This is a genomic window from Lysobacter yananisis, from assembly GCF_031199375.1.
Classification (GTDB): Bacteria; Pseudomonadota; Gammaproteobacteria; order Xanthomonadales; family Xanthomonadaceae; genus Lysobacter; species Lysobacter yananisis.
The window spans coordinates 1,298,420-1,356,090 of sequence record NZ_CP133568.1 but is presented as its reverse complement, the minus strand read 5'-3'; the positions used below and the strand labels follow the sequence as shown (position 1 = coordinate 1,356,090).

Here is a 57,671-nt window from a genome sequence, read left to right as displayed (position 1 = left end):
GCCAGTAGGAATACGACAACACGGTTTCGCGCAGCTCGGGCGTGCGCAGCGACAGGGAGCGGGCATCGCCCGCGGCGGCGACGATGTCGCGCCAGGCGATGCGCACGCGCTTGTGCAAGCGGATCACGGTGAGGCCGTCCTCGTCGCCCTCCAGGGTGACGGCGGTCAACATCAGCGCCGCCCCGGAGCCGCCGAACAGCATGGTCGTCACGGCCACACCGATCCACACGCGCTGGTAAGCGGCGATCGCGGCCAGCACGACGGCGCCCGCGCAGGCGAAGGCGCCGAAGCCGAACAGCCAGGGCGTGCCGACGGTGCAGCGGCGAGGTTTGGATGGGGTGGGCGGCATGACCGGCCGATCCTTGGCGGCGCGTGGGCGGGAGCGTCATCCTAGCCCACCGGCTCGCCTCGCCGCGCCCCGTTCGGGGCGGGCAGCGAGGGAGTGGACGCCGGCGCTTGAGGTCCTTGCGGTCGATTCGTCGCGATCCGTCGCAACGCGAAGTGGCCAGGCATCCGGAGCTTATGGTGTCGGCGACGCGGGCCGATCTCAAGCCGAAACGCGCACGAAAAACCGCCTCGTTCAGCGGAAAAAGTTAACGATTCAGGCTCGCGGACGGGAACCGGCGCTTGAGCGGCTCGCGCGGCGAAGCGAGGATGCGCAGGCGTCTTCCTCGTTCATCTTTTTGCGAGCGCTTGCATGGCCATCATTCGCGTTCCCAGCCCGATCTGCGCCGCGCTCGTCGCGTGCGTCCTCGCCGGCGGCCCGGCACCTGCGGCCGGGCGCGCCGCCGCCGCGCCGCGCGCGGGGTTCGTCGCCTTGTTCGATGGCCGCAGCACCCAGGGCTGGCACCTGTACGGCCGGCGCGGCGAGCCGGTCGCCGGCTGGAGCGTGCGCGACGGCGCGCTGGTGCGCAGCGGCGCCGGCGGCGACCTGGTCAGCGACGCGCAGTTCGGCGATTTCGAACTGCGCCTGGAATGGAAGATCGCGCCCGGCGGCAACAGCGGCGTGTTCTACCGCGTGCGCGAGAACGACGAACCGGTCTACCACAGCGCGCTCGAATACCAGGTGCTCGACGACCGCCGCCATCCCGACGCGCGCAACGGCGCCGACCGCCTCGCCGGTGCGCTGTACGGCCTGTATCCGCCGGCGCGCGCGGCGGCCAGGCCGGCCGGGCAATGGAACGCCGCGCGCATCGTCGCGCGCGGCGACCGCGTCGAGCATTGGTTGAACGGCGTGCGCGTGGCCGCGTTCGAGATCGGCTCGCGGGACTGGAACGCGCGGCTCGCGCGCAGCAAGTTCAAGGACTGGCCCGGTTTCGCCGGCGCCCGTCGCGGCGCGATCGCGTTGCAGGACCATGGCGACGAAGTGGCCTATCGCCGCATCGAGATCCGCGCGCTGGATCGCTGAGGCCGGACGTCGAATCGGCAGTGTCGCGCCGGCCGGATCGCGGCCTCACGCCGCCGGCCGCTGCGCCGCCAGGAACGCGCGCAGCGACGCCGGCTTGATCGGCTTGGTCAGCACCCGGCAGCCGCGTTCGCGCGCGGCGTGCTTGAGCGCGTCGCTGCCGTCGCCGGTCAGCAGCGCCGCCGGCAGTTCGCGGCCGAGGCGCGCGCGCAGGGCGTCGATGGCGGCGAGGCCGTCGAGGCGGTCGTGCAGGTGGTAGTCCACCAGCGCCACGTCGGGCGCTTCGTCGAGCAGCGCCAGCGCGTCGTCGACCGTGGCCGCGAGCAGCGCGGCGGCGCCCCAGCGGTCGAGCAGGGCGCGCATGCCGTCGAGGATCTCGCGGTCGTTGTCGATGCACAGCACGCGCAGGCCGGCCAGCGAATCGGCCAATCCGGCGTGCGCGGCGTCGGCCGCGACCGGTTCGCGCGGCGGCTGCCCGCACGGCACGCCGATCGAGAACACGCTGCCGCGGCCGATCTGCGAACGCACCCGCAGCGGGTGGTCGAGGGTGCGGGCGATGCGCTGGCAGATCGACAGGCCCAGGCCGAGGCCGCGCTCGCCGCCGCTGCCGGGTTGGTCGAAGCGGCGGAACTCGTCGAAGATCTGGTCCAGGTGGTGTTCGGGAATGCCGGGGCCGGTGTCCCAGACCTGCAGCTCGATCCGGTTCACGTGCGGCCGCGCGCGCGCCGCCAGCAGCACGCCGCCCTCGCGGGTGTAGCGCAGCGCGTTGGCGAGGAAGTTCTGCAGCGCGCGGCGCAGCAGGCGGCGGTCGCTGCGCACCGGCATCGCCCCCAGCGGCGCGCGCACGCGCAGCTCCAGGCCGCGGCCGCCGGCGCTGGGCGCGTATTGCGCGGCCAGTTCGCGCAGCAGTTCGCCGGCGTCGAAGTCGCTCGGCTCCGGACGCAGCGCGCCGGCGTCCAGGCGCGAGATGTCGAGCAGGCCGTCGAGCAGGTCCTCGGCCGCGCGCAGCGAGGCGTCCACGCGCTCGGCCAGGCGCCGCTGCTCGTCGAAGCTGTCGCTCTCGCGCAGCGCGGTGGTGAACAGGCGCGCGGCGTTGAGCGGCTGCAGCACGTCGTGGCTGACCGCGGCCAGGAAGCGGGTCTTGGACTGCTGCGCCGATTCGGCCTCCTGGGTGCGCTGCTCCACGCGCTGCTCCAGGTTCTCGTTGGCCTCGCGCAGCGCCTGTTCGACGCGCTTGTAGTCGGTGACGTCGCTGTAGCTGGTGACGTAGCCGCCGCCGACCAGCGGCCGGCCGACCATCTCGATCACCTGCCCGTTCGGGCGCACGCGTTCGAACACGTGCGGCGCGCCGGCTCGCAGGTGGGCCAGGCGCCGGCGCACCAGTTCGTCGATGCTGGCTTCGTCGAGCCGGCCCGGGCCCATCTCGCCGCGTTCGGCGTTCCAGCGCAGCAGGTCGGCGACCGGCCGGCCGACGTAGAGCATGCCGTCGGGATAGTCGAACAGTTCCTGGTAGCGCCGGTTCCACGCCACCAGCCGCATCTGCGGATCGACCACGCTGACGCCCTGGCTGATGTTCTCCATCGTGGTCGACAGCACCTGTCGGTTGAAGCGCAGCTCCTGGTTGGCCTCGTCGAGCAGCGCGACCACTTCGCCCAGCTCCATGCCCGAGCCGCGCAGCGCGCTGGTCAGGGTCAGGCGCGCGGAGGCCGCGCCGATCGCAGCGGCCAGCAGGCGCTCGGTGAACTGGGCCAGGGCGCGGTCGGCCGGTTGCTCGGGCTGCCATTCGCGGCCCAACTGGCGCGCGTAGTCCTCGAACGCGCGGCGCGCGTGGCGCTCGCCGACGATGCGTTCGGCCAGCGCCAGCAGTTCGCCGCCGCGCACGCTGCCGGCCCAGCCGCCGGGACCGAGCGCGGGGCGGCGCACGTACGGGTCGAGGAACGGCGCGGCCAGCAGTTGCTCCTGCAGGCGCGGGCGCTGGCGCGCGGACACGAACAGGAAGGTGCCGACGTTGAACAGCAGCGACCAGAACGTGCCGTGGGTCAGCGGGTCCCAGCCGAGCAGCCCGAACAACTGCTCCGGACGCAGCCAGTCGATCGCGAGCGGGCCGGTGTCGAGCCAGCGCTCATCGATCCAGCCGATCCGGCTCAGCGCCGGCAGCAGCAGGGTGTAGGCCCATACCACGGTGCCTGCGAGCAGGCCGGACAGCGCGCCGGAGCGGCTGGCGCCGCGCCAGTACAGGCCGCCGATCAGCGCCGGGGCGAACTGCGCGACCGCGGCGAACGCGAGCAGGCCGTGCTGGGCGAGCCCGTTCGCGCCGAGCGAGGCGCGGTGGTAGCCGTAGGCCATCAGCGCCAGCAGCACGATGGTGACCCGGCGCACCCACAGCACCTGGCGGTCGATGCCCGGGCTTTGGTGCGGCGCTTCGTGCAGCAGCCCGCTGCGCAGCAGCAGCGGCATCACCAGGTCGTTGCTGACCATGGTCGACAGCGCCACCGACGACACGATCACCATGCCGGTGGCGGCGGAGAAGCCGCCGATGTAGACCATCAGCGCCAGCGCCTGTTGGTCCAGCTGCAGCGGCAGCGCCAGCACGTAGGTGTCCGGCGAGACGCCGGTGCCGCCGAGCACGGCCTGCCCGGCCAGGGTGATCGGCACCACCAGCAGGCTGATCAGCGCCAGATAGCCGCCGAACAGCCAGCGCGCGGGGCGCAGGTCGTTGGGGTCCTGGCACTCGACCACGGCGACGTGGAACTGGCGCGGCAGGCAGACGATGGCGGCGAACGCGAGCAGGGTCTGGGTGATGAAGCCGTCGGGCAGGCCCGGCTGCATGACCACGCGCGCGGCCTGCTGCATGCGCGCGCCGTAGTCGCCCAGGCCCGGCAGGTGGACCAGGGCGAACACGCCGATGGCGACGAAGGCGATCAGCTTGACCAGCGATTCCAGCGCCACCGCCAGGACCATGCCGTGGTGGTGCTCGGTGGCGTCGACCCGGCGGGTGCCGAACAGGATCGCGAACACCGCCAGCATCATCGCCACGTAGAACGCCGGATCGGCGAGCAGGCCGGCGTCGGCGGGCACCCCGGCCAGCACCTGCACGCTCATCGCCACCGCCTTGAACTGCAGCGCGACGTACGGCACCGCCGCGGTCAGCGCGACCGCCGCGACCAGCGCGGCCAGGCCCGGTGCGCGGCCGTAGCGCGAGGACAGGAAGTCGGCGATGGAGACGATGCGGTGTTCGCCGGAGATCAGCACCAGCCGTTCGAGGATGCGCCAGCCGAAGGCCAGCATCAGCAGCGGGCCGAGGTAGATCGGCAGGAACCCGAGGCCGGTGCGCGCGGCGGTGCCGACCGCGCCGTAGAAGGTCCACGACGAGCAGTACACCGCCAGCGCCAGCGAATACACGGCCGTGCGCAGCCAGCGCGCGCGCGGCGAACGCTCGCGCTGGTCGCCGTAGTAGGCAACCGCGAACAGCAGGCCGACGTAGCCGGCCGAGACCAGCAGCAGGATCCAGCCGGGGATCAAGGGCGCGGGTGCCGGGGTGGTGAGGTCGGCCGAGTGTACGGCTTCGGTGACGATGGCGGGCCGGGGGAGGGGATGCGACTTTGGCCGCAGCGCTGTCGGTGCGGTGCGGTGGTTGGGCGCATCGAAACGTCGGGCGAACCGGGGGTTGGCGAACAGGGCGGAAAGCGTCGGGTCTGAAGGCCCTCCCACGATCGCCGGCGCTCCTGCGAGAACGTCATTCCACAACCGCTGGCGCTCCTGCCAGGACGTCATCCCCGCGAAGGCGGGGATCCAGGGCTTCATCGCGACATGGCGCTGAAGTCTCTGGATCCCCGCTTTCGCGGGGATGACGGCAAAGGCGCCGTCGCGCTGTCGCGCAAACGATTTCCAATAACCCGAATCCCGAATCCCGAATCCCGAATCCCGAATCCCGAATCCCGACTCCGACTCCGACTCCGACTCCGACTCCGAACCCCCATTCCCACCCACTCAAGCATTGCTGTCCTGCCGCAACGCGCACCCCTTCACCCGCAACGCCCTGAACGCCCTCCACCCGCGCCACAGTCGCGCTGAGCGGCCTATCAAGGTTCCGCCACGCACCGCTGTCGGCGCGCTGCGTACCCCACTGCGATCACGGTTTGCCCCGACGGCATTTGCCAAGGTCGCCCGCGCACGGCAGGGGCCTCCTGCCGTGCGCCACCTCAACCGCCCCGGCGCCAGCACTCGCCACGCCGTCCGCCGCGCTTGTCGCGCGGCGCGGCGGCGCGCGCCTGTCCGCTTCATCGCCTCGTGTCGTGTTCGCGCCGCCACATCCCAGGAGGGACCAGCGAATGAACCACGCAATGCCCAAACTGCTCGCGCCCGCGCTGCTCGCCAGCGCACTGTGCCTGTCGCTGTCGGCCGCCGCGCAGACCGCGCCCGGCGCGCCGGCGCCGATCAAGATCGCCGACGTGCGCGCCGCCGACCTGCAACTGGGCGCGCAGCCCGGCCGGGTCGGCCGCGCCGGCGTCGACGCGGGTGCCAAGGCGGTGGAAATCCGCACGCCCGACGCGTCCTTCATCAAGGTGCACTTCGAACACTTCTCGCTGCCGGCGGGCGTGACCCTGGAAGTCGCCAGCCCCGACGGCCGCGAGGTCTACCGCTACAGCGCCGATCACCGCGACGGCCACACCGTCGCCGCCGATCTCGGCGAAGACGGCAAGACCCGCTTCTCGGCGATGTCGATCTCCGGACCGGTCGCGGTGCTGCGCCTGGTCGGCACCGCGCGCGAGCCGTGGCGCAAGGATCACGGGGTCAAGGTCTCGCGCTATCTGGAAGGCTATCCGGAGGACATGCTGCCGGAGCTGCAGAACGAAGGGCTGCTGAGCACGAACGTCGGCGCCAAGTCGATCTGCGGCACCGACAACAAGCAGGCCGCGGCGTGCTACTCGACCAGCGACACCCAGGCCTTCAACGCCTCCAGGCCGGTGGCGCGCGCGGTCATGAGCGGCGGCAGCCTGTGCACCGCGTGGCGGGTGAGCTCGCAGAACCGCATGTTCACCAACAACCACTGCATCAGCACCGCCGCCGGCGTGGCCGGCGCCGAGTTCTGGTTCAACTACCAGCGCAGCAGCTGCACCGGCGCGCAGGCGACGGTGACCAAGGTGACCGGCGCGCAGTTGCTCAAGACCGACGTCACCCTGGACTACACCCTGTTCACGGTGAACAACTTCGCCAATATCGCCAGCTTCGGTTCGCTGGGCCTGGATCCGCGCGCCGCGGTCGCCAACGAAGGCATCTTCATCGCCGGCCATCCGGGCGGGCGGATGAAGGAGCTCAGCGTCGCCGACACCCAGAACAGCACCGGCAAGTGCCGCGTCGACGCGCCCAGCGTCACCGGCAACGCCGCCAACAGCGACGTGGGCTATTACTGCGACACCGAGGGCGGCAGCTCGGGCTCGCCGGTGATCGCGCGTTCCAGCGGCAAGGTGCTGGCGCTGCACCACTTCGGCGGCTGCTTCAATTCCGGCGCGAAGATCTCGTTGATCTGGCCGCAGGTGTCGACGCATTTCGGCGGCGTGATTCCCTGAGGCCGGCGCGCGACGCGCTCGCGCGCGTACGAACGGTCGGAAAAACCCGCGCGATCGCGCGGGTTTTTCTTTGCCGCATCGTCGCTTCGCGTTAACACCGCGCGCACAGCGCCGGCTTGCGCTGGATTCAAGTTCGCGACATCCGCCGGGCGAATCCGATGCCGGTCACGCTTCGATGCGGTTCGCGCCGCGCGCGCGGCGTCCGTGCGCGCTCGCGGCTGTGCAAGCTCGTTCGCGGCGCCTGCAGACCGGTCGCGGATTTGCGGAGAGCGCCGAATCGCAACACGGAGACGACGATGAAACTTTCGAATGCCGCACCGCGCGCGCTGGCCGTCGCGCTGTTGGGCTGGATGCTGGCGACGCCGGCGCTGGCCGCCGATGCGACGCCGGGGCCGTCGCTGGCGGGCCAATCGCGCGCGATCGATCTGCGCCTGGGCGCGCAATCGGGCCTGTCCAAATCCGCGTGGTCGGCGCCGGTGAAGATCCACGCCGCCGACGCGGCCTACATCAAGGTGCATTTCGCCCAGTTCGACCTGCCCGCGGGCGTGGTGCTGGAAGTGTCCGATCCCAAGCGCAGCGAGGTCCATCGCTACCGCAAGGGCGACCTGGGCCGCTACACGGTCGACGCCGCGCTCGGCGAAGACGGCAAGACCCGCTTCGGCGCGATGTCGGTGGCCGGCGACACCGCGGTGCTGCGCCTGACCGGCACGCCGACCGAACCGTGGGCGCCGCACCACGGCGTGCGCGTGGCGCGCTACGACGAAGGCTTTCCGCAGGCGATGATGGGCGAGCTCAGCGACGCCGGGCTGCTCAACGGCGGCGGCTCGGCCAAGTCGATCTGCGGCACCAAGGACAGCCGTCCGGTCGCTTGCTACGCCAGCACCGACGCCACCGCGGTGGCGCGCTCCAAGCCGGTCGCGCTGATCCTGCTCAACGGCACCAAGTGGTGCACCGCGTGGCGGGTCGGGCCGGACAACCGCATCTTCACCAACAACCACTGCCTGGACAGCGCCGCCGACGTGGCCGGCTCGGAGTTCTGGTTCAACTACCAGGCCACGACCTGCGCCGGCACCACCAGCGGCGCGCTGACGAAAGTCGCCGGCGACCGGATGCTCAAGACCAACCAGACCCTGGACTACACCCTGCTGACGGTGAAGAACTTCGCCAGCATTTCCAGCTTCGGCTACCTGAGCCTGGACGTGCGCAAGCCGGTGGTCGGCGAGGAGATCTACATCAGCGGCCATCCCGACACGCGCATGAAGGAACTGTCGGTGGTCAGCGACCGCGACGGCGGCGGCCGTTGCAAGGTCATCGACGCCGATGCCGACGGCTACGGCACCGATACCGACGCGGGCTATTACTGCGACACCGAAGGCGGCAACTCCGGCTCGCCGGTGCTGGCGCGTTCTTCGCACAAGGTGGTGGCGCTGCACCACTTCGGCGGCAACTGCAATGCGGCCGCGCCCAATCGTGGGGTGAAGATGCAGTTGATCTGGCCGCAGGTGTCGAGCTACTTCGGCGGCGTGGTGCCGTGACGGGGTGAGTCGGAATCGGTGGGAGGGGCTTCGGCTCCGATGCGTTGCGGTCGGCTCGCGTCGTTGCGAAAGCCGGGCGGGCGCGGACGATAGCGTTGAGGCCGACGTCCCTCCCACGTTCGTTGCGGCGGCCGCTTGCGTCGTGGGTGCGGGGTGTCGCGGTCGCGGCTTGCGCCGTTCCTACAGCCGCAACCGGTTCTCCGCGAAGGCGGGTAAGCGCCCTGTAGGAGCGGCGCAAGCCGCGACCGCGAAGCGGCAGATCGCGCCGCAAGCACGACGTCCTGGCGATGGGCTCCCGCCATCGAGCAAAAGAAAACCCGCCGTGCAGGCAGGTTCGTCGCAGGCTCCGATCGCCGCGAAGCGCGATGGGCATCCTGCAGGAGCGGCGCAAGCCGCGACCGCGGGGTGGCGGATCGCATCGCAAGCACGATGCCTCGCAGCCGGGCTCACGTCTTCGCGCCCAAAAGAAAACCCGCCGGGTAGGGCGGGTCCTCTCTGAAGGCTCTGGATCCCCGCGTTCGCGGGGATGACGTCTGGGCGAAGCCGTTCGCGCGCGGCGCGAACGGGCGCATTGGGGGGCGGCCCGGTCTTCGCCCAAAAGAAAACCCGCCGGGTAGGCGGGTTCGCTTCTGAAGGCTCTGGATCCCCGCGTTCGCGGGGATGACGTTTTGGCAAAGCCGTTCGCGCGCAGCGCGAACGGGCCAAAACGTCACTTGATCTTGCCTTCCTTGTAGATCACGTGCTTGCGGACGACGGGATCGTACTTCTTGATCTCCATCTTGCCCGGGGTGTTCTTCTTGTTCTTGTCGGTCGTGTAGAAGTGACCGGTGTTCGCCGTCGAGATCAGGCGGATCTTGTCGCGCTTGGAAGCCATGGTCGATCCTCCTTAGATCTTTTCGCCGCGGGCGCGCAGCTCGGCGAGGACGGCGTCGATGCCGTTCTTGTCGATGGTGCGCAGGGCGTGGGCGGAAACGCGCAGCTTCACCCAACGGTTCTCACTGGCGACCCAGAAACGGCGCTCGTGCAGGTTGGGGAGGAAACGGCGGCGGGTCTTGTTCATGGCATGCGAGACGTTGTTGCCGGTCGTCGTTCGCTTGCCCGTTACTTGGCATACGCGGGACATTGCGCACCTCTAAAGGTTGGTTGCTTCCCTTAGCCAGGGAGGCGGCGGCCCCGATGCCGGCATCCGCATTCGAATGCATGCACCGCGCGATACGGGTGGAAACCTCGCCTGCACCTTGGCGGCCGGAATCGCGCTTCCGGGACCGCCCGGGCCTCCACAAGGGATGCGCCGGACACAGCGAGCCGCGCATTATGCCGGCGAATTTCCGCCGGAACAAGCACTTGGCGCCCGCGCGCCGGTGTGAGGCCATGGTCGGGGGCGCCCGGCCCCGTGTGAGGAGGACGCCGATGAGCCGTCGCACAGCTTCGTGCGCCTGCGGCCAGCTCAGCCTGGACTGCGAGGGCGAGCCGCTGCGGATCTCGATCTGCCATTGCCTGGCCTGCCAGCGCCGCACCGGCAGCGCGTTCGGCTACCAGGTGCGCTACCCGGAGGCGGCGGTCGCGATCCGCGGCCGGTTCAGCGGCTACGCCCAGGCCGGCGACAGCGGCAACGTGGCCCGGTTCGGTTTTTGCCCGCAGTGCGGCTCGACCGTGTTCTGGCGGCCCGATGCGCTGCCCGGGATCGTCCTGGTCGCGGCCGGCGCGTTCGCCGATCCGGCGTTTCCGCCGCCGCCGACGGTGTCGGTCTACGGCGACCGGCGCCACGCCTGGGTGGCGCTGCCGCCCGGCTGCGAGGCGCTGGACTGACGAACGCCCCGGGTCAGTGGCCGGCGCGGTCGCGTTTCCAGCCGCGGTGCTTGATGTCCAGGTACAGGCTGTAGGCGGCGGTGAACGCCGGGAACAGGTTCTGGATCACGCCGACCGAGTCCTGCTTCTGCGAGAACAGGAAGTAGCTCAGGGTCATCGCGCTGCCGACCAGGCTCATGTACCAGAACGCCCGCGGGATCACCGGCTTGCCCATGCGCTTGCTGGCGACGAACTGGACCAGCCAGCGGCCGCCGAACATCACCGCTCCGACCAGGCCGATGAGCTTCCACGGCGACATGTGCAGGCCGGTCCAGTTCAGCCATTCGATCGGCGAATTCATGAAATCCATGGCGGGGCCCGGTCAGCGTTCGACGATCTGGGTCAGCTTGCCTCGGCGGATCAGCCAGGCCACCCCGCGCAGGTCGCTGATGCCGACCAGGGCGCGGTTGAGATTGTTGTACTTGGACACGCCGGCGCCGCGCGCGCGGTGGTTCACCGGCACGCTCACGGTCTGGTAGCCGGCGCGCTGCATCAGCGCCGGCAGGTAGCGGTGCATGTGGTCGAAGTACGGCAGTTCCAGGAACGCGGCGCGCTCGAACAGCTTGATGCCGCAGCCGGTGTCGGGGGTGTCGTCGCGCAGCATGCGGCTGCGGATCGCGTTGGCCCACTTCGAGGCCCAGCGCTTGCTGCCCGAGTCCTGGCGGTTGACCCGCCAGCCGGCGAACAGCTTGAACTGCGGCGCCGATTCGGCGCGCTTGGCCAGCAGCTTGGGAATGTCGGCCGGGTCGTTCTGGCCGTCGCCGTCGAGGGTGGCGATCCAGGCCCCGCGCGCGGCCTTGACCCCGCTGCGCACCGCGGTGCTCTGCCCGCTCTGGGTCACGTGGTGCAGCACGCGCAGCTCGGGCACGCCGGCCTTGAGCGCTTCCAGCGCCGCCAGGGTGCCGTCGCGGGAGTGGTCGTCCACGTAGACGATCTCGAAATCGGTCACGCCGCGCAGCGCGGCGGTGATTTCCTGGACCAGGGGCGCGACGTTGTCCTGTTCGTTGAACACCGGGACGACGACCGACAGTTGTGGGGTTTGGGTCATGGATGACGCTCGAGGAAATTCCGGGGACGTCCGGCGGGCACCGGGGGCCATGTCGGCGACGTGCAAGAGCGCGTAGCAGACTGCATAAACGTTAAGTATTTATTGTCCGCGCCCACGCCGCCGGCGCAAACCGCGAAGCTTACGCCTGGGGTTGTTCAGAATCGGTCGGAATCCGCAATCGGCGGCGAAAGGTCGGTCAAACCTTGCGCAACGTCGCTGAACGCAGGCCAATATCAGGCATTGTCGCCGAAATAGTCGCGGCACCACGCGACCACGCCGGGCAGGCCGGCCTCGATCGAGGTCGCCGGCTCGAAGCCGAAGGCGGCCTGGGCGCGGGCGGTGTCGGCCATGGTTTCGACCATGTCGCCGGGCTGCATCGGCTTGTAGATTTTCTGTGCCGGCCGGCCCGCGGCGTCCTCGATGACCTGGATGAAGCGCTCCAGCTCGACCGGGGTGTGGTTGCCGAGGTTGAACACCCGGTGCGGCGGAGCGTCCTGCGGCGGGTGGTCCAGGGCGCCGATCACGCCGGCGACGATGTCGTCGATGTAGGTGAAGTCGCGGCGCATCTTGCCGTGGTTGAACACCTCGATCGGGCGCCCGGCCAGGACCGCGCGCGCGAACAGCAGCGGCGCCATGTCCGGCCGGCCCCACGGGCCGTACACGGTGAAGAAGCGCAGGCCGGTCGCGCGCAGGCCGTACAGCTGGGCGTAGGTGTAGGCCATCAGCTCGTTGGCGGCCTTGGTCGCCGCGTACAGCGAACGCGGCTTGTCGATGCGCTGGTCCTCGGAGAACGGCGGCGTCGCCGAATCGCCGTACACCGACGAGGACGAGGCATAAGCCAGGTGCTGCACGCCGCGGTGGCGGCACAGTTCCAGCAGGTTGACGAAGCCGACCAGGTTGCTGTCGACGTAGGCGTGCGGATTGCTCAGCGAGTAGCGCACGCCGGCCTGCGCGGCCAGGTGCACCACGCGCTCGATGCCGGCTTCGTCGAACAGCGCGGCCAGGCCGTCGCGGTCGGTCAGGTCGAGCGCGCGGATGTCCACGTCCGGGCACAGCGCGGCGACCCGGTCGCGCTTGATCTGCGGGTCGTAATAGTCGTTGTAGTTGTCCAGGCCGACCACGGTGCGGCCCTGGGCGCGCAGCGCGCGGCAGACGTTGGCGCCGATGAAGCCGGCGGCGCCGGTGACGAGGATGGTCATGCGAGGGGAGGCCGGCGGTCGGGGCGGGCGGCCATTATCGGCCCTGCCCGCGACGCGCGCATTGCACGCGCGTCGCGGTGGCGATGCCGGCCGTGGCGGGGGCGCTCAGTTCAGCGCCACCTGCCTGGCGATCGTGAAGGCCTGGTTGAGCTGCTCGGCGCTGCTCGCGTCGATCCAGGCGTAGACCTTGAGCTTGCTCTTGGGCTTGGCGCCGGGGACCACGATCATCGCCTCGCGCGAGTACGGACGCGCGTTGCCGGGGGTGGCCTTGGTGTACCACTGCACCTGCTGGGCGCCGACCGTGCCCTTCTCCGCCTTGGCCTTCTTGTCCGGCTTGAAGGTGCGATGGCCCAGGTAGATGCCGAAGCCGGTGCTGGCGCCGAGGGTGCCGGGCAGCTCGGCATAGCACAGGGTGTAGTTGTCGCCCTGGCGCTGGTTCCACTTCAGCTCCGGGTTCTTGAACTCGGGGCAGGTACCGGTCTGCGCCCAGGCCAGGACCGGGGCCAGCATCAGCGCTGCGGCGGCCATCCATTTCATCGTTGCGTCTCCTTGCTCGGTGGATTGTTGATGCGTGTTCGTGCCGTACCGACGACGCCCAGCGCCCGGCCGGACGGAATCCGGCAAGGCAGGCGGCGGGGGACGGAGACACAAGTTTAGTGGATTACCCCTCGCAATCCGTTCTTGCTCGCACAAGAAAACACGGTTGCGGCCGCGGGCGCGGCGCGATCAGGCTAGGGATAAAAGACCGAGCGGGTACTCGGTTCAGCTTGGGGCCGTGCGCACTGGCCTTGAAGTCCCGCGCGTTCTGCCCGGCCCGCGCCGATCGGGCGTATAGGTGCGGGCCTGAGGCCCCGGAGCCGTTTGGCCGCTCAGTTCGTGACGCGATCCGGCGGATAGATATCGAAGCCGAGCGCGATTCCCAGCGCGGCCGTCTGCGTCATCAGTTCCGGAGTCAGCACCAGTCCGCTGTTGCCATCGCAGAACAGGCCGATGAAGAACGCCGCTTCGCCGTTGGTCTCTCGCAGCGCGCGCAGGGCGTTGGCATGGGGCGACAGCGCCTGCAGCCGTTCGGCCAGAAAGGATTCGAGGTCCTGCTCGCGGGAGTCGCGCTGGGGCCCGGGCGTCAGGTCGGCGCTCCAGGTCGATTCGCGGTAGGTCCCTGGCAGCGGTGTGCCCTTGGGCGTGACGCGCGGCGAGCCGGCGATGCGGTGGACGGAGCCGGCCGTTGCGAGAGCCTCGCCCAGGCGGGCGCCGATCAGGCTGAGGTCGGCATCGCGATGACGCAGCCGCAGGCTGACGCGGTAGCGATAGGGGTTCAAGCCGCGGCGGGCCTCAAGGCCTCAAGCCTCGACCTTGCCGCGCAGCTTTTCCAACACGCCGTCCAGCGAATCCAGGTCGGTGTAGTGGATCACCAGCCGGCCCTTGCCGCCGCGGCCGTGCAGGACGTTGACCTTGGTGTTCAGCGATTCCGACAGCTCGCGCTCCAGGGTCACGATGTCGGCCTGCGGCTTGAGCTTGGCCGGCTTGGGCTTGCCGGCCACCGGGATCTTGCCGGCGGCGAGCTGCTGCACGCGGTGTTCGACGTCGCGCACCGACCAGCCGAGCTCGGCGGCCTGGCGGGCGAGGGCGATCGCGGCCTGCGGCGCCAGGGTCAGCAGCGCGCGGGCGTGGCCCATTTCCAGCGAACGGGTCTCCACCAGCACCCGGATCTCGCCCGGCAGCTCGAGCAGGCGCAGCAGGTTGGACACCGCCGCGCGCGACCGGCCCACGGCCTCGGCGGCCTGGGCGTGGGTGAGGTCGAATTCGTCGATCAGGCGGGTCAGCGCCTGCGCTTCTTCCAGCGGGTTGAGGTCTTCGCGCTGGATGTTCTCGATCAGCGCCATCGCGACCACGGTGCGGTCGTCGACTTCGCGGATGACCACCGGGATCTCGGCCAGCCCGGCCAGGCGCGAGGCGCGCCAGCGGCGCTCGCCGGCGATGATTTCGTAGGTCTTGCCGCCGCGCTCGCCGATCTCGCGCACGACGATCGGCTGGATCACGCCCTGGGCCTTGATCGACTCGGCCAGCTCGGCGAGCTTTTCTTCGTCCCAGTGCTTGCGCGGCTGGTACTTGCCGGCGCTCAGCGAGTCGACCGGCAGGTGCCGCAGCAGGTCGCCGGGCTGGGCCTCGACCAGGGTCGGCGCTTCGGCGGCGGCCTTGGGGCCGAGCAGGGCCTCCAGGCCGCGGCCGAGGCCGCGTTTCTTGGCGGGATTGCTCATGCCGGGGTCTCCGCGGTGGCCGCGCGCGCGGTCTTGGCCGCCGCCTGGTCGCGCTCGCGCTGGCGGCGCAGCACTTCGCCGGCCAGGCCCAGGTAGGCGATGCCGCCGCGGCTGGCCTTGTCGTAGCCGACGATGCTCTGGCCGTAGCTGGGCGCCTCGGCCAGGCGCACGTTGCGCGGCACGATGGTGCGGAAGACGCGGTCGCCGAAGTGGGTGGTGAGGTCGGCGGAGACGGCGTTGGCGAGGTTGTTGCGCACGTCGAACATGGTGCGCAACACCCCTTCGATTTCCAGTGAAGGATTCAGCTGGGCCTTGAGCGCCTCGATGGTCTCGACCAGCGCGCTGAGGCCTTCCAGGGCGTAGTACTCGCACTGCATCGGCACGATCACCGAATCGGCCGCGGTCAGCGCGTTCAAGGTCAGCAGCGACAGCGCCGGCGGGCAGTCGACGATGATGAAGTCGTAGTTGCCGCGCAGCGGCGCGAGCGCGCGCTTGAGCCGCTGCTCGCGCGCATCTTCGTTCATCAGGCGGATTTCGGCCGCGGTGAGGTCGATATTGCCCGGCAACAGGTCGAAGCCTTCCGGCGCCTGCACGATCGTGGCGGCGGCATCGGCCTCGCCGAGCAGCACGTCGCAGACCGAATCCTCGAGCTGGCGCTTGTCGATGCCGCTGCCCATCGTGGCGTTGCCCTGCGGGTCCAGGTCGACCAGCAACACGCGCTTGGGCGTGCCGGCCAGCGCGGCGGCCAGGTTGACCGCGGTGGTGGTCTTGCCGACCCCGCCTTTCTGATTGGCGACGGCGATGATGCGGGCCATGCGGCTCGTCCCCTGCTGTTCCGGAGTGAGAGAAAAAAGTGAACGCTGCCGGCGGCGCCTGGCGCCGACCGGACAGGGGATTATGCCCGCCCGGGCCGCCGCGCGCTTGAAGCGCCGTGGGCGCGGCCGGCGGGGCGGGCCAACAGACGCATCGGCAAGAGGCCGTATGGATCCGCCCCGGGCCCTTGTAGGAGCGGCGCAAGCCGCGACCGCGCAACTTTCCGCCGCGTCGTAGGCGACGAGCCCGGCCGGACCCGCCAGCGCTCGCTCCGGAGTGGAACCCGCCGCCGGGTCAGCCTTCGCCGACCCGCCCCACCACCACCATGTGCCGCTCCGCCGCCAGCCCCGGCACCGCCATCGGCTCGACCGCGCGCACTTCCCAGCCCTCGGGCAGGGCCGCGATCTCCTCGTCCGGCCGCACGCCTTTCATCGCCAGCAGCACCCCGCCGGGCTTGAGCAGGTGCCCGCCCAGTTCCAGGATCAGCGGCAGCGTGGCCAGGGCGCGCGCGGTGATCGCGTCGTAGGCGCCGGGTTCGGCGAAGGCCTCGATCCGCGACTCGGCCACGCGCGCGTCCTTCAGGCCGAGCTGGCGCAGCGCCTCGCGCATGAAGCGGGCCTTCTTGCCATTGCTCTCGACCAGGGTCACGCGCAGGCCCGGCTTGACCAGGGCCAGCGGGATGCCGGGCAGGCCGGCGCCGGTGCCCAGGTCGGCCAGGGCGCCGCCGCGCGCGGCCAGCGGCTCGACGTAGCGGTGCATGGCCAGCGAATCGAGCAGGTGCTTGCCGACCATCTCGTGCGGATCGCGCACGGCGGTGAGGTTGTAGGTGCGGTTCCAGCGCGCCAGCAGGGCCAGGTAGTCCAGCAGCGGCGCGGCCAGGGCCGGGTCGAGCGCGAGCGCGGACAGGCCGGCTTCGAGCTCGCCGCGCAGGCCGGGCGGTAGGGAAGTGGGGCGTTCATCGCGGCGATTATCGCCGAAGGCGGTGCGGGGGCAGAGTCCTGCGGGTGCGGCGTGACCAACCGAAGCGTCGAACTACCACGCCTCCCGCCGAAGCCGCGCATCTCCCAGCCGCAAACCACCAGCTGCCCCCGCCTTCGGCCGCGCCGCCCGCGTGCGTCGCTGCGGGTTGTCGCGGCTCTAGCAGCTCCTACAGACCCAGCTCCGGACGCCACGCAAGGGCACCCAGATACCCCGGCCCGGGCGCGATTTCCTGCAGCTGCCACGCCTGCGCCGCGCCGAGTTCGGCATCGCACTCGACCAGGCGCAGGCTGCTGTCGTCGGCCTCGAACCGCAGCCGGTGCAGCCCGAACGACAGCCCGTGCCCGTGTGCCTTGAGCACGGCTTCCTTGGCGCACCACAGGCGCAGGAACGCCAGGTCGCGGTCGGCCTGGGCCGCCAGCCAGTCGGCCTCGCGCGCGGTGAAATAGCGCTGCGCGATCTCCAGCGCGCGCGGCCGCCGCTGCAAGCGCTCCAGGTCGACCCCGACCCGGGCGCCGCGCGCCAGCGCCACCAGCAGGCGCTCGCCGCTGTGGCTCCAGTTGCAGTCCCAGCCCTGGTGCGGCGGCTGCAGGTGCGGGCGCTGGCGGGCGTCGCGAACCAACTGCAGGCCGGCGTCGCCGAGTTCGGCCGCCAGCCAGGCGCGCGCGTGCGGTTCGGCGGCCTCGCCGTGCGGGTGCGGCAGCCAGGTCCAGCGCGGCGCGGCGGCGGGCGGAGTTGAACCAGCGGACAGGGACATGAACGGGCGCGGGCTTGGCGTGCGGCGGGCCGGTCAGCGTAAGCTAAACCCCAGGGGATCGGGTTCCAGCCACGATGGCCGCGCGGGGGCGCGGCGTCTTGCGCGCGGGATGCCGCGGCGGCCGTGGCCGCGCGACGGCGCCGCGTCAGCTTGCGATCAGGCGCGGCCCGGCAAGTTTCAGGCCATACAGCGGAACCACCATACCGAATGTCAGCGGTTATCGATCCGAGCCAGGACGGCCATGCTTCTTCGCCCATCGGCGAGGCGTCCCCGCGGCTGCGTCCCTTGCTCGCGGGCACGCCGCTCGCCGACGGCGCCTCGCGCACGCTGGCCTTCGGCCCGAGCGGCGCGGTGGAATGCGCGCGCTTCGAGCGCGAAGTGCGCGCCCTGGCCGCGCGCCTGCCGCAGGCGCGCTTCGCGGTGAACCTGTGCGAGAACCGCTACCGCTTCCTGGTCGCGCTGTGCGCGGCGGCGGTGCGCGGGCAGGTCAACCTGCTGCCGTCCTCGCGCGCGCCGGCGACCGTGGACGAAGTGCTCGGCCGCTATCCCGACAGTTACTGCATCGGCGATCTCGACCTCGCGCCGCTGCCGCCGCGCTACCTGCGCATGGACGAAACCCTGGACCAACTCGACGGCGCGCCGCTGGCGGTCGACGACGCGGCGCTGGTGGCGATCGGCTTCACCTCCGGCAGCACCGGCCAGCCCAAGCCCAATCCCAAGACCTGGGGCGCGTTCCGCACCAGTACCGCGCAGAACCTGGCCGCGTTGCACGACCTGCTGCGCGCCGACGGCGTCACCGAGGTCGTAGCCACGGTGCCGCCGCAGCATATGTACGGCATGGAGATGTCGGTGATGCTGCCCTTGCTCGGCGCCATCGCCGTGCATGCGCAGCGGCCGTTCTTCCCGGGCGACGTGGCCCGCGCGCTCGCCGATGCCTCGGCGCCGCCGCTGCTGGTGACCACGCCGGTGCACCTGCGTGCGCTGGTCGAATCGCGGGTCGAGCTGCCGGCGCTGGCCGGCATCGTCTCGGCCACCGCGCCGCTGCCGCAGGAACTGGCGCTGGAAGCCGAGCAGCGTTACGGCTGCGAAGTGCGCGAAGTGTTCGGCTCCACCGAGACCTGCGTGTTCGCCCGCCGCCGCACCGCGCATGAGCAGGCGTGGACGCCGCTGCCGGGCGTGCGCGTGTGCCCGCAGCCCGACGGCACCGCGATCCACGCTCCGCACCTGCCCGAGCCGGTGGCGCTGGCCGATCTGATGGAAGTCGAAGCCGACGGCCGTTTCCACCTGCGCGGCCGCGCCGCCGACTTGCTGGAGATCGCCGGCAAGCGCGCCTCGCTCGGCGACCTGACCCGCAAACTGCTGGCGATCGACGGCGTGGACGACGGCGCGGTGTTCCAGCTCGACGAAGCCGACGCGTTCGGCGTGCGCCGCATCGCCGCGCTGGTGGTGGCGCCGGGACTGGACGAGGCGCGGATCCTCGCCGCGCTGCGCCGCAGCGTCGACCCGGTGTTCCTGCCGCGGCCGCTGCGCAAGGTCGCCGCGCTGCCGCGCAACGAGACCGGCAAGCTGCCGCGGCATGCGCTGCAAGCGCTGCTGCACGCGCAGGACTGAGCGCGGGGCGCCGCTCGTACCGCCGCCGGGAGAGGCGCGCGGCGGCGCCGTCGCCGCGCCGAAGCGGCGCTGAATGGCCGGTCGCGGCCTCCGGCCTTGCTATAGTCGAAGCCATCACGCGCAGGCCGCGACGGCCGCCGCACCAGGATTCCTTACCCGCAACGGAGTTGCCGCATGGCCCAGCCCAAGAGCCACCTCGAGATCGCGCTCGCCTCGATCCCGGTATTCACCAACGACGGCACGCTCGACGTGACCGAACTGCAGAAGCTGCTCGACCTCGCCCTGCGCGACGCCACCGTCGACGAGGACGAGAAGCGCGTGCTCGGCAACATCTTCAAGCAGGCCGAACTCGGCACCCTCGACCCCGAGGTCCAGCGCCGCATCGACCAGGCCCGCCGCCAGCACGGCATCCCCGCCTGACCCGGCCGCGCCGCTCCTGCCCGAAGCCGGGCAGGAGCGGCGCAAACCGCGACCGCGTTGCCGTCCGAGCCGGCGCGAGCCCTTTGGTTCGCACCTAACTCATTGATCGTAAATGAAGGGCTGCCTGAGGGCGGCGATCCCGATGCCGTTCGTCGGCTCTCACATGTCACAGCTTGCCAGTGTCACATGTGATGAACTAACGTGATCCCATGGAACGTCGATCCTCCGCCTACTACCAGCGCCGCCACCGCGAACGCCTGCGCGAGAAAGGGCTGGTCAAGAAAGAGCTGTGGGTACTGCCCGAGTTCGCCGACGAACTGCTGGCGGTGGAAAAACGGATGCGGCAGCCGCGCGGCGCGGCTGCCGGGCGCGGACAGGTGGAGCGAGACATGAACGACGGCAAGGTCTGGACCGCCAGCGGGCTTTACGACGCGCTGTGCCAGGTCGAGGAATTCGTCTACGGCGACTCGCAGATCGAGCTGATCGACGGCGCCGAACCGAGCCTGCACCTGATCATGGCCGAATACGGCGACCTGCCGCTGTTCGTGGCCGTGGTCGGCGAGCAGATCGTGGTCGAGGCGCTGCTGTGGCCGGTCGCGCACGTGCGCGACGCCGCCGCCTTCAACGAGGAAGTGCTGCGCACCCACAAGGTGTTCCCGCTGTCGACCATCGGCATCGAGACCCTCGCCGACGGCGAGGCGGTGTACATGATGTTCGGCGCGCTCAGCGCGACCTCGTCGCTGTCGAACGTGCTCTACGAGATCGAAACCCTGGCCGACAACGTCATCAAGGCCACCGAGGCCTACGAGACGCAGTTGCTGGAGGCGGCGTGATGGGCAAGCACAACGGCATCTGGAGCAAGCTGCTGACCTCGGTGCGCGCCGGCGCGCAGGAACTGGGCGAAGCCTGGGCCGACAGCCAGGCGCTTCGCATCCTCGACCAGGAGATCCGCGACTGCGACATCGAGCTGCGCCAGTCGCGCGAATCGCTGGCCCAGCTGATGGCGCGCCACACCCTCGCCCAGCGCGGGCTGCACGAGCGCGAGGACAAGATCGCCGAATACGAAGGCTACGCGCTCAAGGCGCTGGAGTCGGACGAGCAGGGCCTGGCGCTGGAAGTGGCCGACAAGATCGCCGCGTTGGAAGCCGCGCGCGAACAGGAACAGGCGCACCTGGGCCAGCTCGCCGCAAGCGTCGCCGAACTGCGCAAGTCGGTGGCGATGGCCGAGGGCAACATCCGCCGGCTCAAGCAGCAGCTCGACACGGTCAAGGCCACCGAAAGCATGCAGCGCGCCCAGGCCGCGGTCGCGCAGCGCTACGCCGGGCCGCAGAACCGCTTGCAGACCGCGGTGGATTCGCTGGCGCGGATCAAGCTCAAGCAGGCCGAGCGCGGCGCGCGGATCGAGGCGGCGGCGGAACTGGCGCGCCACGAGAACGGCGATGCGCTGGAACGCAAATTGCGCGATGCGGGGATCATGCCCGACGGCGCCGGCGCCGGCGCCGAAGCGGTGCTGGCGCGGTTGCGGCAGAAACTGCCGGGCTGACCCAGCCGGATCGATACGGCCGGTCGACATGGGGTCGGCCGGTTTCATGCAGGCGCCGCGGGCGATGCGGCAAGCGGGGAGGGACACGACATGGGCGAATTCTTCAGCACGATCCTGACGTTGCCGACGGCGTTCTACACCGTCCTGCTCGGCGTGGTCGTGGGCTACTGGCTGCTGTCGGCGCTGGGGCTGGCCGGCGGCGAGATGATCGACGGCTGGATCGGCAGCGATGGCCACGGCCACGGTGCGCACGGTTTCGGCGACCACACCCTGGTCGACGGCGCGCACCATCCGCAACACGGCATCTTCGATCCGCTGATGCGGCTGGGCCTGGGCGGCATCCCGATCACCGTGGTGCTGACCGTCATCGTCCTGGTCGGTTGGGTGCTGACCTACTACGCCGACGTCTACCTGCTGCGGCTGGTGCCGGGCACGCCGCTGCGCATCGCCGCCGGCGCGGCGATCATCTTCGTCAACTTCTGCATCTCGCTGCCGGTCGCCGCGCTGGCGCTGCGCCCGCTGCGCAAGTTGCTGCGCAAGATGCAGCCGGGCCCGCCGCGGCCGATCCTCGGCCAGGTCGCGACCATCCGCAGCCCGGTCAACCGCGTCACCGGCACCGCCAGCGTCGAGGACGGCGGCGCCGGGCTGATCCTGCAGATCCGCGACGAGGACCCGCAGCGCTTCAAGCGCGGCGACCGGATCGTGCTGATCGAATACCTCGAAGACCAGAACGCCTACCGCGCGGTCAGCGAGGACGAATTCCGCGGCGGCTGAAACCCGCCGTCCGCCATCGAACCGTCGCCGCCTTTTCGGCCGCGACATGCAGTCGTGTCATAGGGAGATGCAAATGGAAAACTTGATGATCATCGGCGCCGTGGTCGTCGTCGTCGTACTGATGATTTTCGTCATGCTGCTGATGTTCAAGGCCTTCTACATCAAGGTGCCGCAAGGCACGGCCTTGATCGTCAACGACATGTCGTCCACGCCGAAGGTCCACTTCACCGGCGCGCTGGTGTATCCGGTGATCTACAAGAAGGAGTTCATGAAGATCTCCTTGATCACCCTGGAAGTGGACCGCCGGGCCAAGGACGGGCTGATCTGCCGCGACAACATGCGCGCCGACATCACCGTCGCGTTCTACCTGCGCGTCAACGAGACCCAGCAGGACGTGCTCAAGGTCGCCAAGGCGATCGGCGTGGACCGCGCCTCCGACCGCACCGCGGTCAACGAGCTGTTCAACGCCAAGTTCTCCGAAGCGCTGAAGACGGTCGGCAAGCAGATCGACTTCGTCAAGCTGTTCGAGAACCGCCAGGAGTTCCGCGACCGCATCATCGAGGTGATCGGCAACGACCTCAACGGCTACATCCTGGAAGACGTCGCCATCGACTACCTGGAGCAGACCCCGAAGGCGTCGCTGGATCCGACCAACATCCTCGACGCCGAAGGCATCCGCAAGATCACCGAGCTGACCGCGGCGCAGAACGTCATCACCAACGAGCTCGAGCGCAACGAGCAGCTGGCGATCACCAAGAAGAACGTCGAGACCCGCGAGGCGATGCTGGCGCTGGAACGCCAGCAGGCCGACGCCGAGGCGCGGCAGAAGCGCGAGATCCAGACCATCCAGGCGCGCGAGCAGGCCGAGACCGCCAAGGTCCAGGAAGAAGAGCGGTTGAAGGCCGAGCAGGCGCGCATCGCCGCGCAGGAGCAGATCGACATCCGCGAGCAGAACCGCCAGCGCGAAGTCGAAGTGGCGCAGCAGAACCGCCAGCGCGCGGTGGTGATCGAGGTCGAGAAGGTCACCCGCGCCAAGGACCTGGAAGTGGTCTCGCGCGAGCGCGAGGTCGAGCTGAACCGGATCGAGAAGGAACGCGCGCTGGAAGAACAGCGCAAGGAAATCGCCAACGTCATCCGCGAGCGCATCGCGGTCGAGAAGACCGTGGCGCAGGAAGAGGAACGCATCAAGGAAGTGCGCCAGGTGTCCGAGGCCGACCGCGCCAAGCAGGTCGCGGTGCTCGCCGCGCAGGCGCTGGCCGAGGAAGAGCTGGTGCGCCAGGTCAAGCAGGCCGAGGCCGACGAGACCGCGTCCAAGCACAAGGCGGTGGAAATGACCACGCTGGCCCAGGCCGAATTCGAGGCCGCCGGCAAGACCGCCGAGGCCAAGAAGAAGCTCGCCGAAGGCATCGAGGCCGAGCGCGCGGCGCCCGGCCTGGCCGACGCGCGGGTGCGCGAGGTCACCGCGGCCGCGGCCGAGAAGGAAGGCCTGGCCAAGGCGCGGGTGATCGCCGAGACCCTGGGCGCCGAAGCCAAGGGCGAGCAGGAGAAGGGCCTGGCGCAGGCGCGGGTGATCGAGGCGCAGGCCGACGCCAAGCAGAAGCAGGGCTTGTCCGACGCCAAGGTGCTGGAAGAGAACCTGTTCGCGCAGGCGCGCGGCGAGGAGCAGCTCGGCGCGGCCAAGGCCAAGGCGACCCAGGCCCTGGGCCTGTCGGAAGCCGAGGTGCTGCTGCAGAAGTTCAAGGCCGAGGCCGAGGGCCTGGGCGAGAAGTTCGGCGCGCTGGGCTCGCTCAGCGACCAGGCGCGCGCGCACGAAGAGTTCCGCATGCAGCTGGAGAAGAACTTCGAGCAGGCCATCGCCGGCATCGAGGCCAACAAGGAAATCGCCAAGGAGCAGTCCGAGGTGCTGTCGGCCGCGCTCAGCAAGGCCAACATCGACATCGTCGGCGGCGAAGGCGCGTTCTTCGATTCCTTCGCCAAGGCGCTGTCGGTCGGCAAGGCGATCGAGGGCGTGGCCGGCAAGAGCCCGATCGTGCAGGACGTGCTGCAGCGGATCCTGGCCAAGGCCGAGACCAAGCCGGGCGACAAGGCCGCCGACGGCGCGGCCGCGCTGGATTCCTGAGCGCGGCGCAAGGCCAGGGAATGCGCCGCCGCCCGCGGCGGCGCATCGATGGGCCGGACCTGGGGCGTAGGGCACGGGGAATCGGACGGGGCCAACGCCGCCGCCCGGTTCCGCGGTCCCTGCCTCCGGCACCCGGCTGTTGACGCCGACGGCGCGCGTGCGCGCCGTCGGCCCGATCGGTAGGACGAAACATGGCGGACACCAAGCCCGCCGCGGCAGCGGCCGCGGGCGCTCCCACTGCTGGCGACAGCAGCGCAGTCGATCAGGCCGTCGCCCAGGGCGGCGCCTACGAGGTGCTGAGCAAGCGCCTGGCCGAACAGGGCCTCAAGCTGCGCGCGCTGGCCGACGCGCTCAACAAACAGCGCCTGGCCGAGTTCGGCAGCAGCCAGATGGAAGTGGTCGGGCGCTTTCGCATCCGCACCGAGAACAACTGCGTCGCCCGCGACATCGTCCAGGTCGGCGAGTACCTGGTGTTCGGCTACAACGTGTTCATGGGGCTCAAGAAAGAGACCGTCGTCGCCGACGTGTTCTCGCTGTACAAGCTGGTGCAGGGGCCGGAGGGCTACGACGTCACCCCGGTCGAGCTCAAGGGCAGCTTCCTCGGCGCCGACAGCTTCGCCAACGATTTCCGCGAGCTCTACGCCTATTACAAGCACACCCGGCTGATCCAGCTGATCGTGCGCGACGGCAAGCTGCTGGCCGCGTTCCAGATCGGCGAGCGCATCACCGACCTGCGCGTGTTCCGCTGGTCGGTCTCGCCCGACGGCGACGTGCGCTACATCGACAACCGCGGCGAGCGCGACATCGCGCTGCCGGCGCCGTACGACTTCGAGTGGATCCGCGCCGGCCGCGACCTGGTCGTCAACGGCCGCCATCCGCACCTCAACATCCTCGACAGCGTGTTCGTCGAGACGGTCGGCGGCGACCTCACGATCAAGGTCGAGAACAACACCGAGGACGGCCAGGGCCTCTACCGCGAGCCGGTCCAGGACAAGACCCAGTCGCTCGACGACGCCCAGGTCGACTACGCCCGGGTCGGCAGCCTGATCCTGCTGAAGATCCTGCCGTACCGCGAGGAGCAGTGGCGCTACCTGGTGTTCAACACCCTCACCCGCAAGGTGGTGCGGCTGGACGAGATCGGCCTGGCCTGCATCCAGCTGCCGGAAGACCACGGCATCATCTTCCCCGGCGGCTACTACCTGCAGAACGGCGAGCACAAGCGCTTCGACCAGTCGATGGAGGGCATGCGCTACAAGCGCAACATCCGCTCGCCCAACGGCGAGGACGTGATGTACCTGTTCTACGAGCCCGAGCAGGGCCGCACCGCGATGTTCACCTACAACCTGATCGAGCGGCGCCTGCAGACGCCGATCTTCGGCCACGGCTACGCGCGCCTGGAAGACGGGCGCATGGTGATCTTCGCCACCGAGAGCGACGAGCCGACCCGCGTGCATCCGATGCAGGTGTGGCAGACGCCGTACGCCAGCGAGGAATACGCGGCAAAGCAGCCCGCCGGCAACACCTTCATGGGCAAGATCGGCAACGCCGAGCTGGTGCGCGGCATGTCCGAGCTGATCAGCCTGAGCCGCGAGATCGAGGCCAGCGAAGTCTCGGCGCAGCGCTACGGCCTGCTCGCGCAGAACACCCGGCGCCTGTTCGACGCCCACCATTGGCTCAGCGACCCGCAGTGCGGCGACGTGGCGCCGCTGCTGCGCGAGATCGCCGCCACCTCCGAGTCGGTGCTGGACGAGTACGAGAAGGTCGAAGGCATCCGCAGCCAGTCCGAGCGCGCCATGCGCGAGGCGCAAAGCCGGCAGAAGGCGCTGATGGACAGCCTGCAGCCGGAGAACTGGGAACAGGTGCAGCCGTTCGTCGATGCGCTCAACGGCCTGACCGCGCAACGCGGGCACCTGCTGACCATCCGCGAGTACCGCTACATCGACGTGGCGACGATCGACGCGATGGAGCAGGCGCTGGTCGCCGCGCACGAGCGCATCGGCGCGGCCACCGGCGCGTTCCTGGCCGGCGACAAGGCGCTGGCGCCGCTGGGCGAAACACTGAAGACGCTTGACGCGCAGGCCCAGGCTGCGACCACGGTGGCGCAGCTGGCCGAACCGCTGGCGCAGATGCAGGCGATGTCCGGCGACCTGGACATGCTCTCGGGCCTGATGGCCACGCTCAAGGTCGACGACGCCACCCAGCGCACCCGCGTGGTCGAGGCGATCTCGGAGATCTACGCCAAGCTCAACCAGGCCAAGGCGCGCGCCGACCAGCGCCGCAAGCAGCTGGGTTCGGCCGAATCGGTGGCCCAGTTCGGCGCCCAGTTCACCCTGTTCGGCCAGAGCATCGCCAGCGCGCTGGCGCTGGCGCAGGACCCGGAAAAAGCCGACGAGCAGCTCTCGCGTTTGCTGGTGCAGCTGGAGGAACTGGAGAGCCAGTTCGGCGAGCACGAAGCCTTCCTCGGCGACATCCTGTCCAAGCGCGAAGAGCTGCTGGAAACTTTCGAGGCGCACAAGCAGACCCTGCTCGACGAGCGCCAGCGCAAGGCCCAGGCGGTCATGGACGCGGCCGTGCGCATCCTCGAGGGCCTGGGCCGGCGCACCGCGCGCTTCGCCAACAACGACGAGCTCAACGCCTTCTTCGCCGGCGACGCGCTGATCCTCAAGCTGCGCGAACTGGCCGAGCGCCTGCGCGCGCTCAAGGACAACGTCAAGGCCGACGACGTCGAGGCGCGGCTCAAGGGCGCGCGCGACCAGGCGGTGCGCGCGCTGCGCGACCGCAGCGAGCTGTTCGAGGACGGCGGCGGGGTCATCAAGCTCGGCCCGCGCCACCGCTTCAGCGTCAACACCCAGGAACTCGACCTGACCCTGATGCCGCGCGGCGACGCGCTGAACCTGCATCTGACCGGCACCGACTTCTTCGAACCCATCGCCGATGCCGGCTTAGATGCGGCGCGCGATTACTGGGGCGTGTCGATGGATTCCGAATCGCCGCAGATCTATCGCGGCGAATATCTGGCCGGACTGGCGATCGAAGCGGCGCAGGCCGGCCGCGAAAACCTCAGCATGGCGCTGCTGCACGAGCAACTGGCCCAGCCCGAGGCGCTGGCGCGCACGCTGCGCGACTTCGCCGCGCCGCGCTACCGCGAAGGCTATGAAAAGGGCATCCACGACCACGATGCGGCGCTGATCCTGCAGGCGCTGCTGCCGCTGCGCGACAGCGCCGGCAGCCTCAGTTTCGAACCGGCGGCGCGCGCCTGGGCGGCGTACTACTGGTCGCTGCAGGGAGAGACGGGCGAGCCGTCGCTGTGGCCCGAGCGCGCGCGCACTGCGGCCGACATCCAGCGTCTGTTCGGTAGCGACGAGGGACTGGCCGCGTTGCGCGGCGAGGTCGCCGCGGCGCTGCAGGCGTGGGCGCAGGCCGAGGCGATGCCGGTCGATCCGGCGCTGGCCCCGCGCGCGGCCGAATACCTGGTGCTGGAGCTGTCGGCGCCGCAACCGACGTTCGCGTTCAGCCGCTACGCCGGGCAATTGCTCAAGGCCCTGCGCGAGAAGATGGACGCGGCGCGGATGTGGGACGGGTTCGCCGCCGCGCTGGAATCGCTGCGCGAACGTCCGGCCGCGCGCTGGGCGCTGGCGATGAACTGGATCGATGCCTTGGCGCGTTCGCCCGAACTCGCCGCGCAGGCCGCGTACGCGGCCGAGGCCGCGGCGCTGCTGCTGCTCGACGACGCGTTTCCCAAGACCACCCGCGAGACCGAACTCGGCGCCGAGCTGCAGGGTCTGCTCGGCGAGCACCCGCGCATCCGCGAGGGCCGCATGCGCATCGCGGTGGACGACTGGTCGGCGCGGCTGCGCCAGCATCGCGAGCGGTTCGTGCCGGGCTTCCAGAAGTACCAGGCGTTGCGCCAGCAGATCGTCGCGCGCGAGCGCGCGGCGCTGCGCCTGGAGGAATTCAAGCCGCGGCCGCTGAGCTCGTTCGTGCGCAACAAGCTGATCAACGACGTCTACCTGGGCGTGATCGGCGACAACCTGGCCAAGCAGATGGGCACGGTCGGCGAGAGCAAGCGCTCGGACCTGATGGGCCTGCTGATGATGATCTCGCCGCCGGGCTACGGCAAAACCACGCTGATGGAATACGTGGCGCACCGGCTCGGCCTGATCTTCATGAAGATCAACGGCCCCGCGCTCGGCCACGAAGTACGTTCGCTCGACCCGGCCCAGGCGCCGGACGCGACCTCGCGCCAGGAGCTCGAAAAGCTCAATCTGGCGCTGGAGATGGGCAACAACGTGATGCTGTACGTCGACGACATCCAGCACACCCATCCCGAGTTCCTGCAGAAGTTCATCTCCCTGTGCGACGGCACCCGCCGCATCGAGGGCGTGTGGAAGGGGCGCACCCGCACTTACGACATGCGCGGCAAGAAGTTCTGCGTGGTCATGGCCGGCAATCCGTACACCGAGTCCGGCGAGGTGTTCAAGATCCCGGACATGCTCGCCAACCGCGCCGACATCTACAACCTCGGCGACGTGCTTGGCGGCATGGAGCAGGCGTTCCTGCTGAGCTATATCGAGAACAGCCTGACCTCGAACCCGGTGCTGGCGCCGCTGGCCACGCGCGAGATGGGCGACCTGTACAAACTGGTCGACAAGGCCCAGGGCAAAGCGTTCTCCGCCAACGAACTCAGCCACGCCTACAGCGGCGCGGAGATCAACGAGATCGTCGCCACGCTGGAACGGCTGGTGCAGGTGCGCGACGTGGTCTATCGGGTCAACCAGCAGTACATCGCCAGCGCCGCCCAGGCCGAGACCTACCGCACCGAGCCGCCGTTCAAGCTGCAAGGCAGCTATCGCAACATGAACAAGCTGGCGGAGAAGATCTCGCCGGTCATGAACGCGGCCGAGCTGCAGCAATTGATCGGCGATCACTACCTAGGCGAGGCGCAGCTGCTGACCTCGGGCGCCGAGGAGAACCTGCTCAAGCTCGGCGAACTGCGCGGCGTGCACAGCCAGGAGCAGGCCGCGCGCTGGGCCCAGATCAAGCGCGATTTCCAGCGCAACAAGGCGATGGGCGCGGGTGAGGCCGATGTCGGCGGACGCGTGGTGGCGCAGCTCAACGATCTGGTCGAGAGCGTGCGCGCGCTGGATTCGGCCGCCGGCCGCGCCAGCGCGGCGGCGCAGGCCAAGCCGGCCGAGCCGGCGCCGTGGCCGCAGCTGCTGGCGGCGCTGGAACGTATCGCCGCGGCCCAGGCCGAGGGCGAGGACGCGCCACCGCCGCCTCCGGTCGACACCGGCGCCGCGCTGGCCGAGGCGTTGAGCGGGCTCGGCCCGCAGTTGCAACAAGCGTTCGCGCCGCTGGCCGAGCGTCTGCACGACGGCGAAGAGCGCCAGAGCCGGGTCAACGAAGCGCTGATCGCGCTGTTCAAGCAACTCGGCGAACGCGACATCCAGGACGCGCCGACCCGGGCCGAAATGACCGAGCAGCAACGCGAACTGCAGCGCGCGCTCAACGAGTTCGCCGACCGGCTCAACGGCCGCATCCAACGCTGAGACCACGATCATGAACACCGCCGTTTATACCGCCGCCAACGTCGCCATCCAGGCGGCCTCGCAGACGCCGGCGACGGATTTCGCCGCGCTCGACCGCACCCTGCGCGAAAGCGTCGCCGACCTGTCGCTGGACAACGAAGAGAAGTTCGAACTGCGCGAGCTCGGCGCGCGCCTGCCGGCCGACCGGGTGCGTTATCTGCGCAACCGCGCCTTCGACCTCGCCCGCGAGCTGATGCAGGCGCAGCCGGCGCGCACGCTGGACGCGTTGCGTTGGCTGGAGCAGGTGGTCAAGACCCTCGATGCGGTGGCTGAGCCGCCGACGCTGGTGTCGAGCGCCTTCTTCGCGCCCGGCGACGCCTGCCTGCGCAAGCTGCGCGAGTTGTGCCGCTCGGCCAAGCGCAGCCTCGATGTGTGCGTTTACACCATTTCCGACGACCGCCTGGCCGAGGAGATCCTGGCCTGCCACAAGCGCGGCATCGCGGTGCGGGTGATCAGCGACAACGACAAGAAGTTCGACGACGGCAGCGACGTGCTGCGGCTGCGCGAGCTCGGGGTGCCGGTGCGGGTCGACGACAGCCCGTTCCACATGCACCACAAGTTCGCGCTGTTCGACGGGCGGGTGTTGGCGAACGGCAGCTTCAACTGGACCCGCAGCGCGACCACCAGCAACGAAGAGAACTTGGTGGTGACCGACGACGCCAATCTGGTGCGCAGCTTCTCGGGGCACTTCGAGACGCTGTGGGATAAGTTCGAGGGCTGAGGTAGTCGCGGTGTCGCGGTCGCGGCTCGCGCCGCTCCTACAGTCGGGATCGAGGCGTCCGAAGCTCCTGTAGGAGCGGCGCGAGCCGCGACCGCGCACCTCCACCTGCGACGAAAGCGGCGATTCAACCGCGCTCGCGCGCCGCCACCGTCCCGGATTCGTCCAACTCGCGCTTCACCGCCTCGGTATCCTGCCCCAGCTGCGGCGCCGCGAACGCGGCCGGCCCCGGGGTGCGGCCGAACTTGATCGACTGCGCGACGCCGCGATAACGCCCCACGCTCGGATGCTCGATCGGCGCGACGATGCCTTCGGCCAGCACCTGCGGGTGTTCGAACATGTCCTCGATCCGCCGCGCCGCCGCGCACGGAACCTCGTCGCCGAACAGCGCCTCCCATTCCAGCGCGTCGCGCGCGGCCAGCGCCGCGTGCAGCTGCGGCACGATCTGCGCCGCGGCCTGGGCGCGCTTGCGCACGCTGTCGTAGCGCGGATCGGCGGCCAGCTCGCTAAGCCCGGTCTTCTCGCACAGCGCCTGCCAGAACCGCGGCGTGTTGGCGGAAATGTAGATGTGGCCCTCGCGGGTCGGATGGATGCCGGTGACGCCGCCCGAGCGCATGTCGCGGCCGATGTCCAGGCCCTCGCCCTCGGCCCAGATCATCCGCGCCGACTGCATGGTCAGCGCGCTGCGCAGCAGCGACACGCCGACGAACTGGCCCAGGCCGCTGCGCTCGCGTTCGTACAGCGCCGAGGCCACGCCGCCGCTGAGCAGGGCGGCGGCGTAGTAGTCGACCACCGAGCCGTAGATGATCTCCGGCGGGCCGCCGCGCTTGCCCTGCAGCGCGCACATGCCGGTCAGGGTCTGCAGCACCTGGTCGTAGCCGGCCTTGTCCTTCATCGGGCCGTCTTCGCCGTAGCCACTGACCGCGCAATAGATCAGGCGCGGGTTGATCAGCTGCAGGCGCTCGAAATCGATGCCCAGGCGCGCCGGCACGCTGGGGCGGAAGTTGTGCACCAGCACGTCGGCTTCGCGCACCAGCCGCAACAAGGTCGCGTGGTCGTGCGCGCGCTTGAGGTCGAGCACGATGCCGCGCTTGCTGCGGTTGACGCCGAGGAAGGCGCGGCTCTCGCTGGTCAGCGTGGACGGATACTGGCGCAGGTTGTCGCCGTCGGGCGGTTCGATCTTGATCACGTCCGCGCCCTGGTCGGCGAGCAGCGCGCAGCCGTAAGGGCCGGCGATGTAGGCGCTCAGGTCGAGCACGCGCACGCCGGCCAGCGGGCCGGCGCCGGAGCGCCTGGAGTCGGTCGGGGAGGAGGAGCGGGAATCCATGCGGGGGCGGAGCCTGGGCTTCGTCGAGGCGGGCGGTCCAACTGTGCGCGCTGGCGGCGCGCGCGAACAGTCGTGCGGCATATGTTCTGGCGTTACCAATTCTTGCTTGGCGGCTGTGGATCGTGCGCGAAATCCTCGTGCGCGGCGGTCGCGGGCGGCGCCAGCGACAGCCAGGTCAGGCGCCACGCGCCGTCGGCGCGGCCGCCGGCGCGGTAATAGGGCTCGAACGCCAGCGGCGCGCGATAGTCCAGGCGCAGTTCCAGGCGCGGCGGCGCGCCGTCGGCGCCCGGCGGCGACCAGTGCAGCCAGTCGGCAATGGGCGCATCGGGCAAGCGCACGGTTTCTTCGCTCTTGAATCCGTCGATCAGGCCGGTGGCGTAGACCAGCGGACCGCACGTGAAACCGATGTAGCCGTGGCGCAGCACTTCCTGCGCGACCGGGCTGCCGTCGGGCGCGCGCGATTCCTGCACGTTGCGGTTGAGCGCACGGTGCGCGACCGGGCGCATCGGCAAGCGCAGGACGACCTCGTCGCCGTCGCGCCATTCGCGTTCGATGGCGAAGTAATCGCCGGGCGCGGGTTCGCCCCCGGCCGCCGCGCCGTTGACCGCGACGCGCGCGTCCTGCGCCCACGACGGAATCCGCAGGCGCAGCGCGAACCGCGCCGCGCGCCGCGGCGACACGCGCAGGCGGATCTCGCCGTCGAACGGATACGCGGTGTCCTGCGCCAGCGTCAGTTCGCCGGCGAGCGGATGGGCGATGCGCGCCGAGCCGGCGGCGTACAGGTTCACCGTCGTCGCGCCGTCTTCGCCCAGCGAATACGCCACGCCCGGCACTTCCTCCACCGCCATCGCGCCGCTGGACTTGCAGCAGCGCCAGTAGGTGGTGTGCACGCGCCTGCCGTTGGGAAACACGTAGTAGCACCAGTCCTCGCCGTCCGGCGCCTGCGCGGCGAGCAGATCGTTGTAGGCCGAGCGCTCGATCTCCTCGGCGTAACGCGCCTCGCCGGTGATCGTCAGCAGTTCGCGGTTGAGCTGGATCCAGGCCAGGGTCGAGCAGGTCTCGACATAGGCCTGCGGACTGAACGCGCCCGGTGCGTTGAACACCTCGCGCGAACGATGGGCGACGCCGCCCCAGGGGCCGCCGCCGAGGGTGAGGTGGCGTTCGCGGATGCTGCGCCACAGCGCCTGCACCGCGCGCAGGTAATCGGCATGGCCGCTGGCGCGGTGCAGCTTGGCCAGCCCGACCAGGTTCCAGGCCAGCTGATAGGCCTTGCCGGTGGCGATCTCGGCCGCGTCCGCGCCGGCCAATGCGCGGGTCAGCAGCGCCAGCGGCGGGTGCGCGTCGGCCTGGCCGAGTACGGTCAGGGCGAGGTCGAGGAAGTCCTGTTCGCCGGTGGCGAAGTACAGTTCGACCGCCGGATCCAGCAGCACCGTCGCCGACATGCCGAAATGATTGCCCAGGTCGGTGATGTCGATGTCGCCGGCGCTGAGCGTGCGCAGGCACAGCCGGCCGATCCGGCGCGCGGCGTCGAGGTAGCGCGGTTCGGGGAAATGCTTGTGCGTTTCCAGCAGGCCCAGGATCAGATACGCGTGGGTCCAGATGTCCCAGGTGCGCACGCTCGGCGCGCCGTCCCAGCTGACCGGCTTGGGCGCTTGCTTGCGCATGAAGCGGCGCTGCGGCGCGTAGGTGCCCAGATAGCCGTCGGCTTCCTGGGTCGAGACCAGGAAATCGGCGACGCGGCGCAAGTTGGCGAGCAACTGCGCATCGCCGCTGCGCGCGGCCGCCTTGGCCGCGGCGCTGAGCCATTTGCCGGCGTGTTCGCCGTACCAATCGCCTTCCTCGTTGCGTGCGCGCCGTTCGGGCGCGAACAAGGCGATCGCCGGACTGGTTTCGTCGACGATGAAATGCGACAGGCGGCCGGCGAGGTTGGCGTCGAGCGCCTCGCCGAGCGGGCCGCGCAGGACGATGCCGGCCGGGTCGAGCGCGGGAGCGTAGCGGCGCATGCGCTTACTCCGCGTCCGCGGCGCAGCGGAAACCGATGCAGGCCGAGCGGTCCTTGCTCGGCGCCATCAGCAACAGCTTGCCGTGCTGGTCGAGGCGGTAGGCCTGCGGGAAGTACCAGTGCGAGGTCTGCGGCTGGTACGAGCTGCCGCCGCGCAGGATCGCCGCGCGGGTGTGTTCGTCAAAATATTCGTCGGTCCATTGCCAGACGTTGCCGACCAGATCGAGCACGCCGAACGGGCTGGCGCCGGCGGGATGCGCATCGACCACGTCCGGCGCGCGCACGCGGCGGTTGCGGTTGGGAGCGGGCACGGCGTCCTCGCGCCAGTCGTCGCCCCACGGGTAGCGGCGGCCGTCGTCGCCCTGCGCGGCGTACTGCCATTCCCATTCGCGCGGCAGGCGCTTGCCGGCCCAGTGCGCGTAGGCGCGCGCGTCTTCGAGCGCGACCCAGGTCACCGGGCGATGCTCCCAGCCCGCGCGCGGCGCGCCGTCGACCCAGTCGCGCAGGTAGTTGTGCGGGTCGCGCGGGAGGTAGCCGCTGGCGCGGACGAAGTCGAGGTATTGCGCGTTGGTGACCGGGGTGCGGTCGATGAAGTAGCGCGGCAGGCGCAGGCGCCGGCGGTGATTGCGGCGCGCGCTGTTCTCCCACGGATACTGCACGTCGACGCCTTCCCAGGTCTGGCCTTCGATCTCGACGCCGCCGACGACGAAATCGAATTCGCCGGCCGGAATCTCGACCATGCCGTGCGGCGCGCTCGCCGCCGGCGCGGTCGGCGCGGTCTCCATCAGGGTCTGCTTGAGCGAGGTCCACTGCGCGCTGCACTCGCGCAGCGGCTTGGCCGACAACGCCCGCATCGTCGCCAGGAACGCGTCGAGCCCCGCGTGCGCCGCGCCGTCCGGCAGCGCCAGCAGCGCGCCGAAGCCGCGGCCTTCCAGGGCGAATTCCAGCACCGCGCGTTCGCCGTCCAGGCGCGGCGCCAGTTCGACGCCGTTCCACAGGTCGTAGTAACGCTGGCCTTCGGCGTGCGCGACCGCGATCAGCTCGCCGTCGAGATCGAACTCGTTGCGGTTGACCACGGTCCACAACGCCGCGCCGGCGTGCGGGAAGCGGCTGGCGAACACGCCGTGCTGCAGGGTGCGCGCATACGGGCGCCAGTCGTGGCTGACGAAATGCGGCGCGAACGCGCGCTCGATACTGGCGATGCGGCGCAGCGACTCGGCATCGCGCTCGGTCAGTTGGTTCCACAGGCCCCAGACGTTCTCCCAGGCGTTGTAGCCGACGCCGTTGAAGAAAATGTATTGCAGGTCGTGGTTGCGGTCGCGGCCCCAGCGGTTCTCGTAGTTGATCATGTGGCGCGGTTCCAGCCACTTGAACTTGGCCACCGGCGGCACCGGTTCGTTCGGCGCCTTCTTGCCCCAGCTCTGCACGTTCCAGATCAGCGCCTCCTCGGCGCTGATGGTCGATTCGGGCTGCAGCACCACCGGATGGCCGGCGGCATCGCAGGCGTCGAAGAACGCGCGCGGCACGCCGTTGTAGGTGTCGCCGTTGACGCCGTCGGCGCCGATCGCGGCGACCAGTTCGGCCACGGCGTCCCAATCGCGCCGGCCGCTGTCGCGGGTGCCGTGGTCCCAGGGCATGGTCGGCAGGAACACGCGCACGCCGCGGCGATGGAAATCGGCGACCGCGCCGCGCAGGCCATCGAGCCCGCCCGGCAGGTCGCGGGCGAGATCGAACTGGTTGCGGTCGTCGACGCCGATGTTCGGATACACCGGCCAGATCAGCACGCTGTCGATGCCGCCGTAGCGGCGCTCCAGGTCGTCGAGGTAACGGTCGACGGTGTAGCGGCCTTCGACCGGATCGTAGAAGTAGCGGTCCTCGACCATCATCTGCGCGTGGACGAAATTGCGCTGCGCCCATTGCAGCTCCGGGCGGCGGTAATGCGCGTCGTCGTAGCCGATGCGGACCAGATGCTCGCGGCGCCAGTCCTTGAGTTCCTCGATCCAGTCGTCGAGGGCGCCGTCCACGTCGGTCTTCCAGTGGCCGATCTCGGCGAACGGCCAGCCCGGCGCCTTGCCCGGCAGCGGCAGGTAGCGCTGGGTGGTGACGTGGGAGAACTTGTACTCGCTGCGCACGCGCGGACGTTCGTCTTCGGGGGGGGCGTCGGCGGCGGCGGAATAGTCGTTGGACATGGGCGTGCTGATGTTCGGAAGGGGGAGTGAGCGAAGCGACGGTGGGAGAGACTTCAGTCCCGATGCTCTTGTCTCAGATCGCGGCGACCTGAGCGGAGGGCATCGGGACTGAAGTCCCTCCTGCGGAATTGCGGTCTGCGGCAGTGTGCAACAGCGCTTCGACCTCGGCATGACTGGGCACGCTGCTTTGCGCGCCGGCCCGCGTGCACGCCAGCGCCGAGGCCGCGCAGGCGCGGCGCAGCGCGGTGTCGAAGCCGCCGCCCCGGGCCAACGCGGCGACCAGCACGCCGCAGAAGGTGTCGCCGGCCGCGGTGGTATCGACCGCTGCGACCGCGAACGCGTCCTGGCGCAGGCGCGCGCCGTCGACACGGGCGAGGCAGCCGCGCGCGCCGAGGGTCACCACCACGCGCGGCACGCGCACGGCGGCGAGGGCGGCATCGAGGTCGCCGATGCCGGTCAGCGCGGCCAGTTCGCCTTCGTTGACGATCAGCAGGTCGACGTCGTCCAGCAGCGCGGCCGGCAGCGCCCGCGCGGGCGCGGCGTTGAGCGCGACGGCGACGCCGGCCGAGCGCGCCTGCCGGGCCCAGTCGGCGACCGCGTCGAGCGGCGATTCGAGTTGCAGCAACAGCCAGGCGATGCCGTCGAGCGCGGGCAGGTCGTCGCCGCGCAGCGCGGCGTTGGCGCCGGGCGCGACCACGATCGCGTTCTCGCCGTCGTCGGCCACGCAGACGAAGGCGCTGCCGGTGGCGCGCTCGGCGCAGCGGCGCACGTGCAGTTCCACGCCGCCTTCGCGCAGCGAGCGTTCGATCGGCTCGGCGTGCGCGTCTTCGCCCAGCGCCAGCAGCATGCGCGTCGGCGCGGCGCCGGCGCGGGCGCAGGCCAGCGCCTGGTTGGCGCCCTTGCCGCCGGGATAGGTCGCCAGCTCGCGGCCGAGCACGGTTTCGCCGGGCGCGGGCGCGTGCGCGGCGCGGACGACGAAGTCCAGATTGGCCGAACCGGCGACGAGGACAGTAGGGGGCGTGTTCGCGGTCATGCGCGGTGTCCGATGGGGGCGATGGGCTTCATGGCGAGCGCGCCGCCGCGCGGCCGGCGGCATCGGTCGCGGCGAACGCGAGCCGGTAGAAGTCCTTGCTCAAGCGCGGCGGATCGCCGGCGACGCCGGCGCGCGGCAGATGTTGCAGCAGCGCCAGCGCGACCGTCTTGCGCTTGGGGTCGATGACGTAGGTGGTCGAGGCGGCGCCGGGCCAGCCGAACTGTCCGAGCGACGCCGGCACGCTGCGCCGGGCCGGATCGATCACCACCGCGCCGCCGTAGCCGAAGCCTTCGCCGGCGTCGTATTGGTGCACCGGCGGATCGAGCATGGTCAGCTGGTTGCGCAGCATCGCCGCGACCGTGTCGGCGCGTAGCACGCGCGGGCCGGGGCCGGAGTGGCGCGTGCTGCCGCACTCGGCGAAGCCCGATTCGTCGGCGATGCGGCCGCCGTCGAGCAGCATCTGGGCGAAGCGCGCGTAATCGCAGGCGGTGGAATACAAACCGCCGGCGCCGCTGGCGTAGGCGTTGAGCGGCGCGCCGGGTTCGCGTTGCGAGGGGCCGTCGTCCAGGCGCAGGCGGCCGTCGTCGCCGGTGATGGTGAGGTCGGCGATGCGTCCGCGCGCCGCCGCGGGAACCGCGAAGCCGGTGTCGCGCATGCGCAGCGGCGCGAACAGATGCTCGCGCAGGTAAGCCTCGAAGCGCTGTCCGGACACGGCTTCGACCAGCCGCGCCAGCACTTCGGTGGCGGCGCCGTCGTAACCGAAGCGGGTGCCCGGATCGGCGGCCAGCGGCGCTCGCGCGAGGCGGGCGACGAAGCCGGCGAGGTCGCGCGCGGCGTGCGGATCGTGGCGGCGGGTCAGCGCCGCCGCGGCGTCGTCGCCGGGCAGGCCGGCGGCGAAACCGGCGGTGTGGGTGAGCAGGTGGCGCACCGTGATCGCGCGTCGCGCGGGGCGCAGCGTCGGCGCCTGCGCATCGCCGCTGGCGACCTGGCGGTGCGCGAGTTCGGGCAGGTAGCGCTGCACCGGCGCTTCCACGTCGATCAGGCCGCGTTCGGCCAGCTGCATGACCGCGGCCGAGGTCGCGGTCTTGCTCATCGAGTAGATGCGGAAGATCGTGTCGCGGCGCATCGGCGCGCGGCGGGCGAGGTCGCGGTGGCCGTAGGCGCGAAAGTCGACGATGCGGCCTTCGTGCACGATCAGGGTCACCGCGCCGACGTAGCCGCCGGGGCGGGTGGCCTGGGTCATCCAGGCGTGCAGCGGGTCGAAGGGCGAGGCGTCAGGGTGTTTGGCGACCGGATCGGAAAGCGTCGGGACTGAAGTCCCTCCCACAAGAGCGTCGCTCGTGGGAGGACCTTCAGGCCCGACGCTTTGGTGCCCGACGCCGGCGCAACCCGCACCCATCGCCATCAGTCCCACGATCAGGACCGGCCAGCGGCAGCGGCGGAGAACACGAGTGGGCAAGTCGATTCCCATAGCGGTGAAAGCGCCGCCGCGGCAGTGCTTGCCGCGGCGATGAGGCCGATCCGGTCCGTCGCGCGCCGCGGACCTCAGAACTTGAAGGTGTGAGTGAGCGAGATCGTGCGCCCGCGGCCGGCCCAGTAGTTCTGGAAGCCGCCCGGCGGTTGCGACCAGCTCAGGATGTACTGCTTGTCCAGCAGGTTCTCGATGCCGAGCGAGAGCTTGCCGTAACGCTGGGTGTCGTAGTTGAAGCCCAGGTCGAACAGGGTGTAGCCCTTGGTGCTCTCGGTGAAGCTGAAGGCGCGTTTGTCGAAGGCGCGTACGTCGCTGCCGGACAGGTTGCGCGAGAACAGCGTGGTCGCGCCCAGGCTCACGTCGGCGTTCGGCAGGAAGTTCCAGGTCAGGGTCCAGGCGAGTTTGTCGGGGTTGATGTCGAGCACGCCCATCGGCTTGTTCAGCCCGCCGGCGCCGAAGCGGCCGGCGGCGTCGGCCGACCAGAACGAGGTCTTGCCGCGGGTGTGCGAATAGACCGCGCTGATCCGCCAGGCGTCGTTGAAGCGCCAGTCGCCGGACAGTTCGTAGCCCTTGATCCGCACCGGCGCGCGCAGCAGCACCAGGTCGTTGGTGATCGGGTCGATCGCCAGCGACTGGCCGTAGTCGGACTTGGAATCGTAGTGCGAGGCGCTCAGCGAGCCGCGCTCGCCGCGCCAGTTGAAGCCGAATTCGGTGTTCTCGACCACGATGGCGTTGAGGTCGAGCAGGTCGCCGACGTTGATCGGCGGATCGTTCGGGCAGCCGTCGGTCTGCACGCTGCCGGCGTCGCCCGAGCATTGCACGTTGCGCAGCGGAATGCCGACGTTGGCCAGGGTGAAGCCTTCGCCGTAGGAGCCGAACACCGACCACTGCTCGTTGACGCGCCACACCGCGCCGAAGTTGGTCAGGTTCTCCTGGTAGTCCAGGGTGCCGCCGCCGACGTTGCGGCGGTCGCGGTACCAGGTGGTGGTGTAGTCGTCCACGCGCAGCTCGCCGTCCTCGCGGCGGATGCCGCCGGACAGGGTCACCGGGCCGATGTCCCAGGACAGCTGCATCCACGGCGCGCGGCTCTTGTAGTTCATCGGCGGCACCCACAGCCGGTCGGTCAGCGCCAGGCGCTGCTCGGCGGTGTCTTCGACCAGGTCCAGGCCGATGCGCAGTTCCAGCCCGTCGACCGCGAACAGCGACGGCCGCGCCCACGAAGTGCGCAGGCCTTTCTTGTCGGTGACGATTTCCGACTGGTCCCAGACCTGGCCGATCGGCCCCAGCCGCGGGTCCTGGCGGTCGATGGTGTTTTCCGGCAGGTAGCGCATCTGCTGGTCGGCCTTGTAGCCGTTCACGGTCAGGGTGCCGCCGAAGAAATCGCTGTTCGTGTAGGTGAGCTGGTACTGCTTGAAGTCGTTGATCGCGGCCTTGGAGCCGAAGATCGTGCCGCGCTCGGAGGTGTTGGTGCGGGTCTCGCCGCACAGCGCGCGCTCGTCGGGGCGGCAGCCCAGCACCTGGATGTAGTTGGCCTTGCCTTCGATGTTGAAGTGGCTGACCGAGCCTTCGATGCGCTGGGTGCCGTCTTCGCCGAAGTCGTAGCCGGCCTTGAGGAACAGGTTGCGCGACTCGGTATCGGCCAGCGAGCCGCTGGTGTTCATGCCGATGCGGCGGCCGTTGCCGTCGTAGGTGATGCCGCGGTCCAGGAACGAGACGCTGGCGAGCATGTCGAAGTTGCCGGCCTTGCGGGCGAAATTCAGGCCGAGCTTCCAGCCCGCGCTGTCGTCCTTGAACTGGGTGGTGTAGCGGCTGATCAGGGTGAACTCGTTGCCTTCCTTGGTCGGCGCGGCGGACAGGTAGTTGATGATGCCGCCGGCCGCGCCGATGCCCTCGGACGCGGACGGGCCGTTGATCACCTCGATCCGGCCGACGATGCCCATGTCGGTGAAGGTGCCGTTGCGGGTGCCTTCGCGCAGCGGCGAACCCTGCGGCACGCCGTCGAACAGGCGCAGGGCGACGCGGCCGCGCAGGTTCTCGCCGGTGTTGCTCATCGCCTGCGAGGACTCGGCATAGCCGGGCACGGTGCGCGCCAGCACCGCGGTCGCGTCCTCGGTCAGCACCAGGCTGCGCGCGAGTTCGGCCTTCGACACCAGGGTGATGGCGCCGGGAATCTTGTCCACCGCCTTGGGGCTGCGGGTGCCGGTGACCACGACGTTGTCGAGGTTGACCGCGGCGCGGCTGCCCTGCGCGGTTTCGGTCTCGGCCGGCGCGGCGGCCGCGTCCTGGGCGGCGGCGGTGCCGGCGGCGAAGGACAGCAGCAGCGCGCTGCCGATCGCGGCGGAAAGTGGCTTGAGCATGTTCGGTTCCGTCGTGGTGGTGCGAAGGCCGGCGCGCGCCGCGAGCGGCGTCGCGCATCGTTCCGGCGTTGGCCCGACGGCAGCGTGGCCGCGTCCTTGTGGCGACGTCCCCGACATCGCGCGATCCCCGGATGCTGGCGAGACTATGCGTTCGCCCGGAGGCATAGAACCGTTGCGCGCTATGTTCAGAGGCTAGGTTTTGTTGGGTGACGCGTCAGTTTTTCTTGTTGCGTTGCGGCAAAAACGACGCGGTTTCGTGTCCGACCGTAGGAGCTGCGCGAGCTGCGACCGCGGGCTCGCACGGTCGCGTCGTAAGCGCGATGTCGCGGACGCGACTCGCGCCGCTGCTACAGGGGCTTCGGGCCGTTGCGTTGCTGCATGGCCTTGCGGCTTTCTTGCAGCAATACGGTGACCAGGCGCACGCGCACGCTCGAGCGCGACCAGACGATGCCGATGCAGCGCTTGGCCGAGGCGTCGGGCAAGGCGATGCGCGCGAGCTTGAGGCCTTCGGGCCAGGGTTGCGCCCAGTCGGGCACCAGCGACACGCCCAGGCCGCGGTCGACCATCACCGCGATGGCGTTGAGCGCGTTCAATTCGAAACGCTCGCGCGGGACGATGCGCTGCGCGCGCAGGTACTCCTCGGCCTGGCGGCCGCCCCACTGATGGCGGTCGTAGCGGATCAGCGGCTGGGTGGCGAGCAGTTCGTGCGGGTCGCGGTCGGCCAGGTGCGCCGGCGCCAGCACGATCAGCGGCTCCTCGCGCAGCAGCTGCCACTCGCAGGTCTTGGGCAGCGGGAACGGCGCCTGCAGCACGATCGCCGCGTCCAGGTCGCCCTGTTCGACCGCGTGGTAGAGGTCGGCCGAATAGCCCGGCTTGATGAACACGTTGATCTGCGGAAAGGTCTCGACCATGCGCGCGAGCACGTCGGGCAGGATGCCGGCCAGCGCGGTCGGGCAGGCGCCCAGGCGCAGTTCGCCGGCGATTTCGCTTTCGGTGGCGACGCTGCGCAGGTCGGCGACGTTGCGCAGCAGTTCGCGCGTGCGCGGCAGGATCCGCGCGCCTTCCTCGGTGACGCTGACGGTGCGGCCGACGCGCGCGATCAGCGGCGCGCCGATCTCGCGCTCCAGGGTGCGGATCTGCTGCGCGACCGCGGCCGGGGTGATGCCGAGCACGCGCGCGGCGGCGGCCATCGAGCCTTGGTCGACGATGGTGACGAAGGTGTTGAGGAACTGGGTTTCCACGGCGGCTCGCGTTCGTTGTCGGGCAACGCTACCTCAGGCGGGTGGGGTGGGCTACTTCCATTGGTCACTGGTGTCCGGGTAGCCCTCACGCCAACCCCATCCCGGCCCGAACGCAGAGCGTTCGGTCGTTCGGCGTTGCGCGAGCGATGGCTCGCAAACGCAGCGCCTCACCCCGCAAGCGGAGAGGGGTTCAAAGCCGATCGCTGCTGGCTGCCCCTTCTCCCGCTTGCGGGAGCAGGGGCCCCGAAGGGGCGGATGAGCGCCGGTCGCGATAGATCGTCAGCCCGTCCAGCGATTGCGTCGGCGCCGGAAAGAACAGGCTCGCCACATACCCGATCGCGATGCACAGCGCGATCGAGATCGCCAGGTAGTAGTACGGATGCACCGCGCGCAAGGTCCAGATGCCCAGGGTCAGCACGATGCTCGCGCCGATCCCGATCGCCACGCCCTGCCAGTTGGCGCGGCGGGTGAACATGCCCAGGGTGTAGGCGCCGGCGAAACCGCCGCCGAGCAGGCCGGCCAGTTCGATCGACACGTCGAACAGCGAGTGGATGTCGAACTTCGACAGCAGCAGCGCCGCGCCGATGCCGATCAGGCCCACGACCACGGTCATCCACTCGGCGAAGCGCACGCTCTGCTGCGGCGTGTGGCCCTTGTGCAACTTCTCGTAGAAGTCCACCGAGATCAGCGTCGCCACCGAGTTCATGATCCCCGACAGCGTCGCCATCGCCGCGGCGAAGATGCCGGCGATGATGAGCCCGGTCACGCCCACCGGCAGTTCGGCGGCGATGAACATCGGAAACGTCGCGTCGATCGGCAGCAGCGGGTTCATGCGCTCGGGGTGTTCGCGGTAGTACACGAACATCGCCGTGCCGATGGTGTAGAACACGATGCCGCCGGGGATCATGATCGCCGCGAACGCCCAGATCGAACGCCCGGCTTCCTTGTCGGATTTGGTCGACAAGGTGCGCTGCATCAGCACCTGGTCCTTGGGGAAGGTCAGCACCACCTCGAACAGGACCAGGAACACGAAGCCCCACACGGTGGCCTTGGTCAGGTCGAAGCTGAAGTCGAAGGTGTGCATCTTGCCCTCGGCCATCGCCGTGGACCAGAACTGGCCGAAGCCGCCGCGCAGGCCCCAGATCATGAAGCCGATGGCGAAGATCGCGCCGCCCATCTTGACGATGACCTGGACGAAGTCGGTCCAGATCACCGCCTTCATCCCGCCCATCGCGGTGTAGACGATGGTGAAGCCGCCCATCAGCAGCACGCTCCAGAACACGCTGATGCCGGTGATGGTGGCGATCGCCAGCGCCGGCAGGAACAGGATCACGCTCATGCGGCTGCCGATCTGCACGAACACGCACAAGGCGCTGGCGAGCATGCGGATGGCCGGGTGGAAGCGGGTTTCCAGGTACGAGAACACCGACATCAGGTCGAGCCGGCGCAGCAGCGGCACCACCCAGATCGCCACGAACACCAGGCCGAACACGGCGATGATGTTGTTGGCCATGTACTGCCAGTTGGTCTCGAAGGCCTTGGCCGGAATGGCGATGAAGCTGATCGAGCTGGTGTTGGCCGCGTACAGGCTGATGCCGGCGGCCCAGAACGGGATGCTGCGGCCGCCGACGAAGAAGCTGTCGGTGTTGCCGCGCTTCTCGCGCAGGTAGAAGTACAGGCCGATGCCGATCATGCCGGCGAGGTAGACCACGATCACCACCCAGTCGAGCCAGTGCAGGCGCAGCTTGCTGGACTGGATCTGCGCGGCGGCGAACTGGACGCGGCCGGCGCCGTCGGCGCGCGCCCACGCCAGACCGTCGGGCCAGGCGGCGGTGGCGAGCGCGTCGGCCGGCACCTGCGCGCCGGGCAATTCGGCCCAGGCGGCGGTGATGGTCTGGTAGGTCATCAGCCGCGCCGGCGCGTGCGCGGTCGGTTGTACCGGCATCAGCAGGTGCGCCTGGCCGGTGGCGCGGCCGGCGCCGGCGGGAACCTGGCCGGGCACGCGGCCGGCGTCGCGCCAGGCCGGCTGACCCGGCGTCCAGCGCAGCAGGCGGTCGCCGCCGCCGGCGGGATCGGCGAGCACCAGGAACAGCGATTTGGTCTGCGACAGCAGGCTGCGCGGCGCGCCGGCTTCGGTCCAGGCCGGGGCCGCGGTCCACGCCGCGCGGTCGTCGGCGAGCGGGCGCTGATAAAGCCGCGGCGCGCCATCGGCGCCGAGGCCGGCGAGGTAGAAGGTGTCGGCCGTCCATGCCGCGGTGGCGTTGCGCACAGCTTCGGGCAAGGCCGGCAACGCCAGCGCTTGAAGTCGTTGCGCATCGGCCTGCAGGCGCGCGACCGCGCCGTCGGCGGACAGCGCGAACGCGCGGCTGCCGTCGCCGGCGATGCTGCGCGGCGCGGTCGCGGCATCGCTGCGCAGCGCGCGCCATTGGCTCGCGCCCGGGTCCAGGCGCCAGGCGCCGTCGGCGGCAATGGCGATGGTGGCGCCGTCGAGCTGGGCCGCGCCGATCAATGTATCGGCCGGCAGCGCCGGCAGCGCGACGCTGCGCAGCGGCGTCAGCGGTTCGGCCTGCAGCGGCGCGGCCAGCGCCAGCAGCAAGGCCCACAGCGCCAGCGCGCACAGCCGCCGCGCGCGCGACGGCGCCACGGCTCCGGCGCCCGATGCTGCGGCGACTGCCCGACGCGCCGCGGGCGCGCCTTGTTCCCCCACCACCGACTGCGACTGCTGCGACATCCGCTCCCGTCCCCTCACTGCTGCGCGGCGCGGCATGCGCCGCGCCAGGGTGCCGCGGCGCCCGCGCCGCGGCCGCTCACGGCCGTTCCGCGGTCGCGAGCAGGGCCTGCGCGCGCTTGAGGAACGGCCGGTCGATCATGCGCCCATCGACCACGAACACGCCGCGGCCGCCGTCGGCGGCGGTTTCGGCCGCGCTGACGATGCGGCGCGCGCGCGCGATCTCGTCGGCGGTGGCGGCGAAGGCGCGGTTGGCCAGCCCGACCTGGCGCGGGTGCAGGCAGGTCTTGCCGAGGAAGCCCAGGCGCTTGGCGACCAACGCTTCGTCGAAATAGCCGGCTTCGTCGTGCAGGTCGGCGTAGGCGCCGTCGAGCGCGAACACCCCGGCCTCGGCCGCGGCCATGCGCACCGCGAACAGCGCGGCGTGGACGTTGGCGCGGTCGTCGCGGGCGATGCCCTGGGCCTCGAACAGATCGGCCAGGCCGAGCTGCAGCCCGGCCACGCGCGGGTGCGCGCCGGCGATCGAGGCCGCGGCCCGCAGCGCGCGCGGGGTTTCGATGTTGACCAGCAGGCCGATCGGGCGGACCACGCCGTTGCGCGCCTCGGCGCGTTCCAGCGCCGCCACCGCCTCGTGCAGGGCGTCGGCGGATTCGATCTTGGGCAGGTTGATCAGGTCGGCGCCCTCGCGTGCGACCGCGGCCAGGTCGGCGGCGAAGTGCTCGCTCGCGGGCGCGTTGACCCGCACGATCATCAGCTTGGACGAGGCCGCGACGGCGGACGAGGCCAGGAACGCGGCCACCGCCACCCGCGCGGCGGCCTTGCGCTCGGGCGCGACCGCGTCCTCCAGGTCGAAGGACAGGGCATCGGCGGCGCCGGCCAGGGCCTTGTCGAACAGCTCCGGCCGCGCGCCCGGGACGAACAGCTTGCTACGCATGCGCAGGAGGGACGCGGGAATTCATGGTCCGGCGAGTGTGCGGCAAGCGTTCGCGGGCATCGGCACAGGGGCGGCATGTTCAAACGATAGGTTTTGTTGCGAATGCCGGCGGATACGCGCGGTTGTCGTTGCTGGCGGCGCGAGGCCGAAGTCCCGCGGTCGCGGCTCGCGCCGCTCCTACAGCGGCTTCGGATAGTTTCGCGAACGCCGGCGGGCCCGCATGGGCTTCCTGTAGGAGCGGCGCAAGCCGCGACCGCGAATCCGCGGCGCCGGGCGCGAGCCCGAAGCCCGCTCCCGCAGGGGTCGCGGCGCCTTCGGGCCGCAAAAATTCCCCATCCGGCCCCGGCACCCGATAATGGCGGTCTGTCCGCCAGGCCCGCCCGCGAGGCGCGCCGCCACCGAGTCCCCGATGACGTCCAGCTCCCGCTTCCCCGACTACCCGTTCCAGCCGCAGCGTTTCGAGGTCCGCCCGGGCATCGGCCTGAGCTACCTCGACCAGGGCCCGCGCGACGGCGAAGTCGTGGTGATGCTGCACGGCAACCCGTCGTGGAGCTATTACTGGCGCAAGCTGGTGCTGGGCCTGCACGACCGCTACCGCTGCATCGTCCCCGACCACGTCGGCATGGGCCTGTCCGACAAGCCCGGCGACGAGCGCTACGAATACACCCTGCAGTCGCGCGTGGACGACGTCGAGGCGTTGCTCAAGCATCTGAACATCGACGGCCCGATGACCCTGGCCGTGCACGACTGGGGCGGCGGCATCGGCTTCGGCTGGGGCCTGAAGCATTCCGAGCAGATCAAGCGGCTGGTGATCACCAACACCGGCGCGTTCCCGCTGCCGGCGGCCAAGCCGCTGCCCAAGCGGCTGCGCCTGGGCCGCGATTCGTCCGTCGGCACCGGCCTGATCCGCGGCCTCAACGCCTTCGCCGGCGGCGCCGCGCGCCTGGGCGTGAGCAAGCCGATGCCGGCCGAGGTGCGCCGCGCTTACGTCGCGCCGTACGACTCGTGGGCCAACCGCATCGCGACCTCGCGCTTCGTCCAGGACATTCCGCTCGGCGAAGGCGACAAGGCCTGGCCGCTGGTGCAGGCGATGGGCCGCAAGCTGCCCGAATACGCCGACCGCCCGGCCTTCATCGGCTGGGGCCTGGGCGATTTCGTGTTCGACCACCACTTCCTCAAGGGCTTCACCGACGCGCTGCCGCGCGCCGAAGTGCACGCGTTCAAGGACGCCGGCCACTACGTGCTGGAAGACAAGGCCGACGAGCTGGTGCCGGCGGTGCGCGCCTTCCTCGACCGCCATCCGCTCGGCTGAGGCGCGCCCCATGGACGCCACCGACGCCGTGTGCAACATCGCCGCCTCGCTGCCGCGGCTGGCCGCGCAATCGCCGCAGCGCGTGGCCATGCGCTGCCCCGGCACGCGCGGGCCCGACGGGCTGGCGCGCTACGACGTCGAGCTGACCTACGCCGAACTGGACCGCCGCAGCGACGCCATCGCCGCCGGGCTCGGCCGGCGCGGCATCGTCCGCGGCACCCGCACCGCGGTGATGGTGCGGCCCTCGCCCGAGTTCTTCCTGCTGATGTTCGCCCTGTTCAAGGCCGGCGCGGTGCCGGTGCTGATCGATCCGGGCATCGACAAGCGCGCGCTGCGCCAATGCCTCGACGAAGCCGCGCCGGAGGCCTTCATCGGCATTCCGCTCGCGCACGTCGCCCGGGTCGTGCTGGGCTGGGCGAAGTCGGCGCGCATCCGCATCACCACCGGCCAGCGCGCGCTGCTGGCCGACGACACCCTCGCACGCGTCGAGCGCGCGGGCGAAGGCGCCGGTTCGCAGCTGGCCGACACCCGCGCCGAGGAAGTCGCGGCGATCGTGTTCACCAGCGGCTCGACCGGCGTGCCCAAGGGCGTTGTGTTCCGCCATCGCCATTTCGTCGCCCAGATCGAGATGATGGGCGAGGCCTTCGGCATCGCGCCCGGCGGCGTGGACTTGCCGACGTTCCCGCCGTTCGCCTTGTTCGATCCGGCGCTGGGCCTGACCTCGGTGATCCCGGACATGGACCCGACCCGTCCGGCCCAGGCCGATCCGCGCAAGCTGCACGACGCGCTGCGCCGGTTCGGCTGCGACCAATTGTTCGGTTCGCCGGCCTTGATGAAGGTGCTGGCCGACCATGGCCAGCCGTTGCCGACGCTGCGCCGGGTCACCTCGGCCGGCGCGCCGGTGCCGCCGGACACGGTGGCCAAGCTGCGCGAGCTGATGCACGAGGACGCCCAGTTCTGGACCCCGTACGGCGCCACCGAATGCCTGCCGGTGGCGGTGATCGAAGGCCGCGAACTGCAATCCACGCGCGCGGCCACCGAGGCCGGCGCCGGTACCTGCGTCGGCCGCGCGGTGGCGCGCAACGACGTGCGCATCATCCGCGTCGACGACGCCGCGATCGAACACTGGTCGGACGAACTGCTGGTCGCGGCCGGCACCGTCGGCGAGATCACCGTGGCCGGACCGACCGCGACCGATGCGTATTTCAACCGCGACCACATGACCCGGCTGGCCAAGATCCGCGAGACCACGGGCGAAGGCGGGCGCATCGTGCACCGCATGGGCGACGTCGGTTACCTCGACGAACACGGCCGGCTGTGGTTCTGCGGGCGCAAGAGCCACCGGGTCGAGACCGCGACCGGGCCGCTGTACACCGAACAGGTCGAACCGGTGTTCAACACCCACCCCAAGGTGCGTCGCAGCGCCCTGGTCGGCACCGGCGAGAAAGGCGCGCAGCGGCCGCTGCTGTGGGTGGAACTGCACCAGCCGCGCATCGGCAACCGCGAGCGCGAGCGCATCCTCGACGAACTGCGCGAGATCGGCGCGGCGCATGCGCACACCGCCGGCATCGAGCGATTCCGCTTCCATCCCGGCTTCCCGGTCGACATCCGCCACAACGCCAAGATCGGCCGCGAGAAACTGACGCTGCAGGCGCGCGCGATCGGCGATTGAGCTCCAGGGCACCGGCTCTTGTGAGAGGGCCTTCAGGCCCGACGCTTTTGTCTCAGATCGTAGCGACCTGAAAGAGAAGCATCGGGCCTGAAGGCCCTCCCACAGTCACTTCGGCCGCATCGGCCCTTGCCGCTGCCCTGCCACAGTCGCCCAGCCGACACTTCGCGCGCGCCGCAAGGCCTATCATCTGCTTCCACATGCACGGACCCCCAACGCGATGAAGATCCTCGTTACCGGCGGCGGCGGTTTCCTCGGCCAGGCGCTGTGCCGCGGCCTGGTCGCGCGCGGCCATGAGGTGGTCAGCTTCAACCGCGGCCACTACCCCGCGCTGGAGCCGCTCGGGGTGACCCAGATCCAGGGCGACCTCGCCGACCGCGACGCGGTCATCGCCGCCGCGCGAGGCTGCGGCGCGATCTTCCACAACGCCGCCAAGGCCGGCGCCTGGGGCAGCTACGAGAGCTACCACCAGGCCAACGTGGTCGGCACCCAGAACGTGCTGGCCGCTTGCCAGGCGCACGGCATCGGCCAGCTGGTCTACACCTCCACGCCCAGCGTCACCCACCGCGCGACCCATCCGGTCGAAGGCGGCAGCGCCGAGACCGTGCCCTACGGCGAAGGCTTCAAGGCCGCCTACGCCACCACCAAGACCATCGCCGAAAAGGCCGTGCTCGCGGCGAACTCGCCGCAACTGGCGACCGTCGCGCTGCGCCCGCGCCTGATCTGGGGCGTCGGCGACAACCAGTTGCTGCCGCGGCTGGTCCAGCGCGCCAACGCCGGCCGCCTGCGCTTCGTCGGCACCGGCGAGAACCGCATCGACACCACCTACATCGACAACGCCGCGCAGGCCCACTTCGACGCCTTCGACCACCTGGCGCCGGGCGCGGCCTGCGCCGGCAAGGCCTACTTCATCAGCAACGGCGACCCGCGCACGGTGCGCGAGACCCTCAACGGCCTGCTCGGCGCGGTCGGCGCGCCGACCGTGGACAAGACCCTGCCGTTCCGCGCCGCCTACGTCGTCGGCGCGATCTGCGAAGGCCTGTGGACGGTCCTGCCGCTCAAGGGCGAACCGCCGATGACCCGGTTCCTGGCCGAGCAACTGTCGACCACCCACTGGTACGACATGGGCCCGGCCCGGCGCGACTTCGGCTACGTGCCGCGGGTGAGCTTCGACGAGGGCCTGGCGCGGATCAAGGCCGCGCAATAGCCGCCCGAAGCCCCCTGTAGGAGCGGCGCCCCTGCAAGGGGCCCAGGCGGGATTCGCGCGCGTCCGGACGGACCACCGCCACCGCCGCCACACCGCGACCGCCGACCGCACCGCGCTTGCACAAAGCGCTAACAGCCGCCCGCGCGAGCCCGGATAGAATGGGCGCATGAACGATTCCGCCTCGCCCCTGGATGCGCTCAAGCCGCTCGCCGGCCGCGCCCTGGAAGCCGCGCTCAACCGCGCGCTCGCGCTCGATCCCGACACCCGCGCCGGCCTGTCCGCGCTCGACGGCCGCAGCATCGCCCTGCACCTGGCCGAGCCGCCGTTGGCGGCGCGCATCCTGGTCGCCGGCGAGCGCCTGGAAGTCGGGCCGGTGCGCAGCAGCGACGAGCCCGACCTGTCGGTGCGCAGCACCCTCGGCGCGATCTTCGCGCAACTGCCGAACCTGCTCGGCGCGGCGCGCAACGAACAGGCCGCGCCGGTCGGCAAGCTGCGCATCGAGGGCGACGCCGACCTGGCCCGGCGCCTGCAGCGGCTGGCCGAGCGTTTCGATCCGGACTGGCAGCAGCCGTTCACCGCGGTGTTCGGCGACATCGTCGGCGTGCAGATCGCCAACGCCGTGGCCGGCGCGCTGCGCCACGCGCGCGACGCCGCCGGCGCTTTCGCCAGCAACGCCGCCGATTACCTCACCGAAGAAAGCCGCGACCTGGTGCCGCGCGCCGAACTCGACGCCTTCCACGACGACGTCGACGCGCTGCGCGACGACGTCGAGCGCGCGGCCGCGCGGGTGGCGCGCCTGCAGTCGCGCGCGGGCGGCCGCGCATGAGCGTCTCGTCGTGGGAGGGCCTTCAGGCCCGATGCTGTTCGGTCAGCGGCGAGGTTTCTTCCACATCTGAAACAAGAGCATCGGGCCTGAAGGCCCTCCCACAAGAGCGGGCCCTGCAACAAAGGCAGGCCCTGCAGGCGGGGATGCGCGCATGAAATCCGCCGCCCGTGCCTGGCGCATCGGCCGCGTGCTGCTGCGCTACCGTCTCGACGCGCTGCTCGACGACACTCCCGCCGAGCGTTGGCTCAAGCTCGCGCGGCCGTTCGTGCCGCGCGCCTCGGCCGAGGTCGCGGCGATGTCGCGCGGCGCGCGCCTGCGCCTGGCGTTGCAGGAGCTCGGCCCGATCTTCGTCAAGTTCGGCCAGATCCTCTCCACCCGTCGCGACCTGGTGCCGCCGGACATCGCCGCCGAACTGACCCTGCTGCAGGACCGGGTCAAGCCGTTCGACGGCGAGACCGCGCGGCGCATCGTCGAGAGCGCGCTGGAGCGCAGCATCGACGAGGCCTTCGACCGCTTCGACATCGAGCCGCTGGCCTCGGCCTCGATCGCCCAGGTCCACGCCGCGCGCCTGCCCGCGCAGGGCGGCCGGCCCGCGCGCGAGGTCGTGGTCAAGGTGCTGCGCCCGGACATCGAGGGCAAGATCGCCGGCGACATCGCCCTGCTCAACGCGATGGCCGCGCTGGTCGACCGCGCCCATCCCAACGCCGACAAGATCCGCCCGCGCGCGATCGTGGCCGAGATCGAAAGCACGCTCGCCGCCGAACTCGACCTGCAGCGCGAAGGCGCCAACGCCAGCGTGCTGCGCCGGTTCTGGGCCGACAGCGACGACATGTACGTGCCCGAGGTGATCTGGACCCACACCTCCGAGCGCGCGCTGACGCTGGAGCGCGTCTACGGCATTCCCTCCGACGACATCGCCGCGCTCGACGCCGCCGGCATCGACCGTCGCGCGCTCGCCGCCAAGGGCGTGCGGGTGTTCTACACCCAGGTGTTCCGCGACAACTTCTTCCACGCCGACGCCCACGCCGGCAACATCTGGGTCGACAGCGACCCGGCGCGGCGCAGCAACCCGCGCTTCATCGCCCTGGACTTCGGCATCATGGGCCAGTTGTCGGACGAGGATCAGTACTACCTCGCCGAGAACTTCATGGCGATCTTCAACCGCGACTACCGCCGCATCGCCGAACTGCACGTGCAGGCCGGCTGGATGCCGGCGCACATCCGCATCGACGAACTCGAAGCGGCCACGCGCGCGGTGTGCGAGCCGTACTTCACCCGTCCGCTCAGCGAAATCTCGCTGGCGGAGGTGCTGCTCAAGCTGTTCCGCACCGCGCAGCGCTACGAACTGACCTTGCAGCCGCAGCTGATCCTGCTGCAGAAGACCCTGCTCAACATCGAGGGCGTCGGCCGCCTGCTCGACCCCAAGCTCGACATCTGGGCGGTGGCCCGGCCGGTGCTGCAGCGCATCCTGCTCGATCGCTACAGCCCGCAGCGGCTGGCCGGCGAGTTCCGCAAGCGCCTGCCGGAACTGGTGACGCGCGCGCCGGAGATGCCGCGCCTGTTGCACGCCTGGCTGAGCCAGCAGGTGGCCGGACAGCACGAACTGAAGATGCGCTCGGCCGACATCACCGACCTCAACCATACGATCAAGGACGCGGTGCGGCGCACGGTGTCGGCGATCCTGGGCACCGGGCTGCTGATCGTGGCGGCGGTGCTGTACGGCCTGGAATCGGGCGGGCCGCGGTTCTGGTCGATCCCGGCGTCGTCGTGGATCGCGGGACTGGGCGGCGTGTGGGCGTTGCTGGCGGCGTGGCCGCGGCGGCGGGGGCGTTGGTCCAAGTAGGGCGGCCGCGCAGGGCGCGTGTTGCGGCATTGCCGTGCGCGTCCTGAGTGAGGGCGTCGTATCTGGTTTGGCGGTGCCTGGTCTGCGCGATGCGGACTTTCGTCGTGGCTCAATTGTCGCGGTCGCGGCTTGCGCCGCTCCTACAGGGGCTTCGGTTGGTTCGTATCCGATTGCGCGAGCGGCGCGCGCGGGGACCGTGGCGACCACCCGCGTCGAGTACAGCCCGCCGTCATTCCGGCGGAAGCTGGAATCCATTTCGATCTTTCTGTTGCCGTTGCCGTTGCCGTTGCCGTTGCCGTTGCGTAGTTGTTGCTGTTGCCTGTGCACGCTCTTGAGCCCGATGCAGTCGTCCCGCAGCCCCGGAGGGCGTGCGCATGGATGCGCACGCGCGCCATGGGGCAGGATGCCCCTTATGGCGCGGCCCCGCGCCACGATGAGCCCTAGTGGCTCTTGATCCGAAAAAGAAGAGGCCTTTTCTTTGGTTACTTTCTTTGTGGCTTAAGACAAAGAAAGTGACCCGGCCGCTTGCGGACGGAAGCCCTTGATGTTCGCTTGTCGTCACCCGTAGCCACACGAAAAAGTAGCGCCCACCGCGGCACGCCCCCTGTAGGAGCGGCGCAAGCCGCGACCGCGCCATCGCGGCGATTGCGAAAGTTTCGTCGTAGTTGCGTTGTCGCGGTCGCGGCTCGCGCCGCTCCTACAGTCGGATACGCGACCCTACGGCCGTCATTCCGGCGAAAGCCGGAACCCATGTTGACGTTGCTGCCGCATTCGCCGTTACCGATGTTTCGCGCGACGACAAGCCACCATCAAAAGCTTTCGTCCGCAAGCGGCCGAGCTACTTTCTTTTGTCAGCGCGACAAAAGAAAGTAGCGGCGGAGTCAATGTCCAAGTGCATCACCCTGCGCCCGCGGGTTTTTGAGTTCCTCATAGAGCACCTCGACGGGCGAGCGCCTGCCCAGGCTACGGCGGGGGCGGTTGTTCATTTCCCACGCCACCTCTTTGAGGCGCTGCGCAGAGTGCACCGACAAATCAGTGCCCTTGGGAAAGTATTGCCGCAACAAGCCGTTGGTGTTTTCGCAGGTTCCGCGTTGCCACGGGCTATGGGGGGCGGCGAAGTAGATCGCTAAACCAGTGCGTTCGCTCAACTGCCGATGCGATGCCATTTCCTTGCCCTGGTCGTAGGTCAAGGTCTTCTTCAAACTTTCCGGCACACCTTCGAACGCCGAGCTGAAGGCCTCCAGCACCGTGTGCGCGGTCGCGTCGGCGAGCTTGACGTACAAGGTGCGGCGGCAGACCAATACCCCAATCGCCGAGCGGTTGTGCGCGCCCACGATCAGGTCGCCCTCCCAATGCCCCGGCATCAGGCGCTCATGCGCGGCCGGCGGCCGCAGGCGGATGTTGGGCAGATCCGGCAGATGGCCGCGGGCGTCGCTTCCCTGGCGCGTGCGGCGGCCGGACTTGCGCCCCTGTCGCAGCAGACGGGTCACCTGGCGGCGCAATTCGCCGCGCGGCATCGCATAAATCGCGGTATAGATCGTTTCGTGCGACACGCGCAGCCAGGGCCGGTCCGGGTACAGATCCCGCAGTTTGTCGGCAATCTGTTGCGGCGACCAGCACCGTTCCAGCCAATAGCGCACGCGTCGCCACAGCACGGTGTCGCGTCGCAGCTTGCGGCGCACCCGCGCCCGTCGCCGCAGTCGCTGGGCCCGCCGGCCCGCCCGGGTCGCATCGTAGCCAGGGTCGAAACGGGGGCGTCCGCGCAGCGGCGGCCCCGAATGGGACCGAAACCCATTACGGCGCAACTCGCGAGCAATTGTGCTTTGCGCCCGACCCAACGTCTGGGCGATTTGCCGTCCGCTCGCCCCTTGGGCGATCAAGACCATGATGGCCCCGCGCTCTTCTGCGCTCAGATGTGAATACTGCTGGCCCATTCACAGTGCCTCACTGAGGTGATGCACTTGAGGTTAGAGACCAGCAGCCAAAGAAAAACGCTTGTTTAAGGTCACAAGCCACTAAGTCCAGCACCCGGCGCGGGGATGCGCCATAAGGGACATCCTGTCCCATGGCGCACGCGCGCATCCATGCGCGCGCCCTCCGGGTCTGCAGGGCTGCGCTGGAATTCAAGGGCGAGCACGAGCAACAGCAACAGCAACAGCACGTGCTTGCGCGACGACGGCTACCGCCGCCGCACAAGCCGGCGAGCTTATTTGCCCGCCGGCGCCTTCCCCTGCGCCGCGAAATCCCCCGACAGGTAGACGCTGAAGTCCGCCGGCTTCAGATGCCGCCGGATCGCCGCGTTCACCGCGTCCACCGTCAACGCCTTGAACTTCGCATCCAGATCCGCGTTGAACTGCATCGTGCGGTCGAAGAACAGGTTGCGGCCGAGCAGGCCGGCGACGGTGCCGTCCGAGGCGCGCGCCTGTTGGCGCTGGGTCAGCAGGCCGGATACGGCGTCGCGCAGTTCCGCGGCGTCCACGCCGGCGGCGATCAAGCGCGCGAATTCTTCGCGCATCGCCGCCTCGACCTTGTCCAGGTTCTGCGGCGCGGCGATCGCCTGCACGGTCCAGGCGCCGGCGTCGTCGCGGCCGTCGCGGCTGGCGTCGGCGTCCAGGTCGCTGCCCACGCCGTAGCTGAGCCCGTCCTTCTGCCGGATGCGGTCGCTCAAGCGCGACTTCATGCCGCCGCCGCCGAGGATGTAGTTGGCCACCACCAACGCCGGGTAGTTGGCGTCGGTCTCCTTCAGCGACACGTTGGCGCGCGCCAGCAGCACGCCGTTGGCCTTGTCCGGCGCTTCCAGCGCGCGCCGCTCGGGCGCGACCGCGGTGTAGGCGGTGGCGATGGGCGCGTACGCATGACCCGGTTTCCAAGCCGCGAACAACGCCTGTACCTGGCGCTTCACCGCCTCGGGATCGAAGTCGCCGACCACCGCGATCTCGCCCTCGGCGCTGCCGTAGAACTCGCGATGGAACGCGCGCAAGTCGTCGAGCTTGGCGCTCTTCAGCGCCGCCAGCGATTCGTCCAGGTCGCGGTAACGCAGCGGATGGCCGGCCGGCCACGGGTCGAAGTGCCGGGCCATGGCCTGGCCGGCCAGGGTGCCGGGCTCCTGGCGCGAGGCTTCCACGGCGGTGATCGCCTGGCGCCGGTATTGCTCGAATTCGCCTTCGGGGAAGGCCGGTTCGCGCAGCAACTTCGCCGCCAGCGCCAGCGCGTCGGCGAATTGGTCGCGGCGCGTGGTCAGGCCGATCGACGCCGATTGCGGGCCGCCGCCGACGCGCGCGGCGGTCTTGAGCGCCTGGAAGCGCGCGTCGATCTGTTCGCGGCTGAGCCCGCCGCCGCCGCGCATCAGCATCGCGCCGGCCAGGGTCGCGGCGACTTCGCGGCCGCGCAGCGCGTCGGCGTCGGCGAAGCGGAAGTTGGCCGAGAACGTCACCGTGTTGCCGCGGTTCTTCTTCGGCAGCAGCGCCAGCCGCAGGCCGCGGCCGACGCCGGTGTCGATGACGACCGTCTGGGTGCGCGACTGGATGTTGGCCGGGCTGGGGTCGAACTGTTCGCCGGCTTCGACCGCGGCCTTGCCGACATAGCCCTGCAGCGCGGCGGCCGCGTCAGGCGCCTGCGGCACCTCGACGCGCTCGGGCGCGTCGCTGGGTTCGAACCGCCCCAGGGTGCGGTTGCTCGCGCGCAGGTAAGTGCGCGCGACCCGGTTCACCGCATCGGCGTCGACCTTCTCCAGCGCGTCGCGGCGCTGGAAGTACAGCCGCCAGTCGCCGACCGCGATCGGGTCCGACAGGCCCAGGGCGACGCCGGAGACGTTGGTGTAGGCCAACTCGTAGCCGTTGCGCAGGCGCTGGCGGGCGGCATCGACCTCGGCCGCGGTCACCGGGCGTTGGGCGATGCCTTCCAGTTGCGCCAGCAACGCCTGCTGCGCCTTGGCCGCGTCGCCGCCCTTGGCCAGCGCGACCTGCGCGCCGAACAGGCCGGGATCGCGCAGCGAATCGCTGTCCGAGCCGATGCTCTCGCCCAGCCCGGATTCCACCAGCGCCTTGTGCAGGCGCCCGCCGGGCACGTGGCCGAGCACGTCGTCGAGCACCTGCAGCGCGGCGGCGTCGGCGTGGGTGGCGGCGGGGGTGTGATAGGCGGCCATCAACAGGCGCACGTCGCCGACCCGGCGCACCGTCACTTCGCGTTCGCCGTCCTGCGCCGGTTCGCGGGTGTAGAAGACCGGCAGCGGCTGCGTGGGTTTGGCGACGCCGGCGAAGCGGCGCGCGACCGCGTCGAGCGTGCGCTGCGGATCGATGCGGCCGGCGATCACCAAGGTCGCGTTGTCGGGCCGGTACCAGGTGCGGTAATAGCCGCGCAGGCGCTCGATCGGCACGTGCTCGACGTCGCTGCGCGCGCCGATCGTGCTCTGGCCGTAGTGGTGCCACAGATAAGCGGTGGCGCGCACGCGTTCGTACAGGGCGCGGAACGGGCTGTTCTCGCCGGCCTCCATCTCGTTGCGGACCACGGTCATCTCGCTGTCGAGGTCGGCCTTGGCGATGGTCGAGTTGACCATGCGGTCGGCTTCCAGGCCGAGCAGCCAGTCCAGCGTCGCCTCGTCGGCGGGGAAGGAGGCGTAGTAGTTGGTGCGGTCCAGCGCGGTGGTGGCGTTGTAGTCGATGCCGCGCTTGCTCATCTGCGCGGGGATGTCGCGCTGGGTCGCGGTGCCCTTGAACAGCATGTGCTCGAGCAGGTGGGCCATGCCGGTCTCGCCGTAGTTCTCCTGCGCCGAGCCGACCGCGTAGACCAGGTTCACGGTCACCGTCGGCCGGCTGGCGTCGGGGAACAGCAGCACGCGCAGGCCGTTGCCGAGGCGGTACTCGCAAATGCCTTCCACGCAGGGGCCGGCGGTCGCGCCCCGCGGCGGTCGCGCGGCGTCGGCGTAGGCCAGGGCGTGGGCGCCGAGGCCGGCCAGGCCCAGCGCGAGGGCGAGCGGCAGGGCGAGGCGGCGGTGCGGGCGGCGGGACGGTGCGACGGGCATGGACACTCCTGGCGGAAAAGCCGTTCCGGCGCGAACACCGGGGCGGCGAAAAAAGACGGGGCTGCGGCGCCCCCAGGCATAGACGACAATGAGAACAGACCACCCCAGCCGGCGTCCGCCGCGAATGCATCCGATGTTCAGTTCACTCATTCCGCACACCGACGCGACCGCGACCGCCGACGCCGCAACCGCCGGCGGCCTGCCGGTGCTGTACGCCGACCAGGCCCTGGCCATCATCGACAAGCCGGCGGGGCTGATGGTTCACGACAGCGCGCTGGCGCGCGGCGAGACCGACTTCGCCGCCGACCGCCTGCGCGAGCAGTTCGGC

General features: G+C 70.3%; 42 protein-coding genes (2 of these 42 running past the window's edge). 18 read left to right on the top strand and 24 right to left on the bottom strand.

The annotated features are described in order from the left end of the window. Window positions 1–349, bottom strand: the 5' portion of a protein-coding gene (locus RDV84_RS05740) for a hypothetical protein (protein WP_309152741.1). It extends 143 nt beyond the left edge of the window; the window shows 349 of its 492 coding nt (coding positions 1–349); its start codon is at window positions 347–349; its stop codon lies off the left edge, out of view. A gap of 348 nt (window positions 350–697) precedes the next feature. Between RDV84_RS05740 and RDV84_RS05735 the strand changes: the two genes are divergently transcribed. Beyond that, window positions 698–1,408: a 3-keto-disaccharide hydrolase gene (locus tag RDV84_RS05735; RefSeq protein WP_309152740.1), complete on the top strand. Its 711-nt coding sequence runs from the start codon at window positions 698–700 to the stop codon at window positions 1,406–1,408. A 45-nt stretch (window positions 1,409–1,453) separates the two neighbouring features. Here RDV84_RS05735 and RDV84_RS05730 read toward each other — a convergent pair whose 3' ends face one another. Next, on the bottom strand, window positions 1,454–4,927 hold the full coding sequence (locus RDV84_RS05730; protein WP_057945840.1) for a PAS domain-containing hybrid sensor histidine kinase/response regulator: 3,474 nt from the start codon (window positions 4,925–4,927) through the stop codon (window positions 1,454–1,456). A gap of 821 nt (window positions 4,928–5,748) precedes the next feature. Here RDV84_RS05730 and RDV84_RS05725 point away from each other — a divergent pair. After that, on the top strand, window positions 5,749–6,975 hold the full coding sequence (locus tag RDV84_RS05725; RefSeq protein ID WP_309152739.1) for a trypsin-like serine peptidase: 1,227 nt from the start codon (window positions 5,749–5,751) through the stop codon (window positions 6,973–6,975). Between the two features lie 296 nt (window positions 6,976–7,271). Further along, complete coding sequence (locus tag RDV84_RS05720) at window positions 7,272–8,510, top strand: trypsin-like serine peptidase (RefSeq protein WP_309152738.1); 1,239 nt, start codon at window positions 7,272–7,274, stop codon at window positions 8,508–8,510. Between the two features lie 709 nt (window positions 8,511–9,219). On the opposite strand, the gene rpmG is transcribed toward RDV84_RS05720, so the two are convergent. Together rpmG and rpmB are read right to left on the bottom strand one after the other, a co-directional pair. Beyond that, a complete protein-coding gene (rpmG, locus tag RDV84_RS05715; protein WP_057945843.1) occupies window positions 9,220–9,384 on the bottom strand; it encodes a 50S ribosomal protein L33 in 165 nt (54 codons plus the stop codon). Window positions 9,385–9,396: 12 nt separating this feature from the next. Further along, a complete protein-coding gene (rpmB, locus tag RDV84_RS05710) occupies window positions 9,397–9,633 on the bottom strand; it encodes a 50S ribosomal protein L28 (RefSeq protein WP_057945844.1) in 237 nt (78 codons plus the stop codon). A gap of 287 nt (window positions 9,634–9,920) precedes the next feature. Between rpmB and RDV84_RS05705 the strand changes: the two genes are divergently transcribed. Continuing rightward, the gene (locus tag RDV84_RS05705; protein ID WP_057945845.1) at window positions 9,921–10,319 is read left to right on the top strand and encodes a GFA family protein; all 399 of its coding nucleotides are present in this window, start codon (window positions 9,921–9,923) and stop codon (window positions 10,317–10,319) included. 13 nt (window positions 10,320–10,332) lie between these two features. Here the strand turns inward: RDV84_RS05705 and RDV84_RS05700 are convergent, their stop codons facing one another. From RDV84_RS05700 to RDV84_RS05660, 9 genes are all read right to left on the bottom strand, one after another. Beyond that, entirely contained in the window at window positions 10,333–10,668 is a 336-nt protein-coding gene (locus RDV84_RS05700; protein ID WP_057945846.1) for a lipid-A-disaccharide synthase N-terminal domain-containing protein, read from the bottom strand. Window positions 10,669–10,680: 12 nt separating this feature from the next. Continuing rightward, entirely contained in the window at window positions 10,681–11,406 is a 726-nt protein-coding gene (locus tag RDV84_RS05695; RefSeq protein ID WP_057945847.1) for a glycosyltransferase family 2 protein, read from the bottom strand. 233 nt (window positions 11,407–11,639) lie between these two features. Next, a complete protein-coding gene (locus tag RDV84_RS05690; RefSeq protein WP_309152737.1) occupies window positions 11,640–12,605 on the bottom strand; it encodes an NAD-dependent epimerase/dehydratase family protein in 966 nt (321 codons plus the stop codon). 105 nt (window positions 12,606–12,710) lie between these two features. After that, window positions 12,711–13,142, bottom strand: a complete 432-nt coding sequence (locus RDV84_RS05685) for a hypothetical protein (protein ID WP_057945849.1) — start codon at window positions 13,140–13,142, stop codon at window positions 12,711–12,713. Window positions 13,143–13,474: 332 nt separating this feature from the next. Continuing rightward, a complete protein-coding gene (locus RDV84_RS05680; protein ID WP_309152736.1) occupies window positions 13,475–13,924 on the bottom strand; it encodes a hypothetical protein in 450 nt (149 codons plus the stop codon). Between the two features lie 21 nt (window positions 13,925–13,945). Next, window positions 13,946–14,863 carry a ParB/RepB/Spo0J family partition protein gene (locus RDV84_RS05675; protein ID WP_057945851.1) on the bottom strand — a complete coding sequence of 306 codons (918 nt, stop codon included), beginning with the start codon at window positions 14,861–14,863 and terminating at the stop codon, window positions 13,946–13,948. After that, window positions 14,860–15,678, bottom strand: a complete 819-nt coding sequence (locus tag RDV84_RS05670) for a ParA family protein (protein ID WP_057945852.1) — start codon at window positions 15,676–15,678, stop codon at window positions 14,860–14,862. The genes RDV84_RS05675 and RDV84_RS05670 overlap by 4 nt, the downstream gene beginning before the upstream one ends. Window positions 15,679–15,970: 292 nt before the next feature. Beyond that, window positions 15,971–16,606, bottom strand: coding sequence for a 16S rRNA (guanine(527)-N(7))-methyltransferase RsmG (rsmG, locus tag RDV84_RS05665; RefSeq protein WP_309153695.1), 636 nt, complete (start codon window positions 16,604–16,606; stop codon window positions 15,971–15,973). 217 nt (window positions 16,607–16,823) lie between these two features. Then, a complete protein-coding gene (locus RDV84_RS05660) occupies window positions 16,824–17,411 on the bottom strand; it encodes a 4'-phosphopantetheinyl transferase family protein (protein WP_309152735.1) in 588 nt (195 codons plus the stop codon). A 207-nt stretch (window positions 17,412–17,618) separates the two neighbouring features. Here RDV84_RS05660 and RDV84_RS05655 point away from each other — a divergent pair, with 207 nt between their 5' ends. The 8 genes from RDV84_RS05655 (at window position 17,619) to RDV84_RS05620 (ending at window position 30,187) form a co-directional block, all read left to right on the top strand. Beyond that, complete coding sequence (locus tag RDV84_RS05655; RefSeq protein WP_309152734.1) at window positions 17,619–19,022, top strand: class I adenylate-forming enzyme family protein; 1,404 nt, start codon at window positions 17,619–17,621, stop codon at window positions 19,020–19,022. Window positions 19,023–19,196: 174 nt separating this feature from the next. Further along, entirely contained in the window at window positions 19,197–19,442 is a 246-nt protein-coding gene (locus RDV84_RS05650) for a hypothetical protein (protein WP_057945856.1), read from the top strand. Window positions 19,443–19,651: 209 nt separating this feature from the next. Continuing rightward, the gene (bacA, locus tag RDV84_RS05645) at window positions 19,652–20,275 is read left to right on the top strand and encodes a biofilm formation regulator BacA (protein WP_309152733.1); all 624 of its coding nucleotides are present in this window, start codon (window positions 19,652–19,654) and stop codon (window positions 20,273–20,275) included. Continuing rightward, complete coding sequence (locus tag RDV84_RS05640; protein WP_309152732.1) at window positions 20,275–20,985, top strand: PspA/IM30 family protein; 711 nt, start codon at window positions 20,275–20,277, stop codon at window positions 20,983–20,985. The genes bacA and RDV84_RS05640 overlap by 1 nt, the downstream gene beginning before the upstream one ends. A 90-nt stretch (window positions 20,986–21,075) precedes the next feature. Beyond that, window positions 21,076–21,759, top strand: coding sequence for a hypothetical protein (locus RDV84_RS05635; protein WP_309152731.1), 684 nt, complete (start codon window positions 21,076–21,078; stop codon window positions 21,757–21,759). A 73-nt stretch (window positions 21,760–21,832) separates the two neighbouring features. Further along, window positions 21,833–23,878, top strand: a complete 2,046-nt coding sequence (locus RDV84_RS05630) for a flotillin family protein (protein ID WP_101944057.1) — start codon at window positions 21,833–21,835, stop codon at window positions 23,876–23,878. A gap of 191 nt (window positions 23,879–24,069) precedes the next feature. Beyond that, window positions 24,070–29,427, top strand: coding sequence for a DNA repair ATPase (locus tag RDV84_RS05625; RefSeq protein WP_309152730.1), 5,358 nt, complete (start codon window positions 24,070–24,072; stop codon window positions 29,425–29,427). A 10-nt stretch (window positions 29,428–29,437) separates the two neighbouring features. Further along, window positions 29,438–30,187: a phospholipase D-like domain-containing protein gene (locus tag RDV84_RS05620; protein WP_082644236.1), complete on the top strand. Its 750-nt coding sequence runs from the start codon at window positions 29,438–29,440 to the stop codon at window positions 30,185–30,187. A gap of 124 nt (window positions 30,188–30,311) precedes the next feature. Here RDV84_RS05620 and RDV84_RS05615 read toward each other — a convergent pair whose 3' ends face one another. From RDV84_RS05615 to RDV84_RS05575, 9 genes are all read right to left on the bottom strand, one after another. Further along, window positions 30,312–31,511: a CaiB/BaiF CoA transferase family protein gene (locus tag RDV84_RS05615; RefSeq protein WP_309152729.1), complete on the bottom strand. Its 1,200-nt coding sequence runs from the start codon at window positions 31,509–31,511 to the stop codon at window positions 30,312–30,314. A 92-nt stretch (window positions 31,512–31,603) separates the two neighbouring features. Further along, the gene (locus tag RDV84_RS05610) at window positions 31,604–33,514 is read right to left on the bottom strand and encodes a glycoside hydrolase family 127 protein (RefSeq protein ID WP_309152728.1); all 1,911 of its coding nucleotides are present in this window, start codon (window positions 33,512–33,514) and stop codon (window positions 31,604–31,606) included. A gap of 4 nt (window positions 33,515–33,518) precedes the next feature. Then, a complete protein-coding gene (locus RDV84_RS05605) occupies window positions 33,519–35,702 on the bottom strand; it encodes an SUMF1/EgtB/PvdO family nonheme iron enzyme (protein ID WP_309152727.1) in 2,184 nt (727 codons plus the stop codon). Between the two features lie 73 nt (window positions 35,703–35,775). Then, window positions 35,776–36,735 (bottom strand): ribokinase, encoded by a 960-nt coding sequence (locus tag RDV84_RS05600; RefSeq protein ID WP_309152726.1) that lies wholly within the window; start codon window positions 36,733–36,735, stop codon window positions 35,776–35,778. Window positions 36,736–36,763: 28 nt separating this feature from the next. Continuing rightward, window positions 36,764–37,978 carry a serine hydrolase domain-containing protein gene (locus RDV84_RS05595; RefSeq protein ID WP_309152725.1) on the bottom strand — a complete coding sequence of 405 codons (1,215 nt, stop codon included), beginning with the start codon at window positions 37,976–37,978 and terminating at the stop codon, window positions 36,764–36,766. Window positions 37,979–38,280: 302 nt separating this feature from the next. Then, window positions 38,281–40,563: a TonB-dependent receptor gene (locus tag RDV84_RS05590; protein WP_309152724.1), complete on the bottom strand. Its 2,283-nt coding sequence runs from the start codon at window positions 40,561–40,563 to the stop codon at window positions 38,281–38,283. Window positions 40,564–40,910: 347 nt separating this feature from the next. Then, complete coding sequence (locus tag RDV84_RS05585; protein ID WP_057945867.1) at window positions 40,911–41,804, bottom strand: LysR family transcriptional regulator; 894 nt, start codon at window positions 41,802–41,804, stop codon at window positions 40,911–40,913. A 190-nt stretch (window positions 41,805–41,994) separates the two neighbouring features. Beyond that, window positions 41,995–44,448 carry a sodium:solute symporter family protein gene (locus RDV84_RS05580; RefSeq protein WP_309152723.1) on the bottom strand — a complete coding sequence of 818 codons (2,454 nt, stop codon included), beginning with the start codon at window positions 44,446–44,448 and terminating at the stop codon, window positions 41,995–41,997. Between the two features lie 163 nt (window positions 44,449–44,611). Next, complete coding sequence (locus RDV84_RS05575) at window positions 44,612–45,466, bottom strand: HpcH/HpaI aldolase/citrate lyase family protein (protein ID WP_309152722.1); 855 nt, start codon at window positions 45,464–45,466, stop codon at window positions 44,612–44,614. A 409-nt stretch (window positions 45,467–45,875) separates the two neighbouring features. On the opposite strand from RDV84_RS05575, the gene RDV84_RS05570 reads away from it, so the two are divergent. The 5 genes from RDV84_RS05570 (at window position 45,876) to ubiB (ending at window position 52,323) form a co-directional block, all read left to right on the top strand. Beyond that, window positions 45,876–46,778, top strand: coding sequence for an alpha/beta fold hydrolase (locus RDV84_RS05570; protein ID WP_057945869.1), 903 nt, complete (start codon window positions 45,876–45,878; stop codon window positions 46,776–46,778). Between the two features lie 10 nt (window positions 46,779–46,788). After that, window positions 46,789–48,450: an olefin beta-lactone synthetase gene (gene oleC / locus RDV84_RS05565; RefSeq protein WP_309152721.1), complete on the top strand. Its 1,662-nt coding sequence runs from the start codon at window positions 46,789–46,791 to the stop codon at window positions 48,448–48,450. Window positions 48,451–48,667: 217 nt separating this feature from the next. Further along, entirely contained in the window at window positions 48,668–49,654 is a 987-nt protein-coding gene (oleD, locus tag RDV84_RS05560) for a 2-alkyl-3-oxoalkanoate reductase (protein WP_309152720.1), read from the top strand. Window positions 49,655–49,820: 166 nt separating this feature from the next. After that, window positions 49,821–50,480 carry a ubiquinone biosynthesis accessory factor UbiJ gene (locus RDV84_RS05555; RefSeq protein WP_057945872.1) on the top strand — a complete coding sequence of 220 codons (660 nt, stop codon included), beginning with the start codon at window positions 49,821–49,823 and terminating at the stop codon, window positions 50,478–50,480. 151 nt (window positions 50,481–50,631) lie between these two features. Next, entirely contained in the window at window positions 50,632–52,323 is a 1,692-nt protein-coding gene (ubiB, locus tag RDV84_RS05550; RefSeq protein ID WP_057945873.1) for a ubiquinone biosynthesis regulatory protein kinase UbiB, read from the top strand. 881 nt (window positions 52,324–53,204) lie between these two features. Here the strand turns inward: ubiB and RDV84_RS05545 are convergent. Both RDV84_RS05545 and RDV84_RS05540 read right to left on the bottom strand, forming a co-directional pair. After that, window positions 53,205–54,257: an IS30 family transposase gene (locus tag RDV84_RS05545; protein ID WP_309152673.1), complete on the bottom strand. Its 1,053-nt coding sequence runs from the start codon at window positions 54,255–54,257 to the stop codon at window positions 53,205–53,207. A 272-nt stretch (window positions 54,258–54,529) separates the two neighbouring features. After that, entirely contained in the window at window positions 54,530–57,343 is a 2,814-nt protein-coding gene (locus RDV84_RS05540; RefSeq protein WP_309152719.1) for a M16 family metallopeptidase, read from the bottom strand. 133 nt (window positions 57,344–57,476) lie between these two features. Here RDV84_RS05540 and RDV84_RS05535 point away from each other — a divergent pair, with 133 nt between their 5' ends. Further along, window positions 57,477–57,671, top strand: partial view of a pseudouridine synthase gene (locus tag RDV84_RS05535; RefSeq protein WP_309152718.1) — the start only. Its footprint extends 564 nt past the window's final position; only the first 195 of its 759 coding nucleotides appear in the window; its start codon is at window positions 57,477–57,479; its stop codon lies beyond the right edge, outside the window.

Coding starts and splice junctions, on each gene's coding strand:
- RDV84_RS05735 (WP_309152740.1), top strand. CDS start 698: ATGGCCATCATTCGCGTTCCCAGCCCGATCTGCGCCGCGCTCGTCGCG.
- oleD (WP_309152720.1), top strand. CDS start 48,668: ATGAAGATCCTCGTTACCGGCGGCGGCGGTTTCCTCGGCCAGGCGCTG.
- RDV84_RS05630 (WP_101944057.1), top strand. CDS start 21,833: ATGGAAAACTTGATGATCATCGGCGCCGTGGTCGTCGTCGTCGTACTG.
- RDV84_RS05675 (WP_057945851.1), bottom strand. CDS start 14,863: ATGAGCAATCCCGCCAAGAAACGCGGCCTCGGCCGCGGCCTGGAGGCC.
- RDV84_RS05610 (WP_309152728.1), bottom strand. CDS start 33,514: ATGCGCCGCTACGCTCCCGCGCTCGACCCGGCCGGCATCGTCCTGCGC.
- RDV84_RS05620 (WP_082644236.1), top strand. CDS start 29,438: ATGAACACCGCCGTTTATACCGCCGCCAACGTCGCCATCCAGGCGGCC.
- RDV84_RS05725 (WP_309152739.1), top strand. CDS start 5,749: ATGCCCAAACTGCTCGCGCCCGCGCTGCTCGCCAGCGCACTGTGCCTG.
- RDV84_RS05685 (WP_057945849.1), bottom strand. CDS start 13,142: ATGAAATGGATGGCCGCCGCAGCGCTGATGCTGGCCCCGGTCCTGGCC.
- rpmG (WP_057945843.1), bottom strand. CDS start 9,384: ATGGCTTCCAAGCGCGACAAGATCCGCCTGATCTCGACGGCGAACACC.
- RDV84_RS05595 (WP_309152725.1), bottom strand. CDS start 37,978: ATGACCCAGGCCACCCGCCCCGGCGGCTACGTCGGCGCGGTGACCCTG.
- oleC (WP_309152721.1), top strand. CDS start 46,789: ATGGACGCCACCGACGCCGTGTGCAACATCGCCGCCTCGCTGCCGCGG.
- RDV84_RS05625 (WP_309152730.1), top strand. CDS start 24,070: ATGGCGGACACCAAGCCCGCCGCGGCAGCGGCCGCGGGCGCTCCCACT.
- RDV84_RS05650 (WP_057945856.1), top strand. CDS start 19,197: ATGGCCCAGCCCAAGAGCCACCTCGAGATCGCGCTCGCCTCGATCCCG.
- RDV84_RS05695 (WP_057945847.1), bottom strand. CDS start 11,406: ATGACCCAAACCCCACAACTGTCGGTCGTCGTCCCGGTGTTCAACGAA.
- RDV84_RS05540 (WP_309152719.1), bottom strand. CDS start 57,343: ATGCCCGTCGCACCGTCCCGCCGCCCGCACCGCCGCCTCGCCCTGCCG.
- RDV84_RS05640 (WP_309152732.1), top strand. CDS start 20,275: ATGGGCAAGCACAACGGCATCTGGAGCAAGCTGCTGACCTCGGTGCGC.
- RDV84_RS05660 (WP_309152735.1), bottom strand. CDS start 17,411: ATGTCCCTGTCCGCTGGTTCAACTCCGCCCGCCGCCGCGCCGCGCTGG.
- RDV84_RS05555 (WP_057945872.1), top strand. CDS start 49,821: ATGAACGATTCCGCCTCGCCCCTGGATGCGCTCAAGCCGCTCGCCGGC.
- RDV84_RS05670 (WP_057945852.1), bottom strand. CDS start 15,678: ATGGCCCGCATCATCGCCGTCGCCAATCAGAAAGGCGGGGTCGGCAAG.
- RDV84_RS05575 (WP_309152722.1), bottom strand. CDS start 45,466: ATGCGTAGCAAGCTGTTCGTCCCGGGCGCGCGGCCGGAGCTGTTCGAC.
- rpmB (WP_057945844.1), bottom strand. CDS start 9,633: ATGTCCCGCGTATGCCAAGTAACGGGCAAGCGAACGACGACCGGCAAC.
- RDV84_RS05570 (WP_057945869.1), top strand. CDS start 45,876: ATGACGTCCAGCTCCCGCTTCCCCGACTACCCGTTCCAGCCGCAGCGT.
- RDV84_RS05705 (WP_057945845.1), top strand. CDS start 9,921: ATGAGCCGTCGCACAGCTTCGTGCGCCTGCGGCCAGCTCAGCCTGGAC.
- RDV84_RS05605 (WP_309152727.1), bottom strand. CDS start 35,702: ATGTCCAACGACTATTCCGCCGCCGCCGACGCCCCCCCCGAAGACGAA.
- bacA (WP_309152733.1), top strand. CDS start 19,652: ATGGAACGTCGATCCTCCGCCTACTACCAGCGCCGCCACCGCGAACGC.
- RDV84_RS05655 (WP_309152734.1), top strand. CDS start 17,619: ATGTCAGCGGTTATCGATCCGAGCCAGGACGGCCATGCTTCTTCGCCC.
- RDV84_RS05615 (WP_309152729.1), bottom strand. CDS start 31,511: ATGGATTCCCGCTCCTCCTCCCCGACCGACTCCAGGCGCTCCGGCGCC.
- RDV84_RS05635 (WP_309152731.1), top strand. CDS start 21,076: ATGGGCGAATTCTTCAGCACGATCCTGACGTTGCCGACGGCGTTCTAC.
- ubiB (WP_057945873.1), top strand. CDS start 50,632: ATGAAATCCGCCGCCCGTGCCTGGCGCATCGGCCGCGTGCTGCTGCGC.
- RDV84_RS05720 (WP_309152738.1), top strand. CDS start 7,272: ATGAAACTTTCGAATGCCGCACCGCGCGCGCTGGCCGTCGCGCTGTTG.
- RDV84_RS05690 (WP_309152737.1), bottom strand. CDS start 12,605: ATGACCATCCTCGTCACCGGCGCCGCCGGCTTCATCGGCGCCAACGTC.
- RDV84_RS05545 (WP_309152673.1), bottom strand. CDS start 54,257: ATGGGCCAGCAGTATTCACATCTGAGCGCAGAAGAGCGCGGGGCCATC.
- RDV84_RS05700 (WP_057945846.1), bottom strand. CDS start 10,668: ATGGATTTCATGAATTCGCCGATCGAATGGCTGAACTGGACCGGCCTG.
- RDV84_RS05600 (WP_309152726.1), bottom strand. CDS start 36,735: ATGACCGCGAACACGCCCCCTACTGTCCTCGTCGCCGGTTCGGCCAAT.
- RDV84_RS05590 (WP_309152724.1), bottom strand. CDS start 40,563: ATGCTCAAGCCACTTTCCGCCGCGATCGGCAGCGCGCTGCTGCTGTCC.